This window comes from Marinomonas aquimarina (assembly GCF_900089755.1).
Lineage (GTDB): Bacteria > Pseudomonadota > Gammaproteobacteria > Pseudomonadales > Marinomonadaceae > Marinomonas > Marinomonas aquimarina.
This window is the reverse complement of the sequence record NZ_FLOC01000010.1, coordinates 1-57671: the sequence shown is the minus strand read 5'-3', so window position 1 is coordinate 57671 and position 57671 is coordinate 1. Positions and strand designations below refer to the sequence as shown.

Sequence of the window (57671 nt, the reverse complement as noted above, 5' to 3'; positions counted from 1 at the left end):
GGAAGACTTCGGTGATGATATGCCACGCATTATCCTAGAGCCTGGTCGCTCTTTGATCTCTAATGCCGGCATTTTGGTAAGCGAAGTGGTGTTGATTTCACGTAAGTCACACACGGCTCTAAACCGTTGGGTGTTCACTGACGTAGGTAAGTTCTCTGGTCTTATTGAAACACTGGATGAGTCGATCAAGTACCCTATTCATGTTGAGAAAACCGGTGAACTTGAAGAAGTGATCATCGCGGGTCCTACCTGCGACAGTGCTGACATCATGTACGAACATTACAAGTATGGCTTACCACTAAACCTTGCCATCGGTGATCGCCTGTACTGGCTGTCAACCGGTGCCTACACAACCACATACAGTGCGGTTGAGTTTAACGGCTTCCCTCCACTGAAGTCGTACTACATCTGATAGCATTGCCTTTAGTTAGGTGACAGACCGGCCTCCTGCGATGTTCCAACATTTCAGGGGGCCGCTTTGTTATAGGCCCGATGAAATTCTTTGCAGGGGCGGCAATTTAAGTATTTCTTCCCGGACGGAGCCGGGTCGTACGAGCGGGATGTATCCCGCGATTGAAGCATTGCTTCCCCGGACGGAGCCGGGTCGTACGAGCGGGATGTATCCCGCGATTGAAGCATTGCTTCCCCGGACGGAGCCGGGTCGTACGAGCGGGTTGTATCCCGCGACTGAAGCACTGCCTCCCCGGACGGAGCCAGGTCGTATGAGCGGGTTGTATCCCGCGACTGAAGCACTGCTTCCCCGGACGGAGCCGGGTCGTACGAGCGATTGTATCCCGCGATTGAAGCACTGCTTCCCCGGACGGAGCCGAGTCGTACGAGCGGGTTGTATCCCGCGACTGAAGCACTGCTTCCCCGGACGGAGCCGGGTCGTACGAGCGATTGTATCCCGTGATTGAAGCACTGCTTCCCCGGACGGAGCCGGGTCGTACGAGCGATTGTATCCCGTGATTGAAGCACTGCTTGCCCTATGGAATCTTGTCGTACGAAGTATTGCGCCAACGAGATAAAGCCATCAAACTAGCCATTATAATTTCTAGATAAGGACTTCACGTGCCACTTACCGTCTCTGAACTCGCCATTTACCCACTTAAATCTTGTAAAGCCGTAACTTTGCAAAGTGCTAAAGTAAACCTCAGTGGCTTGGAGTTCGACCGACGCTATATGCTAATTGATGAACAGGGAATGTTTGTCACCGCGAGAAATCATCCAACACTGACGTTGATTGAAGCTAACATCGCTCAAGACAAGCTACTCGTAAGCCACCCTGATCAGGCCAAAGGGATCACGTTACAGCCTGCTAATTTTTCTTGTCGCTATGCAGACACTGAGATTTGGGAGAACAAGGTTCAGGGGCAATTGACCGAAGCAAGTGTCGATACATGGTTTAGTGAATTATTACAGATGTCGGTGCGCTTGGTCTATTTTGGTGAGCAGTCCGAACGCTTTACTAGCCGTCGTCCAGATCGACCAGTAGCCTTTGCTGATGGCTACCCTTTCCTGCTGACAACCCAAGCTTCTTTGCAAGAATTAAATAGTAGCGGTCCCCAGACGAATGAGATGGCCCGTTTTCGTCCCAATATTGTGATTTCTGGAAATCAGCCTTTTGCTGAAGATAGCTGGAAGCGTATTCGTATTGGGGGCGTAATCTTTGAGAATGTTAAGCCATGTGAGCGCTGCATTTTCACCACCCTCGACCCAGTTACTGCTGAGCGAAGCAAGAAAGGCGAACCCCTGAAAACCTTGGCCAAGTTTCGTTTAATCAATGGCGAAGGCGTGACTTTTGGAGTGAATTTGATTGCTGAAAATGAAGGTTGTATTCAAGTTGGCGACACCGTTGAAATAATTGAGTATCAAGAACCGCACTCTTATGCCGATAAACGTTAAAAATAGGCGATTTACTTAGTTTCTACATGACTGTTAAGCATTTGAATAAAATGATTACGGTTTGCTACGAAAAACTAAATAAACCACATGGTTAAAATCCCACTTCAGGCATAAGCTTGAAACATAGGGAGGTGATTGTTATGAATACAGTCAAAACTATAAACTGCCCTTACGATCTTAGTGCGGAGACGTTGAAAACAGGCTCAATCTTTGGCGCACTCAGTCCCTCGGCTATTGAGTATTTGGTCAACCGAGGCAAATTAGTCCACCTAGATTCTGGTGATGTATTATTTGAAGACGGTGATAAAGGCGACAGCTTTTACATCATTATTACTGGCACGTTGTGCTATTACCAAGACAACGCAACGGCCACATCATTAATTCGCAGGGTTACCTTTGGCCAAGCCTTGGGCTATGTCACTATGATTTCCCTGTCACCACGAAACGGTTATGCAAACGCCGACGGTGATACCGTCATTTTAGAAGTTGATTACAATGTTTTTGGTGAGTTTCATGATAAGTTCGCCTTCGACTTTGGTATCTTGATTTTAAACCTATCCCGCGATATGGCGCGTAATATCCAGATATTAAGTCATACTTTGGCTGAAGCTGGAGTTAGCGTGGATTTAAGTAAACCCAGCAATTCAGAATAATGCCCAAATCGTACGGCTCGGCTCCGTCCGGGGAAGCGATAACTCAATCGCGGGGTACAACCCGCTCGTACGGCCCGGCTCCGTCCGGGGAAGCAGTGCTTCAATCGCGGGGTACAACCCGCTCGTACGACCCGAATCCGTTCGGGGAAGCGATAACTCAATCGCGGGGTACAACCCGCTCGTACGACCCGACTCCGCTCGGGGAAGCGATACTTCAATCGCGGGGTACAACCCGCTCGTACGACTCGGCTACTTTTTGCTTCGGGGCGGGACGCCCCTCTTACAATTAATACTCCAAGCCTTTTTGTGCCTTGATACCGCGTTTAAAGGCATGCTTTACTTCTTTGATTTCGCTGACGGTATCGGCCAGCTCGATGAGTTCGTCACTTGCACCACGCCCAGTGACTACCAAGTGCTGCATTTCTGGACGCTCAATCAATCCTTTTAAAACTCGATCGGCATCCAAATATTCATAATGCAATAAGTAAGTTAGTTCATCGAGCACGATTAGATCGTAGCTGTCATCTTGAAGCAGCTGCTCAGCGTGTGCCCAAGCTGCCTCGGAGCAGGCGATGTCTTGTTCGCGATTCTGACTTTCCCAAGTGAAACCTGAACCCATGATGTGCCAAGTAACGTTCGGGTGAGATTTGAAGAAATCAATTTCACCCGTATTCCACTCCCCTTTCAAAAACTGCACCACCCCTACTTTCAGTCCATGACCTAGTGCTCGTGCAACCATACCAAGGGCGGAGCTGGATTTACCTTTGCCATTACCTGTCAGCAAAACAAAGGTACCTTTTTCTTCTTGGGCCTTAGCAATTCGCTTATCTACGTGTTGCTTAATTTTCTTCATGCGCTCGGCATGTTTTATAGGATCGTGGATTGCTTTTGCCATGTTTATAACCTCTCTGACTGAAGCTTCAAACTTTCCAGCCATAAATTTAATATATTATTTACGATTAATTTCTTTTCTTGCCATACGCGCGCAGCGAAAGGTCCACTCAAAACATATTGAAATTCGACCAAGCTATGTTGTGTTTCTTGCTTATGAAAGCGTACAACCCACTGCTCTGTGTGTTGAAATAACAAATGACGAAAATGTGACTGTAATACGAGACTATGGGCCGGACTGGATTCTATGACCTCAAGTTTAGTTTTGAGGGCGCCGCGTAGGGTTTGAAATTGAAGGGTGAGCATTGAGCCGGTATGGAACCCTAAGGTAGCTTCCAGGGATTGGAGCGCATGATTCCATTTGGCTTGGTTAGATTGAATGAAAAGATCCCAAGCCATCTGGCTTGGGATCTTAAGGTGAATACCTACGTGTAGGCTGAAGGGCGAATTAGATTCGATCATCCTCAGGGTCGTATCCTAGGTTCGGTGCCAACCAACGTTCCGCATCGTCTTTCGACATGCCTTTACGCTCTGCATAGCTGTCTACTTGATCTGGGCCAATTTTACCAACACCGAAGTAGTTACTTTCTGTGTTACCAAAATACCAACCACTCACGGCAGCTGTTGGCAACATGGCATAACTTTCTGTCAGTTGCATGCCAGTGTTCGTCGTCACATCCAGAAGCTCCCACAATTTATCTTTCTCTGTGTGATCTGGGCACGCAGGGTAACCTGGAGCAGGACGAATGCCTTTGTAACGCTCTTTGATAAGCTCTTCGTTGCTGAGTGACTCATCCGGCGCATAGCCCCAAAGTTCTTTACGAACTTTTTCGTGCAAGTATTCTGCGGTGGCTTCCGCTAAACGGTCGGCCACGGCTTTGATCATGATTGAGTTGTAGTCATCATGATCCGCTTCGTAACGCTCAACAATAGCATCGATGCCAAAACCTGCAGCACAAGCAAAAGCGCCAATGTAATCATTGCCTTGTTCTTTTGTTGCCACAAAATCAGACAAACACTGGTTGAATTTACCAGGTGCGCTTAGCTCGTTTTGGTTACGCAAGAAGTTCAAGGTCATCACTTCTTCCGTGCGCGACTCATCAGTATAGATAACAACGTCATCATCGTTTAATTGGTTGGCTGGAAATAGACCCACTACTGCTTTGGCATCTAACCAGCTTTCTTCGATAACCGTCGCCAACATCGCTTTGGCATCTTCAAACAAACGAGTTGCTTCTTCACCAACAATTTCATCCGTTAGGATGCGTGGATAAGCTCCTGCCAATTCCCAAGTTTGGAAGAATGGCGTCCAATCGATGTAGTTTTGCACTTCATTGAAGTCAATATCGCTAGTATCAAATACCGTAATACCAAGCTTTTCAGGAGTTTTAATACCTGAGAAATCTACTGGCGTTTTGTTGAGGCGAGCTTTGTCTAGTGACACACGGCGACCCGCTTTAGCGCGGTCTTTAAAGCGTTCACGAGTTTTCTCGTAATCGTCTTTTACTTCCGCAATAAATTTCGCACGGCGCTCAGCATCTTTCGTTAACAAGTTGCTTGCCACGCTAACACTTCGCGAAGCATTGGTGACGTGAACCACTTGGTTGTTCTTGTAGTTCTGCTCGATCTTCACGGCGGTGTGAGCTTTTGATGTGGTTGCACCACCAATCATCACCGGGATATGGAAGTCTTGACGCTGCATTTCTTTAGCAACGTGTACCATTTCATCCAATGATGGGGTAATCAACCCTGATAGACCGATGATGTCAGCGTTTTCTTCTTTAGCGGTACGCAAAATCTTTTCAGAAGACACCATGACACCTAAGTCGATCACTTCAAAGTTATTACATTGCAGTACCACACCCACGATGTTTTTACCGATATCGTGAACGTCACCTTTAACGGTTGCCATGATTACTTTACCGGCACTGGAGGACGCCGTAGACTTATTACGAAGCTTCTCTTCTTCGATAAACGGCATTAGGTAGGCCACGGCTTTTTTCATTACTCGAGCCGATTTTACTACCTGAGGTAAGAACATTTTACCGGAACCGAATAAATCACCAACGACGCTCATGCCGTCCATCAATGGACCTTCAATTACTTCAAGTGGGCGATCATATTGCTGACGCGCCTCTTCCGTATCATCGTCGATGAACTCAGTGATACCTTTTACTAGCGCGTGCGTTAGACGCTCACCTACTGGTAGACTGCGCCATTCTTGCGTTTCTTTCTCTGCCGCCTCACCTGTACCAACAAATTCACCAGCAATCGCCAATAGGTTATCCGTTGCTTCAGGAGTACGGTTCAGCACCGCATCTTCAACTGCATCACGTAGACGTTGTGGGATATCTTCGTAAACAGCCAGCTGACCAGCATTTACGATACCCATTGTCATGCCATTCTTGATTGCGTGGTATAGGAAAACCGCGTGAATGGCTTCACGTACTGGGTTGTTACCACGGAACGAGAAGGATACGTTTGATACACCGCCGGATACTTTTGCATAAGGCAGTTCACGCTTAATGTCTGCTGTCGCTTCGATGAAATCTAATGCGTAGCGGTTGTGCTCTTCAATACCCGTAGCAATGGCAAAGATGTTCGGGTCGAAAATGATATCTTCTGCAGGGAAACCGACTTTGTTTACCAATACATCGTAAGAACGGCGACAGATCTCAATCTTACGCTCGCGAGTATCGGCTTGACCTACTTCATCAAACGCCATGACGATCACAGCCGCGCCGTACTTCATCAGTAGCTTGGCTTGTTCGATGAATTTCTCTTCACCTTCTTTCAAGCTGATCGAGTTAACAACACCCTTACCCTGGATGTTCTTCAGACCCGTTTCCAAGATTTCCCACTTAGAGGAATCCAGCATGATTGGTACACGAGAAATGTCTGGCTCAGAGGCAATCAATTTCAGGAAGCGCTCCATAGCCGCTTCGGAATCCAACATACCCTCATCCATGTTGATATCGATGATTTGCGCACCGTTCTCAACCTGTTGACGGGCAACGTCTAGTGCTGTGTCAAAATCGCCTTCTTTAATAAGACGCTTAAACATCGCCGAGCCTGTCACGTTGGTACGCTCACCCACGTTCACAAATAAGCTTTCATCACTAATGTTGAATGGTTCAAGACCTGATAGACGACATTCCTTTGGAATCTCAGGAATGATTCGTGGCGTTGCGTCTAAGAAGGCATCGGCGAACGCTTTAATGTGCTGTGGCTCGGTACCACAACAGCCACCGATAATATTTAAGAAGCCTGCATCAACCCAAGTTTGGATCTCTTCGAGCATTTCTTCTGGGGTTTCGTCGTATTCACCAAATGCATTCGGCAAGCCTGCGTTGGGGTGTGCAGAAACGTGCGTATCGGCAATATTTGAAAGCTCTTCGATGTACTGACGCAGGTCTTTTGGACCCAAAGCACAGTTCAAACCGACAGAGATCGGACGTGCATGAGAAATTGAGTTCCAAAACGCTTCTGTAGTTTGACCAGAAAGAGTACGGCCAGAGGCATCAGTAATGGTACCCGAGATCATGATTGGGTAACGCACGCCGTGCTCTTCAAAGTATTGAAGTGCTGCAAAGATCGCCGCCTTCGCATTCAGGGTATCGAAAATGGTTTCGATCAATAATAGATCTGCACCACCCTTTACAAGACCATCAATAGAAACTAAGTAGGCTTCAACAAGTTGATCAAAAGAAACGTTACGGAACCCTGGATCGTTTACATCAGGGGAAATCGTACAAGTACGGCTTGTCGGACCCACTGCACCGGCTACAAAGCGTGGTTTGTTTGGGTTTTTAGCGGTAATTTCATCCGCCGCTTCACGGGCCAATCTTGCTGACTCAAAGTTAATTTCGTAGCTCAAAGACTCCATATGGTAGTCGAGCATCGAAATTGAGTTGGCGTTGAAAGTGTTGGTTTCAATGATGTCGGCACCCGCTTCAAGGTAACCGATATGAATTGCTTTGATGATGTTTGGCTGAGTTAGCGACAATAGGTCATTGTTGCCCTTAAGTTCACTATGCCAGTCGCTGAATCGCTCACCACGATAATCCTGCTCTTCCAATTTATAACTTTGGATCATGGTACCCATACCACCATCCAAGATTAGGATATTATCTTTTAAACGACTTTCGATAACGTCATACGAACCAGACTTGACCACTGTCACTACCTCTAAAATTTAATGCGAGCCTACTATAACAAATCAGTTATGTAAGTTGTTGAATTTTAGTAATAGTAACGTGAATAGATGCGTATTGATGACGCTATCGAGCAGATCTAATGCTTATGTGCGCCCGTCAGGTTCTCGACGACCAAGCTTACCGACGGCAAAGCCAAGAATTAAACCACCTAAGATAGCTGCTCCCCAAAATCCATACTTATTGAGCCAATCTTTGGAGATCAACTCAACACTTTCTGTATCTCGGTAAATTTTACGCAGAATAACCTGGCCGTCATAGTTTACTTCTTGTGTCACAGAGACATTCATGGTCGCGTTGGGACGCTCATTTAAACCGCTCAAGCGCCAGCGGAAGTTTAATTGGCCTTGATTCAAAGTGGATTCAGCTTCCGCGGCGCTCATCATACTTAAAGCACTGTCAACAAACAGCTCAGCAAAATAGGTTTGCCCCTGTACAGGATTCGTAACCTCTGCTGACAGCTGAATCTCAAAGGTATCATTTAGATTAGCTGATGTGGGTAAGGTCCAGCGCACATTACTCAATTCACTTTGCAATTGGCGCTGCAGAGACATCACAGCCCCTTCAAAGGGAATCAAATTGTTAACCTGATTCTCCAGTGTCAGCTTCTGTTCAGCTTCAATTAACGCCCGTTGTTGCAGGTTGGCGATTTGCGTTTGTGAATTGGCGTATTGATCGCGCAGTTGCTGCAATTGCTCCAACAGCTCAGCCTTTTCGTTACTGGACACTTCAAACTCATCCTGCAACGTTGCAATGCGTTGGTCACGGGCTTGCAGAGCATTACGCAATTGCGTTAACTCTGAATTAACCTGACGGTGGCGTTGGGTTAATTCTTGGTAACGAGTTTCTAAGGTATTCAGTTGACCGGTAAGATCTTGCTCTTGTCGCGTTAAGGCCGCTTCTAGCTGCGCTACGTCTTTCTGGTAGCCAGACAGTAGTGAATTTTGGGCGGACAGTTCGGCTTGTAATCGAGTTACTTGAGCGGCCAGTGTCGCGGTATCTGGAAGAGCGTTGCCAGCATTATCCGCAACAGACAGTAAGCCGCCACGCTGTTGCAACACAGCATTTTCACTTTGTAAGGTATCAATTACGGTTGTTTGTACGCGAATCTTATCCCATAGCGCCTGATGTTGCGTTCGAACATCCGTTAAGGTGCCATTCAGAATAAGGTTTTCTTCACTTAGCGCTGAGTAGTCTCGGGACAATTTTTGATTTTGATCGCTGAGCGTATCGATACGACTTTTAAGGTGCGCGTGGTCAATCGATAGATCGCGGTAGTTTTTTGAGAGCGCATAATGGGCACTGTTAAGCGTTCGAAAATCTTGATTCAGCTTGACAAAGTCGGCGCTTGGTTCGCCCTCATCTGTGGTTGGCATGACCTTGGCGATAGCGGGCGCGTCAGTTTTCTGTTCGCGAATCTGTGCCGTTAGGCGCTCATTGTCTTGATGTAACTGGTTGTAGATCAGTTCGAGTTCATCGCGCTCATTGCTCAATCGCTGGATACGCATCAAGGTGCTAGCATCGATATTGCCAGTCATCATTTCTGATAGCGTTTTTTCTTTTTCATCAAGTTGTACGGCAAGTTTAGAAATTCGTTCGAAATTCTGCGCTATTTGGAGATGCAGTTGATCCGCCGTGAGTGAATCCGTTGCGGTATCGACTACCGATGCCGCAATAAATTGGCTTTTCGCTGGAGTTTGAGCGGTCAATTGCGAAGAAGCATCATCCCGCATTGATTGGTGGCTACAGGCCGATAAAAGTGTTCCTAGCGCTACAGGTATCACATAGCGATATGGTTTGCTCATTGTTATTACTCCCATTCCAGCTGCTCAACCAGTCAAAACAATTACTTAATTGTAGTTGGTGTTAACCACCTTTACCTCAAAAAAAAGCGCTGATAGATCAGCGCTTTTTCAATTAATTAGGCAAGGCTTTTAGAAACCACCTCGTAAACGTCTTTTGAAAGATCTTCTTGCGCGATACGCTCAAGCTCCCCTTTCATTTTCTCTGCTAACGCAGGCACCATTCGCTGCCAGCGCGTTAGAGGCGTACAAAGACGTGACGCGATTTGCGGGTTGCGTTTGTTCAAAAGAATGATTTGATCAGCCAAGAAAGCATAGCCACTACCATCCAGATTATGGAAGGTGTCGACATTTTGCCCCAAGCCTCCGATCACGGCACGAAGCTTGTTTGGGTTCTTGATATCAAAGTTAGGATGCTGCATCAGGGCTTTGATCTGCTCTAAGCCATTTTCTTGCTCACGTGCCGCAGACAACATTAACCATTTGTTTACGACCAGCGCTTCGTGCTGCCATTGCTCGAAGAAGGCATTCAGCAGCTCATCTGCCTCTGATAATTCAAAGTGTACAATGCATGACAAGGCAGCATACTGATCTGTCATGTTATCCGCATCGCGGTATTGATGAACCACAGCCGCTTTAGCTTCATCCGAGCCGGATGCCACCCAATACATAAGTGCCGCATTTTTCAAAGAGCGTTTTGCGATCTGTTCGGCACTGGCTTGATAAGCCTCGCTCACAGTATTGCTTTCATAAACATGCTTGAATTCAGCTTGCAAGGCTTTACCTGCCACAACACGTAGATGCTCACGAGCTGCTTTAATCGCTTGCGGGTCAATTTTCTCTGCCAGTTCAGACATGTAAGCTTGACTTGGTAAACCAAGGATCAGGGCCACCATGGCTGGATCAAGGGTTTTATCCGCTAACAAGGCTTTAAAGCCTTCTACTAAATGGGTCTGTTCTGTTAGCGTTTGGCCATTTTGATATTGCTTAATCAATGCATTCAGTTCGTTGACCGCTAATTGCTGTGAGGCACTCCAGCGGTTGAAACCATCTGGATCACCGGACATCAACTGCAACAATTGCTCGGTTGAGTAGTCGTAATCCAATTTAACCGGTGCCGAGAAGCCTCGCAGCAAAGATGGCACTGGCTTAGACGCGACATGCTCAAAAACAAAGGTTTGCTCGACATCGTTTACGTGCAGCACCACTTCGTCTTGAGTTTGCCCAGCAAAGGAGAAGCTTAATGCTTCATTGGCGTTACTCACTAGACCCACTTTAACGGGAATGTGGAGCGCCAACTTGGTTGGCTGATTCGGTGTTGGCGGCGTTTCTTGACGGATGGTTAGGCTGTAGGTTTGCGCCTGCTCATCGTAATGATCGCTTACCGTTAGACGGGGCGTACCGGCTTGAGAGTACCAACGCTTGAACTGGCTAAGATCAACGCCGTTAGCGTCTTCCATAGCTTGAACGAAGTCATCACAAGTGACCGCTTGGCCATCGTGTCGTTCAAAGTACAGATCCGAACCTTTGCGGAAGCCCTCTTCCCCCAGCAGCGTATGAATCATGCGCACGACTTCGGCGCCTTTCTCATAAATCGTCAAGGTGTAAAAGTTGGAGATTTCGATGAACGACGCAGGACGGATGGGGTGCGCCATAGGGCCAGCATCTTCGGCAAACTGCGTGGTTTTCAAGAAAGATACATCTTCTACGCGCTTGACCACATCCGAGTGGGTATCTGCCGAGAAACACTGATCACGAAAAACGGTAAACCCTTCTTTCAAACTCAACTGAAACCAATCGCGGCAGGTGACACGGTTACCTGACCAGTTATGGAAGTACTCATGTGCAACAACGGCTTCAACACGCAGATAGGCATCGTCGGTTGTAGTTTCTGGGCTAGCCAATAAGCACGAAGAGTTAAAAATATTTAAGCCCTTGTTCTCCATCGCCCCCATATTGAAGTCATCGACCGCAACAATCATAAAGATATCGAGGTCATACTCACGCCCATAGACTTCTTCGTCCCATTTCATGGAACGTTTCAAAGAGTCCATGGCGAAGTCCACTTTATCGATGTTGTGCTTTTCGGTGAAGATTTGCAGCTTCACATCACGACCACTCATGGTAGTGAAGGTATCGTTCAGCACTTCAAGGTTACCGGCCACTAGAGCAAACAAGTAAGCCGGCTTTTTAAATGGATCATGCCAAGTCACGAAGGTTTTACCCTCGTCTGTTTTGCCACGCTCTATTTCATTACCATTCGATAGCATGACAGGGTAACGGCTTTCATCTGCGATAATAGTGGTGGTAAAAATCGACATTACATCTGGACGATCCAGATAATAAGTAATGTGACGGAAACCTTCCGCTTCACATTGGGTGCAGAACATAGAAGAAGAGCGATATAAGCCTTCTAACTTAGTATTGTTCTGCGGTTCAATCATGGTTTCGCAGGTCAACACAAACTCATTCGGCGTAGCCGTAATGACCAGCTTGTCGTCTTTGATGGCGAATTCTTCTTGAGGCAGCGCGTAATCATCGATCGCGACACCGATTAACTTAACGTCTTCACCGCCATCTAAAACGAGTGGCGAAGTTTGTTCTAAGCTGTCTGGGTTACGGCGTACATGCAAACGGGAGGTAACAATCGTTTGTGTTTCATCTAGATCAAACGTCAATTCCGTTTTATCGATGAGAAAATTAGGAACAGTGTAATCTTTTAAATAAATTGCTGACGGCTTTTGCTCTGCCATGAGTAGCTCCTATCGCGTGAATTCCGCTTCGTATCCGGTGTATTTACGTAGATTGATAACGCCCGTATCTAAGATCCAATATTGTCCTTTGATACCCATTAGAGTGCCCTCTACTAAGGGCGTTTTTTCGGCATTGATGCTAGCAATCTTGCTTGGGTATTCCAGTACTGGATAGACAAATTCGTGGCTAACGTTATCGGCTCCAAGCTCTTGAATGGCTTGCAGACCGTATTCATTTTGCAGCGCGTCTAGGCCTTCCCAAAGACGGTTAATGAGACGCTCTTGTTCTGCTTCAAGGTTAATGTCGACTTCTAAGCCCTTGAGCATATTACGCCAATTGGTTTTGTCGGCCACTTCCGATTTGAATAAGCTTTCTACTAAGCCTGACATGCGTCGATTTTCCACCAAGAACATGGCCCTTGCCTGAGTCGCGCCTTGATCGATCCAGCGCGTCGGCAGTTGATCGCCGCGGGTAATACCCACTTTCAATGCCGTGGTATTGGATAAATACACATAGTGACTTTGCATGCAGTATTTGTCGCCCCACTCAGGTTCGCGACAAGTCCCTTCGAAGTAGTGACACTTTTCTGGGCTCATAATACAGGTATCGCAAGCCGCCAGCTTTTTAAAGCAAGGATAACAATAGCCCTGACTGAACGACTTCTTACTGGCACGGCCACAATGGATACAATGGATTTGACCGGTAAAATTCAGCGCGACCTTTTCTCCGATGAGATCCGCTAGCGGCACTAATTGATCGCCTAATTTCAGCTCGTAGTGCACCTTGCCATCTACCACTTTGGCTGGCATTTTTCTTAGATTGCCTTGGATCATTGCTTACTGTCCGGGTTGTTTACCCATTTTACCGTTTCATGTTCAAGGGTATCTGTTTTGCTGCTGCAGCCTAGATGTGCTTCACGATCGATAAAGCCAACACGTTCGTCTTCAGGCTTATAGTTATAGTCATAAGTGATGACAGCCTGCATACAGAGCTCGAGCTGCTCAGGCGTTAACTTAACGCCGTTAGGCCATTTTCCCAACTCTACGGCTTGTTTTAGACGCCCGTATACTTCAGGCGACATGTTGTCGATCATTTCTTTAAAATTCATAAGTCACTCATACCGAATCATCGGCTAAATTAACGGCGTTTGAATAATTTCCACATGACGCTGTACACACCAGCGCACGCTAAACCTGAAATTAGTCCCAACAAATGCGCTTCATTGGCCATATTTCCTAAGCCAATCACTGAAAATACATCGGTATAGCCGAGTATTAACCAAATAACAAAAAATACCATCAGCGGCTTGGAGATGATGGCTGGCCATCCTCGAACTAGCCATGGCATGGCCCATGCAAAGGCAATAAGGCCGTATACTAATCCTGATAAGCCACCAAATAACGGATAGCCATTAATGACATATTGGCCAACATTACTTGCAATGGCGACACAAAGAGCAAAAACCAACCAAGCCAAGGAGCCCATTAAGCGCTCCAATTTACGCCCTACTTCCCAGACCCACAACGCATTAAAAATTAAATGGGCAGCACCAAAATGGATAAAGGCTGGGGTCAGTAAGCGCCAATACTCACCTTTTTCAAGCACGGTTGAGAGCGCTTCAAACTGAATACGGTTGCCACCAATGATGTCAAACGATGAAATCGTAAACCAAGACAAAGTCTCGAGGTTCTCACCAAACCCCGTGATCAGTGCGATCAGAGCCGCGACCAACAAGGTAGTAATGGTGATGGGAGATTTGTGCCATCCAGCTAAGTTAGGGTTGATGGCACGACGGGGGGCGTCAGAAACCCATTGTTGCGCTTGGCTTGGGTCTTGCTGCCACAGTTCTAATAACGTCTGAGTTTGCTGAGCATCCGCGGGGTTGAGTATCCACAGCTGATCACGATTATTGGCTTGCACGATGCGGTGGCCAATTCGATGTTGCCAAAGCAGTTTACTTAACGCATGGGGCTGCTCATTAATAGCAAATTCATAGATCAAAAGCATAGCAGTGATAAAGTCCTTATTGGCGGTAACCGGACTGCCATCCTAGCTTCGTTCGACAGACGTCGTAGAAATCATGATCTTTTGGATGAATCAGGCGGATCGCACCTTTACGTCGAGTAATGTGAATTTCGTCGCCAGGGGCTGCAGTAATATTTAACTGTCCGTCGCAACTCACGCTTGGATAAGTCAAATTTGACTCACATACAACAATACGAATGTTGGCATCGGCATCGATCACAATAGGTCGATTACTCAATGTGTGTGGGTGCATCGGCACCAATACTAGCGCATCCAATTTGGGCAGCATAATGGGGCCACCCGCGGACAAGGCATAGGCAGTAGAGCCTGTAGGTGTCGCGACAATCAAACCATCGGATTTTTGATTCATCACGAATTGATCATCGATAAACAAATCAAAACGAATCATACGAGCCGATTTACCAGGGTGGAGCACCAAGTCATTTAGGGCAATACCCTCTCCACTTGGTCGATTCTGGCGCTTGATTTTGGCTTCGATCATAAAGCGCTTTTCTTCTAAGTATTCTCCACGAAGAATCGGCTCCAGTTCCTGCTCAAAATCGGTTGGTGAGATGTCTGTTAGGAAGCCCAGTGTGCCACGGTTCATCCCCAGTACAGGAATGTCGTAATCAATGATCGCGCGAGCGGCGCCTAAGAAACTACCGTCGCCTCCCACCACCATGACTAAATCACAGTGATCCCCTAGCTCTTTCAGTGGGGCTGATGAAGTTTTAGAGCATGGCATCATGGTAGCCAAATCGGCTTCTAAAACGGGCTCAACCCCCTGATTGATCAGGAAATTTGTTAGGTTTTCAACCGTTTCTAAGATCTGTGGCTTATCTAAACGCGCGATAATACCGATTCGTCTAAACAGACTCATTAATCAATCTTTCCCATCACTGATTTTGCGTTCGTAAAAAGCAAGTTTATGCCTTTACAATAAGTGCGATTAATTTTGTAATGCATTCAAGTAATTAGCTTACAGTCGCATACGCATTAGAATGTATCAGAAACCGTACGCCTTAGCCATTGCACATGATTACAGAGCACATGAATAAGCATCATAGCCAATCATTTTCATTATAAGGGCAATGCCCTACTGGCATGCCACGCCATCCCTGTAACCCGCCAGTATGAATAAAAACAGTCTTACGATGCGGCCAGCTTCCTTGCGCTAGCAGTTGATTGACTTTATAAACCATCTTAGCAGTATAGACTGGGTCCAATCTGAGTGTGGGGTTGTGAGCTAACATGTCGTGTAGAAAGTGGATTAACGCGTCACTCATTTTGCCAAAGCCACCGTGCAGGGATTCATCAAAACACTCTAACTTTGCCGTCACCTCAATATTCGCCGCCAGACAGTGGGAATACAGATCTTGTTCCAGGTTGTGGGCTCCTTTTAACGCCGAGAACACCGATACACTATTAAAGTCAGACGCGGCAAAGCCTGCTGCGGTCGCTCCTGTACCACTGGCTAAGCAGACATGATAACTGGAGTCGTTTAACTTCTGATAAATATGGTTCGCCCAATCTAGACAGCCCAATACACCTAAAGCCCCCGCTCCTCCCTCAGGTACCCAGTACACCTCGCCAGCATAGTATTGATCAATAGCGTCTTTAATTTTGGACTGCATTCCTAAGCGATAATCCAGCCGTGAACTAGGAAACAGAATAGCGCCTTGTTGTACCGCCCGTCTTAGGGTTGGCGTCAATGAGGCCCACGTTTCACCACGCACCACCACGATTGGGGTGATTTGCAGTTCAACACAACGAGCGACAAAGGCTGCTACATGATTAGAGTGCGGGCCTCCAAATGTCGCGGCAATGGACTTGTGTTCTTGCAACGCTTGCTGCAAGTGATACTTCAGCTTGTGCTGTTTATTGCCCGGTGCAGAAGAGCACTCAAGGTCACCACGATAGATAACAAATTCATACGCGTCAGAGCTGTTATTGGCCGGAAGGTGTATCGGCTCTAGGTACATCTAACTGCCCCTCAAAGCGTCGCAGCCTAACAAAAATAGTGTATTTTTTGTCGCTTTATGAAAATAAAACATGTTTATCTCTCTTAATTTTCATCGATTTAAGAACTTTAACCGTACATTCTTTGTTAGAATGATTTTCGCATAAGGTCGCAAATATCGGAGAATATTACATGATTCCTAAATTGTCTGAAGTCTCGCCAGTTCAAGCGAAATATCTCGCCTTTATCGAGCGCTTGAAGGCTTCAGGGTTTCAGGGGGACACCAATCCAGATTATGCCAATCGCGTCGTGCTTGCGACCGATAACTCAATCTACCAAGTTCTTCCTCAAGGTGTTATTTATCCAAAATCAATTGAAGACATCCAGCTGCTGACTCGCTTATCTAATAACAGCGAATTTCAAGACATTGTCCTCAGTCCACGTGGTGGCGGTACCGGCACCAACGGTCAGTCGCTCACTGATGGTCTCGTGGTTGACCTTTCCAAGCACATGAACAAGATCTTGGAAGTAAACATCGAAGAAGGCTGGGCGCGGGTCCAGACCGGTGTGGTCAAAGACCAACTCAATAAAGCCATTGAGCCAGATGGTCTATTCTTTGCTCCTGAGCTATCCACCAGCAATCGTGCCACCATAGGCGGCATGGTCAATACCGATGCCAGCGGTCAAGGCTCGGTCATGTACGGCAAAACCCGTAATCACGTGCTTGAGCTGAAAACCGTGTTACTAGACGGCGAAATGATCAGCACAGCTCCGATTTCAGAGGACGCTCTAGAACAGATTAAACAAGGCTCTGACTACTCGGCACATGCCCACCGAGTGATTGATAACATCGAAAAAACCAAGCAAAAGGACATTGCAGCGACCTTCCCACAACTGAACCGCTGTATGACGGGCTACGATCTGGCACACATTCGTGACGCAGACGGCCGTTTTAATATGAACAATATTCTGTGCGGATCAGAAGGCACCCTTGGCTTTATCGTCGAAGCTAAGGTGAACCTGCTTAAAATCCCGAAATTTGCGACACTGGTGAACATTCGCTACAACAGCTTTGAGGCCTCTCTACGCCATGCCAAAGAGCTGCTTGAAGCCAAACCAACTTCCATTGAAACGGTTGACTCTAAAGTACTCGGCTTGGCTAAAGGCGATATTATTTGGAACTCGGTGTCTGAATTCTTCCCAGAGCAAGCTGGAGAAGATATTCAAGGCATCAATCTGGTGGAATACACGGGTGACAGCGAAGAAGACATCGCTGCGCGTGTTAAGGTGCTCACCGATGCACTCGATGCCTTAAGCAACGAAGCCAACAGCAGCACCCTTGGTTACACCATCGCTAACGGCCATACCAATGTGAACAAAATCTGGGGCATGCGAAAGAAATCGGTTGGCCTATTAGGCAACGCCAAGGGTGAGAAGCGTCCTGTACCTTTTGTCGAAGACACTGCGGTACCACCAGAGAACTTAGCCGACTACATTATGGAATTCCGCGAAGTACTAGATTCCTATGGTGTTGCCTACGGCATGTTCGGTCACGTTGATGCTGGTGTATTACACGTGCGTCCTGCGCTGGATTTAAAAGACGAATCCCAAGAGCCGATGGTTCGTGAAATCACGGATAAGGTCGTGGCCCTGACACAAAAATACGGTGGCCTTTTGTGGGGTGAGCACGGTAAAGGTGTACGCTCCGAATACGCCCCTTCTTTCTTCGGCGAACTCTATCCTAGCATCCAGCAAGTAAAAGGCGCTTTTGATCCACGCAATCAACTCAACCCAGGTAAAATTGCCACACCGTTTGAACTAGGTGCTGAGCTACTCAAAATAGATGAAGTGCCGCTGCGTGGTCAGTTAGATCGTCAAATCCCGCTCACCAACCGCGACCAATTCAAAGAAGGTATGTACTGTAACGGTAACGGTGCTTGTTTTAACTTTGATCCGCACGATGCCATGTGCCCTTCTTGGAAAGGTACCCGTCAACGTGTTCATTCGCCAAAAGGTCGCGCGTCTTTGATGCGCGAATGGCTGCGTGGCATGAGCGAGCAAGGCGTCGATGTGCGTAAGGCCAGCTATAAAGCCAAGCACAGTACTTTTGTTGGCAGTTTCATCCCACGCTTGCGTAACACCCTAGCGAAACGCAAAGGCGATTACGATTTTTCACATGAAGTGCATGAATCCATGATGGGCTGCTTGGCGTGTAAATCCTGTGTTGGGCAATGTCCGATTAAGGTCGACGTGCCAGAATTTCGCGCGAAGTTCTTGGAGCTTTACTACAGTCGTTATTTACGACCCGTAAAAGATTATGTCGTCGGTGCAACAGAATATATGATGCCGACCATGGCGTCTTTCCCACAGCCCTATAACTGGTTGGTGAGTAACAAGCTCACTAATAAGATTATGAGCAAAGTGGTCGGTATGGAAGACAGCCCTAAATTGTCCAACTACAACCTAAAACGTGAAATGTCTCGTCGTGGTATCCGTTTGGCAACACCATTGGCGATCGAATCCCTCAGCCCAAAAGACCGTCGCCGAGCCGTCATCGTCGTGCAAGACGCCTTTACCAGCTACTTTGAAACAGAATTGGTACTCGACATTATGGAGTTGTTGAGTCGTTTAGGTTTCCAAGCTTATCTAGCACCCTACCTGCCAAACGGCAAGCCATTACACGTACATGGCTTCTTGCGCTCCTTTGAGAAAGCCGCCAAGAAAAACTTGGATATGCTGCAGAACCTTGCGTTTTACGGGCTGCCAATGATTGGTGTGGATCCCTCTATGACGCTTACCTATCGAGCTGAGTACGCTAAGACGTTTGGCAACAGCCGACCGATACCGAAAGTTCAGCTGATGCAAGAATGGCTCGCCAATCAATCAGAGCATTTGCAAAAGCAAGCCATCTCACAAAAAGATGAGACCTTCCATTTAATGGCCCATTGCACCGAGAAGACCAATGCCGCACCGTCGATCAAAGATTGGCAATCTGTGTATGAACTACTTGGCTTGAAATTGACAGTCGAAAACGTCGGTTGTTGCGGCATGGCAGGCACCTATGGTCATGAGTCACGCAACAAGGCCACTTCCGTTGAGATTTATAACCTCTCTTGGAAAGACAAGGTCAACGACCCTGCGTTGCACAATAAACTGGTGGCGACGGGTTATTCTTGCCGCTGCCAGGCCAAACGTTTAGACGATGCGAAGATTAAGCACCCTGCACAAATATTGCTTGAACACATCAAAGCCGATTTAGCCTAAGGGAAAAATTCGGTATCATTGAGACAAAGGCCAGACAAATGTCTGGCCTTTCTTTTATTACGAGAAAATCCCATGTCTTTACTGTATGAAACTCAAGATGAGTTTGGTGTTATCCGTGTGTTTGATGATGGCAAATACCGCGTTCTTTCCTTTGCTGAGGGCGATGAACAAAGCCGTGTACAAATAAAGAATCCGCATGTTTTACAGCATGAATATACCCAAGCCATGTTATTGGCTCTGATGGATCGTACGCCTAAGCGCGCTTGTGTATTAGGTCTCGGTGGTGGTGCGCTGGTACATGCGCTAGCAAAAGTGGTGAGCGGTATTCATGTCACAGCGGTTGAGCTAAGGCCGGAAATTGTTGCCATTGCCGAAGAGTTTTTCAAACTGCCGAAAAGCAAGCGCATCGATGTCGTAACGCAAGATGCGATTGAATTCGCCGCCAATAATAAGTCAAAGAAATTTGATATCTTATTTACCGATCTTTATCAGCATTTTGGTATGGATAATCGCGTGGCAACCCATAGCTTTCTGGAAGATGCCAAAAAACAAATTAAAGAAGGCGGCATGCTGGTGCTAAACTGCTGGGAAGAACATCAATATCAGCATGATTTGAAAGCCTCTCTAAAAGAAATGTTCAATACCGTGACTGGATTGAATACCGGCTGTGGTAACTGGGTGGTGTTTGCGACCAATCAACCACACGACTTGAACTTTAAGCAGCAACGGGATGAATGTGACAGGCTGTCACAGCAGCTGGGGTTCCCGTTAAGCAAATGGCTAAACCGCTTAGAAGAGGTGCACTAACCTCCTCTAAGCGAGGCCAGTCACTTTAGGCTAATACACTGTTGACCAGCGCAACGGCTTCTTGCTCAAGTAAAGAAAGATGCTCCTCTGAGACAAAGCTTTCTAGGTAGATCTTGTAGACGTTCTCAGTACCAGAGGGGCGCGCTGCAAACCAGCCGTTATCGGTTGACACTTTTAAGCCACCGATCGCCGCACCATTACCCGGTGCATGAGTCAACTTACTGACGATCGCATCGCCTGCAAGGGTCTCTGCTGTAACGGAACTGGCTTCCAGCTTGCTGAGAATGGCTTTCTGTTCAGGCGTGGCTGCAACATCGATGCGCTTGTAATAAGGCTGACCGAAACGCTTTGCTTGCTCTGCCGCTAACTGCGCCGGATTTTTACCGGTGACCGCTAAAATTTCCGCAGCCAACAAGGCTAAAATAAAGCCATCTTTATCGGTTGACCAAACGCCACCATCGCGACGTAGGAAAGAAGCTCCCGCACTCTCCTCACCACCAAACGCCATGGTGCCATCGAACAAACCGTCCACGTACCATTTAAACCCAACTGGAACTTCACACAGGGTTTTGCCCAGCGATGCCACCACACGATCAATCATGGCACTAGAGACCAACGTTTTGCCGTATTGAATGTCCGCCGGCCAGTCACGGTGTGATGCAAGGTATTCAATCGCAACCGCTAGGTAGGCATTTGGGTTCATCAACCCAAAACCTGGACAAACGATACCATGACGGTCGTAGTCAGGATCATTGCCGACCGCCACATCAAATTGATCTTGGATTTTAAGTAGATTGTTCATGGCATAAGGGGACGAACAATCCATACGGATACGGCCGTCTTTGTCCAATGGCATAAAGGCAAAGGTCGGATCCACTCGATCGTTAACCACTTCGATGTCTAGACCGTAGCGTTCAGCAATCGGTTGCCAAAAGCCAATGCCTGAACCACCCAACGGGTCCACACCGATACGGATCTTGGCCTCTCGAATAGCCGCCATATTGATAACGTTTTCTAGATCTGCGACGTAATGCTCGATGTAATCAAACTCTTCCACTAACTCGCTGGCTTGGGCGGCCTCTAGGGAAACCGCCTTCACGCCTTGCATACCTTGAGCAAGAAGTTCGTTGGCGCGTTTAGCCACCCAATCGGTAATGTCTTTATCCGCAGGACCACCTTTTGGTGGGTTGTATTTGATGCCACCGTCTTCTGGCGGATTGTGTGAAGGCGTGATAACAATGCCATCGGCTTGGTCTGAAGACGATTGATTGTGGGTCAGAATAGCATGGGAGATCACTGGCGTTGGTGTATAACCATCTCCTTTCTGGATTCGCACGCGAACATCGTTTGCAACCAGCACTTGTAATGCACTAGCAAAAGCCGCCTCTGAAAGCGCATGAGTATCTTTACCAAGATACACTGGCCCATTGATACCTTGCGCTTGTCGGTATTCACAGATCGCCTGACAAATGACAAGAATATGGGCTTCGTTAAAGCTTTTCGCGAATGCATTGCCTCGATGACCTGATGTACCAAAGCTTACTTTTTCTGCTTCGATCTCTACATTAGGCTCCAGCGCGTAATATGCGCTCATCAATTTAGGAACGTTCACTAAAACTTCGGATGGAGCAAGCTGCCCTGCATGAGGATGAATTGCCATATTAAATTTAGCCCCTTATCAAGATATATATTTTATATAGTCACGGATAATCCGTTAACTTTCAACGCATCCCCCAAATAAAACAACTATTTACGAACCTTTGATGACAACTCATGTCTGCTCGACGTAAACATCAAGCAATAAAACTTGTTCCGTCGCTAAACGTACCACCAAGGTTTTACAGTGCTTTCCACTGTGAATATCGAGGTAAGTATCTGAGACGATGGCACTATCGGTACAACAGGCTTCATAAAAGTGGGGACGCCAAGACCAATTCAGCGCTTGCCAGGGCGCGCCCTCCTCAAACTCACCCTGGTCATTTAAAACATAGTTTGGTGATACCTGCTGACCGTAACAATCGGTTGATAGAAAGGCACCAGACCGACCTTCAACTGCCTTAGTTTATATTGATCCATGATCAACTCATCATCACTCCAGCATTCCATTGTCACGGTTGCTGCACCACACTCACTTTAAACAAACCAACCAAACGCGATAATGAACTGACTTTCGCATTGACCTGTTCAGCGTTACTTTTCACCTGCTCAATACTGCTACCCATCTGTAACGAACTGGCGGCCACTTGCATGACATGATCACCGTTTTTTTGACTACTGTTAGAAATTTGCTCAATGATGGTAAACATTTCTTCGGCAATACGAGAAAGCTGCTCACTGTCATTCGAAGCCGCTTCATTGCGGTCCAGACTGTTATTTACATCCTGCACCCCCTGCTCCATATAGCTCACCGCACGATCGGACTGCTTCTTGATTTCATCCACCACTATGCCGATGTCTGCCGCTGTATTCGCAGTACGTGTTGCCAAAGCACGCACTTCATCTGCCACGACCGAGAATCCACGACCATACTCCCCCGCTCTGGCAGCTTCGATGGCAGCATTAAGGGCTAATAGATTGGTTTGACTGGTGATATCGGTAATTTCCTCAATAAACTGGCCCACATTCTCCGCTTGCTTACTTAATGCATGCACTGAGTTCGCTGACGTCTGCACCACATCACGAATGGTTTCCGTACTTTGACGAACTAGCACATATTGCTGCTGTGCACTCTGTACTGCATGCTCCATGGAATCTTTCATGACAGCAATGGTGCCATTCGCTTGGCGCACATACTCAGACTGATTCTGAACCAAGCCAAGAGAGTCATTGGCAACACGCTGTACCTTTTCTGCGGCCTCAGCTGCTTCCTTATTAGAGTGTTCCATTTGTGCTGTATATTTTGATACTTGTTTGGCGGAAACGATTACTTCACCGACAATTTGATCCAAGTTATCGACAAAGCTATTCATCCAACGTCCCAGCCCACCCGCTTCGTTGGGCGGTAGCTTGGAGACATCCATTCTTTGTGTCAGGTTGCCCTCCCCTTCGGCTAACTCACGGATAACCCGTGTCATGCCCCCTAATTGACGTGCAGTTTTAGCCGGCCCTTTAACGGAAAAAAACAACGAGAACACAAAAGCTAAGCTGATTGACAGAGTTAAAGCAGCCCAAGTCGGCAGAACGCCTGTGCTCAACAAGGCATATTGCGCCAAAACGGTACAAAGCATACATAGCCAGTACCATTTCATGGTGGTAAATTTGATTGAGCGTGGACGGTAAACTTCCTCAACATCCGCCTCACACATCATTCCCCAGCGGTCGTCTGAACCTTCTAATTGGAAGGTAACGCCCTTACCAATCACCGGAATATGGCGATAGTCGGAGTAGCCTGGGTATTTCACATACAGGTTTTCACCATTACGTATTGTTTCTCGTACCCCTGGATGCAGCTCACCTGTGGCAGGATCGGTAAACATCACCTCTAGCTCGGTGTGCTGCTTAATTGACACCACCCCAAAAGGAGTGGAAACACCTTGCTTCAGATTCTCACCTAAAAAGAAGGTGTCATCTTCAAAGCGAGAGCGGCTTAAAGCAACACCTGGTTTGATCATAGCATCGAAGTTAGATGTCACCATAAACAGATAATTATCACCGGATTCATGGTAGATATGTCCTGCTTCACGCTGAATGAGATCACTTAAAACATCGTTGGGAATACGCGCACAGAGCCACTGTAATTGCGCCTGACCTGGAATCTGAAGTGGCTGATAAAACATCAAGGTCATTTGATCATGAAATTTAGAGGTAGTGGCACCTAGGTTATCCGTGATGGAGTCAGGATAAGGACCATGCAGAAATCGCCCCTCTCGGGCACGTTCTAGCGCTTTAGGTTGTCCATGGGGCCCGCCTGAACGCGCCGCAACAGTGGAGAGATATACTTGCCCACTAGTTTCCACAATAAAGAGTTCCGATGCTTCGGGAAGTGATTGGGCTAAAAGCGCTAGCGATTGATTAAAGTTGGCTTGTTGGCTGACTTCTATGGAGTGAGCCGTTTGCTCTAATCGCTGCCATACATTACCAACAAATTGCGTTAATAATCGCACTCGGGTATTGGCAATGCCTTCAAATGTGGCTTCAATATCTTGGTAAGCATACCGATTAAGAAAACAACTCCAGCCCAGATTTAACTTCCCATTTCTACCAAACCACTTCAGCCATTGCTTTTCTTTACCACTTAAAGCCATTGCATCGCTTGCTAATTGAGACATGTTTTTACCTTCTATGGATTTTATTGCTTTCCATCTTATTTATTGATGGTTTTTTGAAGAAAAAGTTAGCAATTAACGTACCATTTGCCTTATTACGTCGCATTTTTATCAAATAGCGGCAAAATCAATCAGATAATTAGATGATAATTCTATGAAAGCAACCTTATAAAGCACATCCCTCTACCTTGAACACGAATCAATGAAAAAAATAAGACATAAACTGAATTTATAATAACGCTGCAACATCTACACTGCCCCCCACCACCATGTTCACAAAAATATGCAAAAACAATTACATAAAAGCACCAATAGCACGCATTTATTTACCAAGTGCACCAATACAAACCAGCCTTTCATGAACTAACATTAAACATGCCTTCTGTAATATATTAGTAGGAGCGCATATGAATCGAGTTAAATCAGCATTATTACTCTCTGGCGGTGGCGCTCGTGGCGCGTATCAGATTGGTGTGTTACAAGCACTGGTCAAATTGCTACCGCATCACCATTCATTGCCCTTTCCTATTCTATGCGGTACATCTGCCGGTGCACTCAATGCAGCCCTTTTAGCCACCCGCGCGACCAGTTTTAGTCGCGGTGTTAGACATCTCGCTTTTATCTGGAGCCACTTAACGACTGAACAGGTCTATCAAGTCAGTCGTTGGCCGATTGCGTCATCCATTACTCGAAGTATCGCCAACATTTTTCTTAGTCAAAGCGAAGGTCGTCAAATATCTTTGATGACAAACAGCCCGTTAGAAGACCTTTTGCTGAGCTATTTAAATTTGGATGATGTTGCTGTTGCCCTGAATCAGCGCCTCATTGAAACCCTTGCGGTCACGGCGATTGACTACAGTAACGGTAATTCAACGACCTTCTATCAAACATCCAATCCAGACATCAACAATTGGCAGATGGGACGAAAAGCAGGCATCAAACAAGCGATTAAGATTGAGCACTTACTCGCCTCCAGTGCGATTCCGGGGATTTTTCCAGCTCGTAAAATAGGCCAACACTATTATGGGGATGGCGCGGTACGTTTGGGTTCCATCATACAACCTGCGATTCGCTTGGGCGCTGAAAAGCTATTTATTATTGGTGTCAGTGATAACAGACAAGCCATAGAATGGCACCAAGCCACCAATACTGAAGAAGCTCTGCAGCCTTCGATCGTTCAGGTGCTAGGCCACCTTTTCAATAGCGCCTTTCTGGATACCGTTGATGACGATATTACCCATATCGAAACCCTCAATCGTTTATTAGAAAAAATACCTCAAGATCAGCGTCCACCAGAATTACCGTTACGCAAGACGTTGGTTATTTCTCCATCAAAAGGCCTTAACGTACTGGCCAACGAGCACCTTGAGACATTGCCAAGGCATATTCAAAAGCTTTTACGCACCGCCAGCGGCAATCAAAGCAGTAGTGCCTCTTCAGCGGCGAGTTACTTGCTGTTTACGCCAGAATACTGCAAAGCCTTAATGGAGCTGGGCTATAAAGATGCCATGTGGCAACAAGACAAGATTATGGATTTCTTTGCAGATTAGCATACTGTGCGCAACCGTATTTGTGGGCATTGTAGCTTCGCGCTTCGCGCTTTGCGCGGGATGTCGGGGCGGGACACCCGCCCCATAATTGCAAGATCCAACTCGCTCTTACGACCCAATTCTATCGGCGATGAAGAGCATCAGCCGCTCTCAGGAGACAGCTCGTACGACCCGACTCCGTTCGGGGAAGCGAGGTTTCAAAATATCCTTCGCAAAGCAAAGTCCTACAAAACCATTTCATGGGTATTGTAAGACCGCGCTTCGCGTGGGAATAAGCGATTAAATCAGAGAGGATAAGCAATAAAAAAGGCAGCCATTTGGCTGCCTTTTCGGTTCTTAATCAGAACAACTTGATTACAGAGTTAGACGACGTACGTCGCTTAGCAATGCGTTCAAGTAAGTCATGAAGCGACCTGCATCAGCGCCGTTCACGGCACGGTGATCGTAAGACAAGCACAATGGCAACATTGTACGTGGCTCAAACTCTTTACCGTTCCAACGAGGCTCAACATCTGCTTTAGATACACCAAGGATACCCACTTCAGGAGTGTTAACGATTGGTGTAAAGCCAGTACCACCCATAGCACCAAGGCTAGAAATAGTGAAACAACCACCTTGCATATCAGCAGGCTTAAGTTGTTTAGCCAAGGCTTTCTTGATTAGCTCGCCCGCTTCAGTTGCGATTTGAACAACCGATTTCTGATCCACATCACGTAGTACAGGCACCACTAGACCTACTGGAGAGTCGACCGCGATACCGATGTGAACGTACTTCTTCTGCACAACGCTTTCGCCATCAGCATGTAGAGATACGTTAAACGCTGGGTTCTTAACCAATGCTTGGGCAACGGCTTTGATCATGAATGGAAGCGGCGTTAGTTTCACACCTTGTTTTTCCATTTCTGGCTTCAAGCTCTTACGGAATTCTTCTAGATCCGTAATGTCGGCTTTGTCGAACTGAGTTACGTGAGGAACATTCAACCAAGAACGCGTCATGTTGAACGACGTGATCTTTTGGATCTTGCTCATCTTAACTACTTCAACTTCACCGAACTGGCTGAAATCGATCTCAGGTACACGAGGAATGCCCGCACCTTCTGCTACCGCTGCAGTAGATGCTGCTGGAGCAGATGCCGCTTTCTGTACTGCTGCTTTTACGTAAGCGTGAAGATCTTCTTTCGTGATACGACCACGTGGACCAGTGGCACGAACCAAAGACAAATCAACACCCAATTCACGTGCTAGCAAACGAACCGCTGGGCCGGCGTGAACTTTCTTGTTTGGCGTCGCAAGTACCGCACCTTGATCCGCTGCAGGCGCAGCTGCTTTAGGTGCTTCTTGTTTCGCTGGAGCTGCTGCTTTAGGTGCTTCTTGCTGAGCTGGAGCCGCGGCTGGCGCAGAACCTTCCACTTCAAGCTCAAGAATCAGCGTACCTTCAGATACCTTATCGCCTTCTTTAATAGAAAGAGACTTAACCGTACCTGATTTTGGTGCAGGAATGTCCATAGAGGCTTTATCAGTTTCTAGAACGATGATGGAATCACCTTCAGAAACCTTATCACCTTCTGCAACAGATACTTCGATTACGTCAACATCTGTTGCGCCACCGATATCCGGCACCTTAACGGCTTCTACGCCACCCGCAACTGGTGCAGCAGCAGGTGCTGGCGCTGCTTCAGGAGCTGGGGCTGGTTCAGAAGCAGTTTTCTCAGCAACTGGAGCGGCCGCTTCAGCACCTTCCGCCATGATCACAAGAATGTCGTCACCTTCAGAAACGGTGTCGCCCTCTTTGATCAGTAGCTTAGCAATTTTGCCGCTTACTGGAGACGGAATGTCCATAGACGCTTTGTCTGTTTCAAGAACGATGATGGAATCACCTTCAGACACTTCGTCGCCTTCCGCTACGCAGACTTCAATGACGTCAACGCCTGTTGCGCCGCCGATATCTGGTACAGAAACAGTTTGTTCCGCTGCAGCAGCTGGCGCTGCAGGTTTTTCTGCCGCTGGTGCCGGAGCAGGTGCTGCTTCTGCTTTAACTTCTTCTTGAGCAGGTGCTTCAGCCGATGCTGCGCCTTCTACTTCGATAGTAAGAACTTCACTACCTTCAGAAACCGTATCACCCTCTTTTACAGAGATCGCTGTTACTTTACCTGCTAGTGGAGACGGAACGTCCATAGACGCTTTGTCAGTCTCTAATACGATAATTGATTGGTCAACTTCAATAATGTCGCCAACTTGCACGCTAACTTCGATTACATCGACGTCAGTCGCGCCACCAATATCCGGTACTCGAATGATTTCAGTACTCACGGAAATCTCCTTTGTCGTAAAGACGCATCAAACTTTTTCAAACTGAGTCGACCCATGGTCGACTCAGTCCCGATTAATCCGCTAATTAGCAGGTAACTGGGTTTGGCTTGTTAGGATCAAGACCAAATTTGCTGATTGCTTCAGCAACGACGTCCGCTTTCACTTTGCCGTCTTTTGCTAGAGCGCTCAGCGCAGAAACTACTACCCAGTAACGGTTCACTTCGAAGAAGTGACGCAGTTTGGCACGGGTGTCGCTTCGACCAAAGCCATCAGTACCTAGTACATTGTAAGTGCTGTTGACGAATGGGCGAATCTGATCTGCGTAAAGTTTGATGTGGTCAGTAGAAGCTACCACTGGACCTTTATCACCTAGACACTGCTCTACGTAAGATAGGCGTGGCTCTTCTGTTGGATGAAGCATGTTCCAACGCACTGCATCCAGACCTTCACGGCGCAATTCGTTGAAAGAGGTCACACTCCAAATATCAGCGTTCACACCAAACTCTTCGCTTAGGATTTCAGCCGCGGCTTCTACTTCACGTAGAATCACACCTGCACCTAGAAGCTGAACAGATTGCTTGTTGCCTTTCTTCTCAACAGACTTGAACTTGTACATACCTTTCAGGATGCCTTCTTCAACACCTTCAGGCATATCTGGGTGTTCGTAGTTCTCGTTCATTACTGTCAAGTAGTAGAACACGCTCTCACGTTCTTGGTACATACGACGTAGGCCGTCTTGTACGATAACCGCTACTTCATATGAGTAAGTTGGATCGTAAGAGACACAGTTCGGGATAGTGCCCGCAAGAATGTGCGAGTGACCATCTTCGTGCTGCAGACCTTCACCGTTTAGGGTTGTACGACCAGCGGTTGCACCCAGTAGGAAACCACGTGCTTGTGAGTCACCTGCCGCCCAAGCCAAGTCACCAATACGTTGGAAACCAAACATTGAGTAGTAGATGTAAACAGGAATCATTGGGTAGTTGCTGTTACTGTAAGAAGTCGCCAGCGCCAACCAAGCAGACATCGCACCCGCTTCGTTGATACCTTCCTGTAGAATCTGACCGTTCTGAGATTCTTTGTAGAACATTACTTGCTGGTGGTCATGTGGCGTGTAACGCTGACCTTCAGACGAGTAAATGCCTAGTTGACGGAACATACCTTCCATACCGAAAGTACGTGCTTCGTCGGCAACGATTGGTACCACACGCTGGCCAATGCCTTTGTGCTTAACCATGTTGTTCAAGCAACGAACAAAGGCCATGGTCGAAGAAATTTCACGACCTGCAGTACCTTTAAGCTGAGCTTTAAAGTCTTCAAGTGATGGCACGTCTAGCGCTTCACACTCTTTACGACGCACTGGGAAGTCACCGTGTAGTACTTCACGACGCGAGCGCAAGTACTTCATTTCAGGGCTATCTTCAGCAGGACGGTAGTAAGGAAGATCTTTTAGTTCATCATCGCTGATTGGAATACCGAACTTGTCACGGAATTGAGCCAAAGACTCCTCATCCAGTTTCTTAGTTTGGTGAGCAGTGTTTTGCGCTTCTGCTGCCTTGAACATACCGTAACCTTTAACGGTTTGAGCAAGGATAACAGTCGGCTGACCTTTATGAGAGGTCGCTTCTGCGTACGCTGCGTAAACTTTGTATGGGTCGTGACCACCACGGTTAAGGTTCATGATGTCATCGTCAGACATGTCCTTAACCATTTCTAGCAATTCTGGGTATTTGCCGAAGAAATGCTCACGTGTGTAAGCGCCGCCGTTTGCTTTGTAGTTTTGCAATTCGCCGTCACACACTTCGTCCATACGTTTTTGAAGCAGACCTTTCTCGTCTTTTTCAAAAAGTGGGTCCCAATGACGGCCCCATAGACATTTCACTACGTTCCAGCCTGCGCCGCGGAATACGCCTTCAAGCTCTTGAACGATTTTGCTGTTACCACGCACAGGGCCATCAAGACGCTGCAGGTTACAGTTGATAACGAAGATTAGGTTATCTAGTTTCTCACGGCCCGCAAGCGCGATCGCACCTAGTGATTCTGGCTCGTCACACTCACCATCACCTAGGAATGCCCATACCTTACGGTCACCTTGCGTAACAAGTCCACGGCTATCTTGATACTTCATAACGTGAGCTTGGTAAATTGCTTGCAGCGGACCAAGACCCATAGATACCGTTGGGAACTGCCAGTAATCAGGCATCAACCATGGGTGTGGGTAAGAAGAAAGACCCTTGCCGTCGACTTCGCGACGGAAGTTATCCATTTGCTCTTCAGTCAAACGGCCTTCGATGAATGAACGTGCGTAGATACCTGGTGCAATGTGACCTTGGAAGAACACCATGTCGGCTTCTTGCGTTTCGCTAGCACCACGGAAGAAGTGGTTGAACGCGATGTCATACAAAGTTGCTGCAGATGAGAAACTTGTAATGTGGCCACCCAAAGTAGAGTCTTCGCGGTTTGCCTTCATTACCATCGCCAAGGCGTTCCAACGAATGATAGAACGAATACGGCGCTCCATGAACAAGTCACCTGGAAGCGGCTTCTCGTTTTGTGGTGCGATCGTATTACGGTATGGCGTAGTAATAGACGCAGGCATTGGAGTGCCTGATTTAACTGCCTCTTTACTTAGGCGATCCAGAATATACTGGGCACGTTCAGGACCTTCTTCTCGAAGGACAGACTCGAGCGCATCGACCCACTCTTTGGTTTCAATTGGATCGATATCTTCGAGGATATGCTGCTCCGTCATAGTGTTAATAACCCCCGCTATTAGAACAGTTCTTCAAACCCTTAGGCGCATTTGGTTGTGTCGCAAACCTAAGAGCAGTTTAAACAGACCGCACGAACTCACCTGTGATCTTGAGTTCAGCCGATACTTACATACAGTAAGGCTAACCTATCTATGGTGCCTTATTGTATGTAGGCTTGATTGTAAACATGCTTTTTATTCTAGTTAGATGCCTGTCGCCATCATTACCGACCACCCGTTTATTTGGGTTAGCCTGTTTCCGTTTATAAGTTTGATTAACAAACTTTCGCCGCTCCAACTTTCTGCACACTGTTGTGCAGTGCAGAAAGCTAAAACCGACATTAACTGGTGCCACTTAAACAGCTTTAGAGACGCCTAAACATCACTAAAATTACTGCTTCCTTTACGCTGTTTGCATGCAATTTACTGCATTGCCGCGGCCGTTATTCCCGTGAGTTGGTACAAAAAACGCGGCCTAGATTACCATCTAATGCCTGCAAGGAATAGATACAGAGCTAAATATAGCGCTTTAAAAAAGCGCAAAGCAGGCCAAAAGTGATTGTTTTTTGTGCAAAAAGCAACTTTGCAATGATTTATGTACCGTTTTATGTGCGACATCACGCTAACTATTTCCACACTTAATAGCAACCATAATCATTATTTATTATGATCGGACACACTCCACTTTTAACAAATGTTACAAAACCAATTTCTAAACTGACTAAAGCCTTGATACTCGTTACAATTAACGACATATCAAGGCCTATTTAATTGGACATATTTAATGACAACTCTTTCTGAGCAACTACAAGCACATATTCAGCAACACGTTCAACTTGCCTTAGAAGAAGATATTGGCTCTGGCGACATTACCGCGCAACTGATCCCTGAAGACAATACACTTGAAGCCGTAGTCGTTACCCGTGAAGCCGCAGTGCTGTGTGGCCAAGCTTGGGCTAACGAAGTCTTTCAGCAACTTGACCCAAGTGTAAAGCTCGAGTGGTTGGCTAGCGAAGGCGACGACTTACAGCCTGACACCCCTTTTCTAAAACTGACGGGGAATGCACGTAGCATCCTAACCGGTGAGCGCACTGCGCTAAATTACATTCAGATGTTGTCTTACACGGCCACTGTTTCGCGCCGTTACGCACAACTGGTTGCAGGTCAGACACTAACTGTTCTGGATACTCGCAAAACGATTCCAAGCTTCCGTCTTGCACAAAAATACGCAATTAAAGTTGGCGGAGCCTCCAATCACCGCGTTGGCCTATATGATGCATTCTTGATCAAAGAGAATCATATTATGGCGGCAGGTTCTATTGAGGCAGCGGTAAAACAAGCACAAGTGGTTGCCCCAGGTAAGCCAATTGAAGTGGAAACGGAAAACTTAGACGAAGTCGCTCAAGCGGTTAACGCTGGTGCTGACATCATCATGCTGGACAACTTTACCCTTGAGGAAATGGCGACAGCGGTTACCCAATACAAAGGTCAGGTAAAATTCGAGGCCTCTGGCAATATGACGGATGCTCATATCAAGGATGTCGCCACTACTGGTGTTGACTTTATCTCAGTGGGAGCACTGACCAAGCATGTACAAGCGATTGATTTATCACTGCGTGTATGCAAGGAGTCCTAATCAAGATGGCACACGTCCTCGTCGTTAACTGCGGCAGCTCCTCGCTAAAATTTGCCATCATGGATGGCACCGAAAATCCACCGCTACTGGAAGGGATTGCTGAACGCTTAGGATCTGAACATAGCCTAATTACCTTTAAGCATGCCGGCACAAAAGTGGAACAAGCGCTGCATGAACATGATCATCGTGGGGCAGTAACTGCCATCAAAAATTGGATCGACCAGCACCGCGAACTCAACATAGAAATAGTTGGCATTGGTCATCGTGTGGTACATGGCGGAGAAATGTTCAGTCAATCCGTGCTAATTGACGAGGATGTTTTATCCGGAATAGAAGAGTGCTCTCAGTTTGCACCACTGCATAATCCCGCCCACGTCAAAGGGATCAAAGAAACTCAAGCTCTATTTGGTGAACTGCCCAACGTCGCGGTGTTCGATACCGCTTTCCACCAAACGTTGGCTGCGGATCAGTACCTTTACCCTATTCCGATGCGCTTATATCGAGAGCACCATTTTCGTAAATACGGCTTCCACGGCACTAGCTACCGCTTTATTGCGCAAAAGCTTGCTTCTCTAGCGCCGGATTTTGGCCAGCAAAATACCTTGGTGGCGCACTTAGGCAATGGCGCCAGTGTTTGTGCCATCCAATCCGGCAAGTCGGTTGATACCAGTATGGGCATCACCCCTTTAGAAGGCTTGATGATGGGCACGCGCAGTGGCAGCCTAGATCCAAGCTTGTTGGCCTTTATCAGTGATGCGGAAAATATCACTATGAAAGAGGCCCTTGATATCCTGAACAAAGAAAGCGGCTTAAAAGGCATTTCAGAAATATCCAATGACTGTCGCTCCATCGAAGAGGCTCAGGCGGCAGGGGATGATCGTGCCGAATTAGCCCTTAATATGTTTGCATCAAAAGCCGCGAAACACCTCGCTTCGGTTGCGACCAATCTTAGTCGTGTGGACCATCTTGTTTTTACGGGTGGAATTGGCGAGAACTCCCCTATCATTCGCGGCAAAATATGTGACCGTCTTCGAATGATGGGCATTCAATTGGACCAGCACGCCAACCAAATGTGCCCTCGTGGAGAAATCTCTAAGATTTCAAAGCAGGCGTCTTTGTCGAATGTATGGGTAATTCCTACCAACGAAGAGCTATTGATCGCACAAGATACCTTGGCTTTGATTGACATTCACCGAAACTGAGCAGCGTCACAGAAGGATACTTTTCATATGTCGACAAATGTCTTAATGACCGTTCCTACAGGCCCTGGTGTTGGATTGACATCGGTGTCTGTGGGCTTGGTTCGAGCACTGGAACAACAAGGACTAAAAGCCAGTTTCTTTAAACCTATTGCTCAACCTCATCCAGATGATACCGGCCCTGACCGCTCGACGGCCATGGTCGCTCAAGGCTCTACTTTGCGCCCTGCGGACCCTATTCCGTTGCATGAAGCGGAGCGTTACTTATACAACGACGCCATTGATGAATTAATGGAGGAAGTGGTAGGCCGCTTTCAAGCCAGTATTGAGCCGGACTCTACTGTCATCGTTGAAGGCCTCGCACAAATTCCTGGTCACCCCTATGCAACCCGTTTAAATAAAGCCATCGCACGTACGCTTGATGCTGGTATTGTGTTGGTTACCGCTCCCAACAAGATGCGCGTCACTGAGCTGGAACACCACGTTGAAATTGCCGCTGGCTCTTATGGCGGCATTAAGGCTGACGATGTCATCGGTTGTATTCTCAATAAAACACAACCAGGCTCCCTGGGCATGAAGTCATACGGTGATACCTTCGCCCAACGCCCTATTTTTAAACGTAACTTTAGCTTATTGGGACAAATACCGGTTTCCGAAGAGCTCACCTACCCGCGCGTAAAAGATGTGGCCGACTTTATGAACGCCACCATTATCAATGCAGGGGAAATGGAACAGCGCCGTATCCAGTCCTATACGCTTTGTGCTCGGGGCGTTGAAAATATGCTGGAAGCGTTACGCCCCGGCGTGCTGGTATTCACCCCTGGGGATCGTACCGATGTCATCATGGCCACTGCGATTGCGGCGTTGAACGACACTAAAATCGCAGCCCTAGTGTTAACAGGTGGCTACCAACCGAGTGAAGCCCTAATGACCCTGTGTGGTAAGGCCATGGCTAAGGGTTTACCGATTCTGTCGGTTGAGTCCAACAGCTGGGATACGGCAATTAAGATGCAAGCGTTTAACCAAGAAATTCCGCTGGATGACAAAGAGCGAATTTTGACGGTTAAGGAACACATTGCCCGCTGTATTGATCACGACTGGATCAACACATTTGCTCTCAATGATGAAGAACGCAAGTTATCGCCACCAGCGTTCCGTTACCGTTTGATCGAGCAAGCGCGTGCCCTCAATAAGCGAATTGTTCTGCCTGAAGGTGAGGAAATTCGCACCATTCAAGCGGCCTCAATTTGTGCCGAACGAGGCATTGCCCGCCCAACATTGCTGGGTAACCCTGAAGAAATTCAGCGCATTGCCCAGAACAATGGCATCGATCTTAATTATGGCGTTGAAATCATCGATCCAGATAGTATACGCGATAAATACGTTGCCCCGATGGTGGAAATCCGCAAGCATCGTGGTTTGACGGATATCGTCGCACGTGAACAACTAGAAGATAATGTGGTGCTCGGCACCATGATGCTTGAACAACATGATGTCGATGGCTTGGTGTCAGGCGCCATGCACACCACTGCCAACACCATACGACCGGCGTTGCAATTAATCAAAACCTCACCTGACTCAAGTTTGGTGTCTTCGGTTTTCTTTATGTGCCTACCGGATCAAGTCCTTGTGTACGGCGACTGCGCCATCAACCCAGACCCTAGCGCAGAACAGTTAGCGGAAATTGCCATCGAAAGTGCCATGTCGGCCAAAGCCTTTGGCGTCACTCCTCGTGTTGCTATGATCAGCTACAGTACTGGTGGGTCAGGTTCAGGCAATGATGTGGACAAAGTTCGTGAAGCAACGCGTATTGCACAAGAACGCCGACCAGACCTGTTGATTGACGGCCCACTACAATACGATGCAGCCATCATGGAGAAAGTCGCGAGTCAAAAAGCGCCTGATAGCAAAGTTGCAGGTAAGGCAACGGTGTTTATCTTCCCCGACCTCAATACTGGCAATACCACTTACAAAGCAGTACAACGTAGCGCTGAAGTCGTTAGCATTGGCCCGATGCTGCAAGGTATCCGCAAGCCTGTGAACGACCTATCCCGCGGTGCTTTAGTAGATGACATCGTCTACACAATCGCTATTACAGCGATACAAGCAGGTCAACTTGATAACTAACGTTTTGTTGATCACAAACTAGACAAAAAGCGACTGTTTGTTTACATTTATCGAATTACAACAAACGGTCGTTTTTATGTCTGGCAGTATTCCTCATGCTATTGAAGCTCACCGCTTTACGAATGAGCGCTCTATTCAGAGTGGGAATACCTACATTCAAAGCCCAAGCAATGACCCTGAAACCGAAGCCAGTGCCAGCGACAGAAGAGCTGCGTCTGACTACACTGTCAGCTTATCCGAAGACGCTCAAGGCTTACTAGCCCAAGAACAGCCCTCTCCCTCCACTGAGCAAACAGATAATGATTCTGCTGAGCAAGACAGTACAGAGAATGAGGATGCCTCCGAAAATGCGGATGACTCTGAAGCTACCGATGAACAAGGCCTGACCGAAGAAGAACAAGCCGAAGTTGACGACCTAAAAGCTCGTGATGAAGAAGTCCGTGTCCATGAGCAAGCTCACGCATCGGTCGGTGGACAGTATGCCGGCTCCCCCTCTTACAGTTATGAGCAAGGCCCTGACGGTAAACGCTACATTACCGATGGTGAAGTGCAAATTGACGTGAGTCCTGTATCCGGCGACCCACAAGCCACCATCGATAAAATGAAGCAGGTGTATCGAGCAGCCCTCGCGCCAGCGGAACCCTCATCTGCAGATCGGTCAGTGGCCAATGAAGCACAGCAGAAAATAGCTGACGCCATGTCTGAGTTGGCACAGCAAAGCGCCAACAATGGTGGACAGCAGACAGCCACATCTCAGGCTACCAAGACAAATCGCTCGACCCTTGAATCCGCTTACATGAGCAATGATTCAAACAGGACATCCGGCACACAAGTGGATCTTGTGGCCTAAAACCTTCTGGTATACAGGACGTAAGCCAGATTGAATACCATCATCATTCATGGAGGAATATATGATGCTATTTCGTTGCACCCGCCGTTCGGGTTTTACCCTTATTGAGTTGATGGTTGTGATTGCCATCATATCCATTCTCGCGTCATTCAGTGTGCCCTCATTCGAAAGGCACATTGCCAAGGCCAATTTGGTCGACATTCAGCTTTATAGTAATACCCTCACGAATGCTATTGATGAGTACATTCTTACTCATTCTGAGTTTCCAGACAGCACCACTTTTGCCTCGTTCAAACCGGACCATTCTGAGATCGATATGATCAAGCTGGTAAGCTTGACCAAGGTCGACGAACTACAAGGCACCATTTCTATTAGCTTTAACAGTGACATTGGTGTCAGCGAAGACCAATACATTCGTTTCGCGCGCGCCAATACCGGTCAGTGGTCCTGTTACTCCAGCTTGGATAGCCATTTATTACCTGAGCATTGTTCAGCAGCTTCGCAACAGCCATAGGAGCCCATCATGAATCTTGATCAGCTTTTAATACGGACTATTGAAGAACAAGCCAGCGACCTACACTTACATATTGAACAAGACACAGTCAGTGCCCGTTGGCGTGTTGCAGGCGCCTTATCAGCCAGCGCGATCTTTCAGCAAGGTAGCACCTTGGCCAATCGCATTAAGATAATGGCGAAACTTAATGTAGCGGAAGCGCGAAGAGTTCAAGAAGGACAGTTCGACTATGTGCACAATGGGCAATCTTATTGTATTCGAGTCAGTATCATGCGCTCTGACATCGGTGAAAAATTTGCCTTACGTGTGCTCACTTCCTCTATTAAACGGACGCTGCAGGAATTAGGCATTACCTCTGCAGCCCTAGATGACTTAAAGAGCACCATCCGACAGCCACACGGACTGGTGTTGGTATGCGGTGCCACGGGTTCTGGCAAAACGACCACCTTGTATGCCTGTCTAAATGAGATTAACGATGGCTCAAGAGCGATCTTTACCATTGAAGATCCTGTTGAAATACCCACGCCTGCGTTGTATCAATTTGAGCCTAATCCAAACTTAGAAATCAGCACCCATGACCTGCTGAAAGCGTTTATGCGACAAGACCCTGATGTCATTATGGTGGGGGAAATACGTGACGCAAAAACTGCGGACTTGGCTATCGCGGCAGCGTTAACCGGGCATTTAGTGTTAGCCACTTTACATACTAATAGCGCCTTAAATGTAGTACACCGATGTAAAAACTGGAATGTGGACTACTTTGCCTTTGCTAGCACCATCAAACTGATTATTCATCAGCGTATGAGCTATTGCGGCACCCAGCAGCTACCGGTATTTAGCGTATTAAAGCCCGCTTGGCAGGATAAACTGCCCAGTAGTTATGATGTTTTAATACAGCAAGCGGATATGTGGCAAATGTTAACTGGGGCCGACTTATGAAGTGGTTTCAGATTCAGGAGCAGCGCATTTTACCGTTTGCAAATAAACTAGATGCTTACCGCTATGCCATTGAGCGGAATTTGAGCGTCAAACTGATAAAGCCAATATCCCTACGCCCTATGACGACGCGTGCATGCCTAACGTTATTTACTCACATTCTGCACCACGTCAATACAGGGCACTCCCTACAAAGTGCTTTAATGCAGCAAAACCACCTACAATATGGGGCCGAGCTTAGGCGTCATGTATTGGCAATTCAGTCTTTGCTGAGCGAAGGACATCATGTCGCTAAGGCATTGACGGTTTTTCTACCTCAAAATATTAAACATTTGGCCGGCAGTATCCCGGTTGAAGGCACAGAGGAAGCTAAAATAGCCGCACTGCGTGTCGCGCACAGCATTCTGCAATCACAGCAAGCTTTGACCAACAAGCTGCTTAAAAGCCTCACCTACCCCCATTTGGTGATACAGTCTTCACTGTTGCTGGCGATGGTCAATGCTGTATTGAGCAAACAATCGATCATAATGCTAGGCATCACTTGGGGCCTTATCAGTCTGCTTCAGCTCGCCATCAGTGTCTGGGTTTATCGTGGACATGCCTACCCTGCATTGAGCCGCCTCCTAGTAAGCTTTCGAAGCAACAATAGCCTGCTGATTTTAGTGGCTTTATTGCAAAGTGGAGACCCTCTTCAAGGAGCGATTGAAAAGCTGCTAGAAAACAGCAGCAAGCAAGATAAGCTAGCATTGCATAGGTGCTTGTTATTGCTACAAGCGGGCACGCCCGTACCACAAGCTTTACCAAAGCATTGGTTTAACCAGCAGATTCAGACGCAACTTGAACAAGTTTATGCCACCGGTGATTTGGTGACACCGTTAACGATGGCGGCGCAGTCATGGGACGAAATCAATCAACGAATTTTAAACCTTGTCTCCAAAGCCTTCCCAATCTTAGGTATAGTGATAGCGGCACTGTTTGTCACACAAACATTAATGGCACTTTACGCCCCACTTATGGAAGTCAATACTCTTGGATTTTGACCTGAATCTTATACTGTACGTACTGTTTTTGCTCTGCATGGGCAGTACTTTAACGGCGATTTCCTATCGTTGGCAGCATCGTGCCGAATTCGAATGGCGCAAAGAGGCACATGAATTTCTTGAATTACCCTATTATGAACCCGAGCCTTTAAAGTTCAGCAAAGGTCGTTCTGTCTGCCCTCACTGTCATCATAGACTAAGTGTCATTGAGCTAATCCCATTACTCAGTTTTATCCTGCAAAAAGGCCGCTGCCGTCAGTGTCACAAGCCTATTTCCCTACGCTACCCCATCATTGAAGCGACCGCCGTGATGGCGTTACTGCCTTTATATTGGCTGCCCCTTAGCGCGCCCGAATGGGGGCTTTTGATCGTGCTGATATCGTCTTTGGTGTGCGCTATGATTATTGACGCTGAGCGCTATTGGCTGCCCGATGAATGCAGCTTTGTCGTGCTATGTTGTGCCACACTACTGTTTTATGCTGCAGATCAACATCAAATCTTAGTTAATGTCGGCGCAGGCTTATTTGCATACCTGTTTATTTACTTTATGCGTTATCTTTTTTTCAAGATACGTAAAATTGAAGCCATTGGTTTAGGGGATGCCAAATTACTAGCGGTGTTGGTTTTTTGGTTAGGGCCACATTCATTTAGCATGATTATGTTGCTGGCCTCATTATTAGGCATCACCGGAGCCCTAGTAAGCGGTAAAATTCGACACCATAAAATTCCGTTTGGTCCCTATTTAATTACTGCAGCACTTGGCTATTTTTATTCAGGATATTTTCTTTGATTGACACGAATGCAAATAACACAAAATTAATTGGTTTAACGGGCGGAATTGGCTCCGGTAAAAGCACCGCGGCCAAATTGTTTCAAGAACATCATGTTCAATATATCGATGTTGATGATTTGGCGCGAGAAGTCGTTCAACCAGGGGAAGCATGCCTACAGCAAATCGTTGACCATTTTGGTCCTCATGTCCTTCTGGATAACGGTGAATTAAACCGTGCTGCATTGCGTGAAATGGTTTTCTCCAAACCTGAACAACGCAAGACGTTAGAAGCGATTACCCACCCAGCGATTCGTCAGCGCCTGGCCGAGCGCCTTAGTGAAATGACTGGCCTCTATGCACTTTTGGTGCATCCGCTTTTATTTGAAACAGGCCAAAACAGCTTGTGTGACTATACCATCGCCATCAAGGTTCCACGAGAATTGCAAATTGAGCGCGTGATGCAGCGTGACAGAAACAGCCGCTCTCAAGTGGAACATATTTTAGATGCGCAATTAAGTAACGCTGAGCGCTGTAGCAAAGCGGATTTTATCTTGGAAAATACTGGTAACAGCGCGGATTTGAGTGTTAAAGTCTTACACATTCACAATAAATTACAAACGCTACTATCCTAGAATTAATGGAAACAAAAACACTGATTGCATGCCCCACTTGTGGCACTAAAACGCCGTGGTCTACCGAGAATAAAGATCGCCCATTTTGCAGCGCTCGCTGCAAGCTAATCGACTTAGGGGAATGGGCGAATGAAAGTTACAGCATTCCACAACAGACCTCAGACGAGGATGAAATCTTCTCAGAAGACCTTGTAGCGAACCCTAATAAGTCGTTCCTTTAGTATAAGAGAGATGGAACCTGGATGAATAAGCCAAACTTTTCAGATAAAAAGGCATTACTGATAGAAGACATGGCTGAAGCTCGAATCATGCAAAAAAAGATGCTGAATGATTTTGGCTTTAAATCCATTGAAATTGCCATGAAAGCTGAGAGCGCTATTGAACTCTTGCGCACCCATACCTACGACGTCATCTTATCAGACTACAACTTAGGCAATGGCAAAGATGGGCAACAACTGTTGGAAGAAGTTCGTCATTCCCACCTGATTCCGAACACGTCTACCTACTTGATGGTGACCGCCGAAACATCCACTGAAATGGTGATGGGGGCCATTGAGTACGCACCTGATGGCTACATTACTAAACCTTTCTCGCAAGCTATGCTGGAACGGCGTTTATTGAAGCTAATGGAAAACAAAGAGCTGCTCCTTAAAGTGAACAAAGCCCTTGATTCCGGTGACTACACGACAGCCATTACGGAAGCCAAAGCCGTTTCCAACAAACACCCGGCTTTGCAAAGTCGTTGCCAGCGTATTATTGGTGATGCACTGATCAGTCTAGAGCGCTATGACGATGCTTTAAGTATCTTCAGTGACAGCCGTAAGGACTCTAAAATGCCTTGGGCTGTTTTTGGTGAGGCTAAATGCCATTACTACTTAAACAAGATTGATAAGGCTGAAGCCAAGTTTCGTCAATTAACGCTCGACAATAAGTTTTTTGTCAGTGCTTATGATTGGCTAGCAAAAACACTGGTCAAAAAAGGTGAACTTGATACAGCACAAGCGGTTTTGGTGGACGCTGTTGGTCGTTCGCCTAAAAACCTATTGCGACAAATTGAGCTTGGCAAACTAAGCATGGAAGTACACGACAACCTAATGGCGGAAATGTCATTTCGACGCGCGGTTTTTCTGGCTAAGCACTCATGCTTTAACGAAGCCGAGGTCTATCTACAGCACATGGCTTCTATTGTTGCCTTGGCTCGTGAAGGCGACATCCCTTCTCGTCAAGTGGATAACTTTCAAACTACCCTTAGCAAAGTGCACCAAAACTTTTTCAATTCTCCCGAAGTTCGCAGTGAAGCCTATTTATTAGAAATGGAGCTATACTCAGCCCTAGGTGATAAAAAAACCATGAACCAAATTGAAGAAGTTATGAATCACGATATCGAGTCAGGCCAAGCGGCTGCGTTATCCGCCACATCACAAAGGCGCATTGACTCAATTAAAAGTCTGAAGTAACCCTATGCAGAAAATTGAGATCACGACCATCTTAGCCAGTGCCATACACGAAAGTAAAAATCAGCTCGGCACTCTTTTATATCAATTGGAAGCACTCAAGCGTCTGGACTTAGGTCATGAAGGCAAAAAGACTCTGACCAAGGTCGAAGAAGGCATGAAGCAACTAAACGATGAATGGGTAGAATACCTTTACCTGTATCGCTTAGCTTCTGATGGTTATGATGTGAATTACGACAGCCATGCATTAGATGAGTTTCTTGATGACCAAGTATTTGCCCTAAAACCCTCGGCTGTCGCTCGAGACCTATCGTTGACTTATCAGACAGATGCCGACCTTACTGGGGTGTTTGATGATCGCTTGATGACGGCGGTGGTCAGTACAGCGGTTTACAATGCATTGCGTTTTGCAAAATCAAAAATCGAAATCAATGCTGCCATGGAAGATGATTACCTGGTCATTTCCATTGAAGATGATGGCAAAGGCTTCAATGCCAGCCATGAAAAAGAAGATGAATTGCTGTTTAACAACAATACTGGATTAGGTCTGTATTTCGCGGAATTATCGGCCGATGCTCACTCTGTAGAAGAGCGAAATGGCACCATCAAAAAATTGTATTCAGAACACTTAGGCGGCGCTAAGCTGGCTATTTACCTGCCTCAATAGTAGAAATCAGCCCCAACGAAACCTGAATTGGGGCTGCTTTTGTAGTTTATGGAATAAATAAATCAATACGGCCACCACCCGTGGCAGCATCATTACGCAACTTAGTAAAGCCGACATGCCCTTGGTTTTTATGCTGATTTGCCACTTTTTCACAGTAAAGCCAGCCACTGTTTTGGCTAGAGACATTGGCAAGCGTTTGTCCCGATACAAGGTTCGCAAAACTGTCCAACACAGCATCAGGGTAACCTTGGCCATTATCCACCACGGAAATCATTAAACCTTGCTCAACAGACGCCAGCTCTATATTGATTTCATCGTTAGTGTAACGAATGGCATTGAGCAAGATAATTTGTAATACCGAACTGATCAGTTGAGGATCCAAATACCAGCTCAGGTCGTCGCCTCGAACTGTTACATCAATTTGCTTATTTTCCAACAATGCTTCAAAGCTTGCCAGAATATCTTCAATCAGCTCCATGACGTAAGAATCTTGTGGCTGTACTGTCAGCGAGTCCGTTTCAATCAAGTACAATCCATGCAGCTGGTTAATGACATTTTGCATGCGCACCATTTCGTACTGCGCATCGACCAAGTCGTACTTATCCTCATCTTTTAAGTGATGTGCCATTAGCGTGTCCAACTTATAAAGAACCTGCCCTAGTGAGTTACGCATATCCTTTACCGATGCACTGATAATGTTTCTAAACGGCAGTTGATTATCTTTAGGCATACTACAGAGCTCCTAGAATGTAACTTTATAATGCTTCATAAGGTATTCTTTTAACGCAACCAAACGCTTATGTTGCTTATGAGCTGGTGATACGTGTCGTAATCGTTTTAATGCTTCGACACACTCCGTCACCAAATGCGCTTGCTCCCCATTAGCCTCCATCAACTTAAGACTGGTTTGCACTAGGTTAAGATTTAACCCCGGATGTCTTGGAGAGTATTGAAGGGCGGTTTTAAACTGCTCAATGGCCGCCGAATAATCTTTTTGCGAGTAACTGGCCAGTCCGTCTTTATTCAGCCCTTTTGCTTGTGCTTTGGCACTTGAACTAACTGGCTCATCTAGAAAATCAGCCGCCTGCTGCTTAAGGTGCGAACTGCTGCTTTGATCATTGACCAATGAAGCCAGTATGGTCTCAGCTTGCTCATGTTCACCAGCGTTATATAAGGTCTTACCGTACTCCACCACCAAATCTGATGGCATCCCTCCTTCTAACTCAGAAGCGATTTGCTGTGCGTTCTTCAAGGCTTGTTGAGCTTCTTTGGCTTGCCCTTGGGCAGCATGAAAACGGCTCTCGGCCAATGTTTTACGCAGCTTCACTGAATCATCATCCGCAAAGCGCTTACCGACCACGGTGAGCGCTTGACTGGCTTCGTTTAAAAGGCGTTTGCGATCAGCACTGCTTTCGACGGAATCAGCTGACTCAGCCACGATGTCAACCAACTGGATATAGTCATCAGGGTTTTCATGGATAGAGTTTATGCCCAAGCGAACCGTCTGTTGACTGGCTTTCAAAGCGCTCTGAGTGTCACCATTTGCCATACTCACAGTGGCCATATGCTTCTGACGCTTATGAATGCGAGGGGAAATTTTAATCGCATCATCCAACACAGATTGTGCTTCATCGCTCCGCCCCATTTCTTCAAGGCACTGGGCCAATAAATCGTAGGCGCTAATGGTTTGAGGAAATAGACGCAACAGTTTTTCTAGGATAGTAATTGCGTTATCGGTCTGACCTTGGTGATGTTCTTTTTTGGCAAGCCCCAATAATGCCCAGTCCAAATCACGTACACTTAGCTCAGCTTGACATAGCTGCTCAAGTTTATCGAATTGTTGAGTCGCCAGAAACGCATCCACTAATGTGCGTTTGCACCAAGGCGTATAACGCCCCTCTTCCTGAATATGCTGTAGGCAAGAGGCAATCAGTTCAGTGTATTTGCCTTTGGCCAAACACTCTTTCATTTTTGCTAAGGCTTGAGACTGTTGAAACTGGCGTTCTAGGCGACGAGCAAGCACCGCTTGAGTAAAGGGCTTTGAAAGATATTCGTCTGGCTGGGACTCCATGATCCCCATGACCACATCACGACTGGTTTCAGCGGATACGATGATAAAAATATTGGTTGGCTTAAGCAGTTTTAGTTCACGTAACTCTTCAAGTACTTGCTGTCCATTCTTACCGCCCGTTAAGCGAAAGTCACACAAAATAATGTCATACCGACGTGCTCGGCAAGACTCTAAAACGCCTTTACCGCTAGATGTCTGATCTACCTGTTGTATGCCCAATCCTTGCAGCATTTGTCGAATCGACACCCTAGAGTTCTCAAACTCATCGGCGACCAACGCCTGCAGCCCTGCATACACGGATGAGTTCTGTGCGGCTTTATTTTGAAAGAGTGCTTTATCCACTAAGCTTGACCTACTTTGATCGAGTTAACTTGTTGCTTTTAAATAGGCGACTAACTTTTTCCCTGCTTCATCAATATGACGTTTCAACAGGGCGAGCGCTTCATTTGCATTCCCATCAGTTAGGAAATTCAGCAACTGTTCGTGTTCATTTTGACTTATATCCCGATAGTTAAGCGGGCCATACTGAAATCCCATATAGCGTCGGACTTGTTCATTTAATATAGCTACCACATTAAATAGTGTGGGTCTATTTGCCACTTGGTATAGGGTGGCATGCAAGTCCCAGTTTAATTGACCACGCTCAACCAAACTCAACGTCGGGCTATTTAACTGTTTATTAATATCTCGAGCCTTACCTAATACTTCATAAGTAATATTAGGTATAGCATAATCTAATAACTGACACTCTAAAAGCGTACGCATTTGATATAAGTCTTCGGCTTCACACCAGTTTAATTCAGGCACCATCACACCTGCTTTACCATGTGCGACCAACCAACCTTGATTCTTCAGTACTGCAATGGCATCCCTCACTGGAATGCGACTGACACCATAGCGCTCAGAGAGCTCTTGCTGCCTTAACGGGCAACCGCGCGCTAATTGTCCGTTTAATATGTCGGCTTTTAATTGATCGAGTAACTCAGTCATTCTTTATACGTTGTATCATCAATACCAATAAACCAAAGCAGATTCCCCAAAATGCAGAAGCCACCCCCAAAAATGACACCCCTGATACGGTCGTTAGGAACGTAATTAACGCAGGCTCACGGTATGCATCAGAATCAAACGCTGCTTTCAGGTTTGCACCTATGGTCCCCAGCAAGGCGATACCAGCCAACGCTGCAATCATAGCCGCTGGAAAGACCGCAAATAGCCCCACCACAGATGCCCCTGCCAGCCCTGCAATGGCATAAAAGACCCCTGCTGACAGGCCCGCAATGTACCGCTTAGAGGCCTCTTTATGGCATTCATCACCACTACAAATCGCGGCCGTAATAGCTGCAAGATTAAAAGCAAAACCGCCAAATGGTGCCAATAAAACGGTGCTGAAACCGGTCCAAGAGATGATATTTGAGACAGGTGTTTGGTAGTGGCTGGCACGCATCACGGCCACCCCTGGGATATTTTGCGACGTCAAAGTGACGATAAACAAAGGTACGCCAACCCCTAATATCAAAGATGTGTTCCATTCAGGGGTCACCCACTGCAAGGTGCCGACCGATAGCGGAATCGATGAAAAGTCGGTATTGGGCTCAATCAGTACCATTAGTAACCCCGCTAATAGCACGATAATCACAGCATACCGTGGGATAATGAGTTTACTCACCAAATAAGCCAGCAACATGATCATGACTAACCAAGGACTGCTTTCAAGGGAAGTAAAGATTGCCACACCAAAATTAAATAAAACCCCGACCAACATTGCACAGGCGATTGGCAGTGGAATCCAACGCATCATGCGGTCAAACAGCCCTGTGATCCCAAGCAGCAAAGCCAATGCCCCAGCAAACATAAACACGGCGAGGGATTCAGCATAGCTGGCCCCGTTTAAACTGGTTGCTAATAACGCGGCCCCAGGGGTTGACCAAGCCGTAATAACAGGCGCTTTGTAATACCAAGACAAGGCAAAGCAGGTTGCCCCCATGCCGATGCCTAATGCCATAATCCATGAGATTTTCATGGCTTCATCTGCGCCTGCCGCTTCTGCCGCTTGAAATACGATTGCGACAGAACTGGCAAAGCCAATCAATACTGCAACAAACCCTGCGACCACAGCACTCAAGCTGATATCCGATAAGATCTTACTCATGTGCATCTCCTTTGATGAGTCAATCCTAGCAGATTATAAAAATGTATACATTTTTATTTTTGTATCGATTTAGTGCATCAGCATAAAACCTATTAACCCTAGTACAAACCCCATAACAGCTCCAAGCGGTGGCGCCCAATGTCGATCCAACTTGACCTGCGGCGCGATATCTTGAAACACCGCGTAGAGAATGCCACCAGCAGCGACCAACATGGTGGCGGAAATAAAGGCGGCAAAGTGTGCTAGCCAAAAGTAGGCCACTAACCCTGCAAGTGGTCCCGATAAGGCTAATAGCAAGAACAGCAATAATATTTTTCGGTCACTTAATCGCCCCGATTCTTTTAACTCGCGAAAGGCATTAAAACCTTCTGGTAAGTTTTGCATAGCGATCAAGCAAGCCAGTAATAATGAGGAGCCTTTACCGAGCGCCAATGACGCACCCAGCGCAATAGATTCAGGTATAAAGTCAGAGAGCATGGCTACTAACTGCCCAGCAGCACTCTTATGTTTATACAAATAAATGTCGATCAACATAAACAGCACGCCCCCTGAAAGGAATAGCACGGCGCTGATTAGCACAGAGAATGGCTCAATACCTTCGGGGACTAATACCAGTGCAATGGCAGATAATAAAGCGCCACCACCGAATGCGGTAATACTATGGCGCAACTCTTCATCGAGCCAATTTGGTCGTATGCGATCAATGGTAGCCAACCAGCCACCAACGGGCATAGCCAAGCCAGCCATCAAGGTTAGAAGCAAAATATAAATCCATTCGGGCATGACTTTCTCCTTCCACGAGACACCTCAATCACAAGGATACTGGTATTAGAGGTGTGCTTAGCACACTAAATTACAACGGAAAGAATATGCGTACAATCAAGCCAGATGGTTCATTATTAGCAAAAGTAAGTCGCGCACCATAATATTTAGTCAATGTGGCCACGATGGATAGTCCAAGTCCTGCACCAGATTGGTCACTACCACGGTAAAAGCGCTCAGTTAATCGTTCTATTTCAGCTTCTTCAAGCCCTGCGCCAGTGTCTTTAAATTCAAATACTAAGCCGCCTTCCTGAGTATGCCAATCGATGTAGATGGCGCCACCCTCAGGCGTAAATTTAAGCGCATTAGAAATCAGGTTTTGCAAGATCACTTCGAAATGACTTGCTTCGATGGGCAACATTAATCCGTCTTGATCCTCGTTGATCTCGATGGTGATTTGGCGCTGCCAAACCACTGGATAGAGATCGGCGACGATCTGTCGTGTCGCTTTTAAAACGTCAATTGGCGCATGCTCAGACGCTTGCAGCTGACTTTCAATACGTGCGTAGGAAAGTAATTGAGCAACAATCCGTGTGCTGCGATCGACACCACTCTGTAATTGCTTAAGGGCGTGTTGACGCTCGGCATCCGTTTCGGCTGATTCAGCGTTTTGTGCATGCAAACGTAACACCGCCAACGGTGTGCGCAGCTCATGGGCCGCATCGGCGATCCAGCGCTTTTCTCGAGCCATCAATTCATCGATCGACAGCAGCAGAGTGTTAATCGCTTGCTGAACTGGCGCTAATTCCTGAGGCATATTTTCAATACTGACAGGCTTTAATTGGGATGGCTCAATCAGTTTTATGCGGCTTGTCAGTTGCTTCAAAGGCTCTAAACCGAGACTTACCGCCATCCAAACTAAAATGGCAATTAGCGGCCAGCCAATCACTTCTGGTAACACAGAGTTAAGCACGATTTCTGTTACCATTTCACCACGGACATCTGACCGTTCAGCCACTATAATTGTCGAAATGTTGCCTTCCTCGGAAGTCGCTTTTAACTCAAATGTACGCCACTCATACGCCCCACTGTCTGCGTAACCAAAACCATTGCCTTCGTTAATTTGAGGTTCGATATTCAAATCTTCGGAAGCAACGACAACGTCGCCATTACGCCATATTCTAAAATAAATTTTGCTCTCGTAATGATGGCCTACATCCGACAAATGATACTCCTCCAGCTCTGCCACTGCTTTCGGATATACAAACGTGGGGGAATTTTTTCCGATCTCCATGTCATCATTGGAAAGATGCAGCAATAGACGAGCCTGTTGCGCAAGACGTGCATCAAACAGCTCTTCCACCTCATGGTTCGCTGCGATCACACCAACGACCCCCAGCAAAATACTGGTAAAGGCAAACACTGACATCACCATAATCAGCGTTCTTTGGCGAATCGAATTCGGCAGTTTCTTTTGTAATATTGACAGCAAGTACTACTCTCCCACAGGCTTTTCGGTGACGTATCCGACACCGCGAATGGTTCGTATCAATTCAGGAAAGAACTTCTTGCGCAAGTGATGAACATGCACTTCTAAAGCATTGCTCTCCACTTCTTCTCCCCAGCCATACAGTGATTGCACCAAAGCATCCCGGGTACAGACATGGCCAGGGCGAGAAATCAATTCTGACAGTAAGGCAAATTCACGACGGGTCAACGCAATGTCTTGTTGCTTGTATTGTACTTGCATCTCATCGGGATATAAGGCGATATCGCCATGTTGTATAACACTGACCGCACGCCCTTTTGAGCGCCTAACAATGGCTCGAATCCGTGCAATCACCTCGACCAAATCAAACGGCTTGACCACATAATCGTCCGCGCCAGCGTTCAACCCACCTACTCGATCCTCAACACCATCGCGAGCCGTTAACACCAACACAGGAATATCGATGTTTTTTTCTCGGATTTTTGTGAGTACGCTAATACCGTCCATTCTAGGCAGGCCTAAATCGAGTATGACTAGGTCGAAGGCTTCTTGCGTTACTGCCTGCAGCGCTTGTACACCATCTGTTAGCCAGTCCGTGGTAAAGCCCTCCCTGCGCAAAGCAATACAAAGACCATCCCCCAAAGACAAGTCATCTTCTACTAACAAAATTCTCATATGCAACTACCTAAACGCGTGAATAAACAAGAGCAACTAAAAATACAGCCATATAGATAACACCATCTTAAGTCTGTTTTAGCTCCATCTACTTCAATCTAACGACACAAAATTAAGCTTTCCTTAAGCTGGCTTCATTATCACGCTCGTGACATATTTCTGCAAAACGATACGCTTTTAACGACAGCCTAATTTTGCTCTTAATCACGCTGTGTAGCGCAAATAATGCTTTGTGAATTGTACAACTAGTCTTATTATCTCGCGGTGTTTAATACAGAGGCTAACGGCCGTGAAAATTGTTTCTTTTGATGCTTTAAGAACGCTTCATCTACCAAATGTGCACTACATCAAACCAGAGAACATGTATGCGCATTTAGACATCATTCGTGAAGCAGATTGGGTACTTTTCCCCGAGTATTGGCAGCTTAATGCATTGGTTCATGGACTAAAGAAACGAATTTTCCCAAGCCTGGCGTCCTATATGATTGGTCATGATAAAGTTGAAATGACTCGGACTTTTATGACCATCATCCCGACCAATCACCCTTATACCGAGATTTGCGGCAACACGCCTTATGAAGCTGATCGAATTTGGGATGTCATGCCAACACCATTCGTGGCCAAAATCCCACGCAGCAGCATGGGCAATGGGGTGTTTTTGATCGACAACCCAGTTCAATGGCGCGACTATCTAGAAAAATCACCGGTCATCTACGCGCAAGAGTTCTTACCCATTGATCGTGATCTTCGAATTGTCTGGGTCGGTAACGAAGTAGTCAGTGGCTATTGGCGTTTGCAAGCGGAACAAGGGTTCTACAATAACATCAGCCAAGGTGGGCAGGTGGAAGTAGCCTTGATACCAAAAGAGGCATTAGACTTAGTGGAGTTTGTTGCGACCACCTTAGGTATCGATCATGGCGGCTTTGATGTGGCTATGGTCGGATCCATTCCTTACCTGATCGAATTTAATCGTATTTTTGGTAACCAAGGTGTGCGCGATCTTCAGCAAAGCGCAGATATCGGCATAATGAATTATCTGACTAAGCATCAACCACAAGACTTATCGAACGTCCAGGCCATCTAGCCTAGCACTAGGCAATTAGCAAAAAAAAGGAGAGCTGGGCTCTCCTTTTTCGTTGCGATAATGACTAGTAACGAGGCAAAACGATGCCTTCAAACAAGGCTTCGACATCTTGACGTGTCGGAGCTTCCATGGCCTGAATCACCAAATCCTGGGTTAAATGTGGAGCAAAGGATTGAATAAACTTGTACATATAGCCGCGAATAAAAGTGTTCGAACGTATACCAATCTTAGTGGTGCTGTCGGCAAACAAATGTGAGGCATCCAAAGCCACCAAATCACTGTCCGCCTCTTGGTCATAGGCCATGGTCGCGACGATGCCCACCCCTAAACCTAGACGCACATACGTTTTGATCACGTCTGAATCGGCTGCAGTAAAGACCACATTGGGCTCAAGCTCTGCAGCCTGAAAAGCATCGTCTAACTGTGAACGCCCCGTAAAACCAAACACATAAGTGACAATTGGGTACTTCGCTAACGCCTCTAAACTTAGTTTATCGACTTTGGCTAATGGGTGCTCCTTAGGTACCACAACGGAGCGGTTCCATGTGTAGCACGGCAGCATAACAAGGTTACCGAACATCTCTAGTGCTTCTGTGGCGATGGCAAAATCCACCACACCATCGTTGGCCATCTCTGCAATCTGCATGGGTGTGCCTTGATGCATATGCAAGGTGACGTCTGGGTAGCCGTCAATAAAGTCATGAATGATTTTTGGCAGCGCGTAGCGCGCTTGAGTATGGGTTGTGGCGATATCGAGTGAACCTTTACGCTCATCACTGAATTCTTTGGCCACTTTTTTAATGTTTTGTGTCTGATTTAGAATCTCACCAGCTAAAGCAATGATGCGCTCACCGGCAGGAGTAATATGTGTTAAATGCTTGCCACTTCTAGCAAACACTTCAATACCTAACTCATCCTCTAACAGACGAATTTGCTTGCTAACACCCGGCTGGGAAGTGTAAAGACTTTGGGCCGTTGCAGAGACATTTAAGTCGTGTCGGGCAACCTCCCAGATGTACCTTAGCTGCTGTAACTTCATCGGCCGATTATCCTTATTCTAAAAAGAGTTAAAAACATAAAAAAATATTACTTTATAGAATAGTAAAAAAGCTCTATGGTTGCCAACATTAATCTCACTTAGATGAAAAACAATGGATTTTATTTGGTACATTATGGCCGGCATTGGTGTTGGCTTAGCAGTAGGAATTACGGGTGTTGGTGGCGGCTCGTTAATGACCCCTCTTCTTCTTATGTTTGGCTTTCCGCCCCACATTGCGATCGGTACAGACTTATTATACGCAGGCATTGCCAAAAGTACTGGCGTGGTAATGCATGCTAAACGAGGCAATGTTAATTGGCGCATTATGGGTGCCATGGCAGCAGGCAGCTTACCCGCTTCCTTTGTTACTGTCTGGGCGCTGTCGAATTTCGAGCACCCAGAGCACTATCAGCATTTGCTCACAGGTACGCTTGGCTTAATGCTAATCGTGACAGCGGTGGTCATTATTTTCCGTAAACGCCTACACGGTCTATTAAAGCCTAATTTATCAGCCAAGCAAGGCTCTACAGCCATTTTCATCTGTGGCTTGGTGTTGGGTGTATTTGTTACCCTAACCTCTGTGGGTGCCGGTGCATTGGGCACAGCAATGATGATGCTGCTCTTCCCAGCTATGCAAGCGCGCAACGTCGTTGGTACTGACTTAGCGCACGCTGTTCCATTAACGCTGGTAGCGGGTATTGGTCACGTGTTCCTTGGCAACATCGATTACAACCTACTCGCTGGTCTATTGCTTGGCTCGATTCCAGCGATTTATGTCGGTACTAAAGTTGCTTCCTTTGTACCCAACAAGGTACTTCAACCGGTATTAGCAACCGCTCTTGCCAGCTTTGGCGTGAAATATTTGTTCTTCTAATACCCTTAGAGTGTAGCGATATACTAAAGGCATCCAAGCATGGGTGCCTTTTTCATTTCTATCCTGTCTTTCAAACTAAATTTTTATCACTTTTCTTTCTAAAGACCCTTCATTCTTACCAGAAAACCATGTACTGTTGCTGTCACATAAAAAAACAAGCAACTACATTGCACAAAAAGTTATATTAGGAAATTAGAGAGATGAGTGATTCGCGTTTAGAGGACTTAAACATTGCCTCCTTCAGTTCTTTGGTAACGCCACAAGAGCTAAAACAAGAACTGCCTTTGAACAATGACATCCGTGAGCAGATTGCACGTTCACGTGATGTAATCAAAAACATCATGGACGGTAAAGACCACCGCTTAGCCATCGTGATTGGTCCTTGTTCAATTCATGATCCAGAAGCCGCACTAGACTACGCACGTCGTCTAAAAGTACTGTCTGAAAAAGTGAGCGATTCTCTCTACATCGTTATGCGTGCCTACTTTGAAAAACCACGCACGACGGTTGGTTGGAAAGGCCTAATCAATGACCCAAACCTAGACGGTACCTTTGATATCAATAAGGGCATGCGTATTGCGCGTAAGCTACTTGTAGACCTTTCTGAACTAGGCCTACCGCTAGCAACCGAAGCATTAGATCCTATTTCACCACAGTACTACCAAGACCTTATTAGCTGGTCCGCTATCGGTGCCCGTACCACAGAGTCGCAAACTCACCGTGAAATGGCCTCTGGCCTATCAGGTCCAGTGGGCTTCAAAAACGGTACTGATGGTTCGATGACGGTTGCAGTCAACGCGATGCAGTCTGTGTCTCACCCACACTCCTTCCTAGGTATTAATGAAGGCGGTCAAGTGACCATCGTTAACACCAAGGGTAACGAGTACGGCCACCTGGTATTACGCGGCGGCAATGGACTACCGAACTACAGTGCTGAGCACGTTGCAGCCAGCGAAGCTGAATTAACCAAAGCCGGTCTTAAACACAACATCATGGTAGATTGCTCTCACGAGAACTCTGCTAAAAAGCCTGAGCGTCAGCCAGAAGTTGCCTTGGACGCTACGCGTCAAATCGTGGAAGGCAATAACTCTATCATGGGTCTAATGATCGAAAGTAACATTGGTTGGGGCAATCAAAAAGTGCCAGCGAACATTAGCGATCTTGAGTACGGTGTATCCATTACTGATGCTTGCATCGATTGGGAAGCGACAGAGAAAACGCTTCTTGAAATGGCAGAAACACTAAAAAATGTTCTACCAAAACGCCCGCGTGCTTAACGGGGCGCATTGAGTAAAAAAATGGAGCCATTTGGCTCCATTTTTTTATGTCTTTTTTGCGAAGCTGCAAATTACATAAAGGCGTTATCCGTCACCGTGTGATCGGTAGCATCTTTTACTGCAGTTAGGCCAGGCACTTTATCGACTAAGGTTTTCTCAACGCCTTCTTTCAGCGTTAGATCCACTGCACTACAGCCTTGGCAGCCACCGCCAAACTGAAGTACTGCAACACCACCTTCAAGCACTTCAACCAACTTCACTTCGCCACCGTGGGCCGCTAGGCTTGGGTTGATATCTGAATAAAGTACGTAATTGATTTGATCTTCAATTGGGCTGTCTGCGTTTACCTTTGGCATCTTAGCGTTTGGCGCTTTGATGGTCAGTTGTCCGCCCATTTTTTCTGTCGCGTAGTCAACAAACGCTTCGTCTAGGAACGGCACGGATTGCGCTTCCATGTAAACACGCAGTTTTGGTAGATCTAAGATTTCATCCGTAAAGATCACTTCCTCTGGACGGCAGTATGCAAGACATGTTTCCGCATACGGTGTACCAGGTTGTTGAATAAAGATACGCACGGCCATGCCTTCAACGCCTTGCTTATCCAGCAAACCAGACAAATATTCCTGCGCACTATCTGTAATCGTAATGTTCATACTCACCCTTAATGGAACGTGTGATGTGTCTATCTCGTTATGTTACCGCACTCTCACCGTAAAACAGAAGACCTAGTAAAAAACTAAGGTATTTTTTCGTAATTGAGATTTAAGGACACAGTGGTTAGTCGATTTATTTTTAAAGATATAGATAAATATTCATTTTAGGAATAAAGGAATTTTGGTAAATTTAGACTACCTAAGAATTTATACAACAACGGTTCAGTCTTTTATGTATCAATACGACGCAATTGACCAGCAGCTAGTGGAAGAGCGTGTTGCGCAATTTCGCGACCAAACTCGCCGCTACCTGAATAATGAGCTTAAAGAAGAAGAATTTCTTCCATTACGCTTACAAAATGGCCTTTACATCCAGCGCTATGCTCCAATGCTACGCGTTGCGATCCCTTACGGCATGGTTTCAAGCAAGCAACTACGTACGCTTGCTGACATCAGCCGTCGTTATGACAAGGGCTACGGCCACTTTAGTACTCGTCAAAACCTTCAGTTAAACTGGCCGAAGCTTGAAGATGTGCCAGACATCCTAGCAGAGCTTGCTGAAGTGGAAATGCACGCGGTACAAACCAGTGGTAACTGTATCCGTAACACCACGACTGACCAGTACTCTGGTGTGATTTCAGACGAAATTGCTGACCCACGCCCTTACTGTGAATTGATCCGTCAATGGTCTACATTCCACCCAGAATTTGCGTTCCTACCACGTAAATTCAAAATCGCTGTATGTGCGACAGATTCTGCCGACCGTGCCGCGACACAAGTACACGACATCGGTCTTCACCTGAAGAAAAATGATGCTGGCGAAATCGGTTTTAAAGTCATCGTTGGTGGTGGTCTAGGCCGTACTCCAATGGTCGGCGAAACCATTTGCGACTTTATCCCACGCACTGACCTACTGACTTACCTAGACGCGATCATTCGTGTTTACAACCAACAAGGTCGTCGTGACAACAAGTACAAAGCACGTATCAAGATTCTAGTGAAAGCATTAGGTATCGAAGAATTCCGTAAGCGCGTTGACGCTGAATGGGAACACCTACGTGGTACTGAAAGCACGGTTCCAATGAGTGAATTCGATCGTCTAGCAAGCTTCTTTACCGAGCCTGCATACGAAGCACTTGAAGATCAGCCTGCTGAGCTTGTCGCCAAACTTGCTGAAAGCAATGGCTTTGCACGTTGGTACGAGCGCAACACGTTCGAACACAAGAAACCAGGCTACCGTATTGTAACGCTATCGCTTAAGAAGCCAGGTCAAGCACCAGGTGATGCGACTGCAGATCAAATGGAAAAAGCGGCTAACCTAGCGGACCAATACAGCTTCAGTGAGCTGCGTGTGAGCCACGAGCAAAACCTTGTGCTTGCCGATGTTCGCCAAGATCAATTGATCGAGCTTTGGGAAGCAGCCAAAGAAAACGGCTTTGCAACACCAACACTAGGTCTTCTAACAGACATGATCTGTTGCCCAGGCGGTGACTACTGTGGTCTAGCGAACGCAAAATCTATCCCGATCGCTGAGCAGATCCAAGAGTCATTCGATAACCTAGATTACCTATACGACATCGGCGAAGTAGATCTAAACATCTCTGGCTGTATGAACGCATGTGGTCACCACCACGTGGGTAACATCGGTGTTCTAGGTGTTGATAAGAAAGGTGAAGAGTTCTACCAAATCTCTCTAGGTGGCGCTTCTGGTCATGACGCATCGATCGGTAAGATCCTTGGCCCTTCTTTCGCACAAGAGCAAATTGCTGATGTCGTTCAAAAGATCATCGGTGTGTACATTTCTGCTCGTACTGAAGAAGAACGCTTTATTGATACTTTCCGCCGTATTGGAATGGCACCGTTTAAAGAGGCCGCATATGCCAAAGCTAATTAAGAACGGCGAGATCGTCGAAAACACTTACGTATGGCAACAAGACGCTGAAGCAACAGCGACTGAAAATGCTATCGTGCCAATGCAAAAATGGCTAGATAACCAAGACAGCATCGGAAAAGTTGCAGGTATCTGGATCGATGCTGGCGAAGGCGTTGAGCCACTAGCTGGCGTTGATCTAAGCCAATTTGACGTGATCGGCGTTAACTTCCCAAGCTTTATGGATGGCCGTGGCTTTAGCTACGCTCGCCTTCTACGCGAACGCTTGAACTACGACGGCGAAATCCGTGCCCTAGGCGGCTTTATGGCTGACCAGCAAGGCTACTTGATCCGTTGTGGTTTCAACAGCTTTGAGTTTGCCGAAGACGTTAACCTTGATATCGCGCTTACACTGAATAAACCATTCAGCGTTGCCTACCAAGGTGATGTGGCAGACCCACGCCCAATCTTCCTACGTCGCGGTTAATCCGTACGTTTGTAAGAGTCAAAAAAGCCGAGCTTATAGCTCGGCTTTTTTATGCCCGTACACCCCGACTCTGTTCGGGGAAGAAATCCTTCAATCGCGGGATACAACCCGCTCGTACGACCCGGCTGTGTCCCAGGGCTCGAGCATACTTTGTTCTCTTTTTAACCAAACAATAATTGAGCACGATAATCATCGCTCCAAGTAGCTCTTTTTAGCTTCTGCCGTTGGCTCGGGGAGTCATCATTACATTGCCTAAGTA

General features: G+C 46.7%; 46 protein-coding genes and 1 pseudogene (1 of these 47 running past the window's edge). 23 read left to right on the top strand and 24 right to left on the bottom strand.

The features are described 5' to 3' along the window. From MAQ5080_RS09520 to MAQ5080_RS09510, 3 genes are all read left to right on the top strand, one after another. Positions 1–412, top strand: partial view of a type III PLP-dependent enzyme gene (locus MAQ5080_RS09520; RefSeq protein WP_067209136.1) — the 3' portion only. It extends 755 nt beyond the left edge of the window; only the last 412 of its 1167 coding nucleotides appear in the window; its start codon lies beyond the left edge, outside the window; the stop codon is at positions 410–412. Positions 413–1071: 659 nt separating this feature from the next. Then, positions 1072–1905, top strand: coding sequence for an MOSC domain-containing protein (locus MAQ5080_RS09515; protein WP_067209134.1), 834 nt, complete (start codon positions 1072–1074; stop codon positions 1903–1905). A gap of 140 nt (positions 1906–2045) precedes the next feature. Beyond that, entirely contained in the window at positions 2046–2558 is a 513-nt protein-coding gene (locus tag MAQ5080_RS09510) for a Crp/Fnr family transcriptional regulator (protein WP_067209131.1), read from the top strand. Between the two features lie 286 nt (positions 2559–2844). Here MAQ5080_RS09510 and cobO read toward each other — a convergent pair whose 3' ends face one another. From cobO to MAQ5080_RS09460, 10 genes are all read right to left on the bottom strand, one after another. Beyond that, positions 2845–3453 carry a cob(I)yrinic acid a,c-diamide adenosyltransferase gene (gene cobO / locus MAQ5080_RS09505; protein WP_067209127.1) on the bottom strand — a complete coding sequence of 203 codons (609 nt, stop codon included), beginning with the start codon at positions 3451–3453 and terminating at the stop codon, positions 2845–2847. A gap of 2 nt (positions 3454–3455) precedes the next feature. Further along, positions 3456–3911, bottom strand: a complete 456-nt coding sequence (locus MAQ5080_RS09500; RefSeq protein WP_067209124.1) for an SRPBCC family protein — start codon at positions 3909–3911, stop codon at positions 3456–3458. Next, positions 3898–7626: a methionine synthase gene (gene metH / locus MAQ5080_RS09495; RefSeq protein WP_067209121.1), complete on the bottom strand. Its 3729-nt coding sequence runs from the start codon at positions 7624–7626 to the stop codon at positions 3898–3900. The genes MAQ5080_RS09500 and metH overlap by 14 nt, the downstream gene beginning before the upstream one ends. A gap of 123 nt (positions 7627–7749) precedes the next feature. Beyond that, on the bottom strand, positions 7750–9468 hold the full coding sequence (locus MAQ5080_RS09490) for a coiled-coil domain-containing protein (RefSeq protein WP_156496554.1): 1719 nt from the start codon (positions 9466–9468) through the stop codon (positions 7750–7752). Between the two features lie 116 nt (positions 9469–9584). Further along, a complete protein-coding gene (pepN, locus tag MAQ5080_RS09485; protein ID WP_067209115.1) occupies positions 9585–12218 on the bottom strand; it encodes an aminopeptidase N in 2634 nt (877 codons plus the stop codon). A gap of 9 nt (positions 12219–12227) precedes the next feature. Then, the gene (locus tag MAQ5080_RS09480; protein ID WP_067209111.1) at positions 12228–13052 is read right to left on the bottom strand and encodes a DUF2797 domain-containing protein; all 825 of its coding nucleotides are present in this window, start codon (positions 13050–13052) and stop codon (positions 12228–12230) included. Next, complete coding sequence (locus MAQ5080_RS09475) at positions 13049–13327, bottom strand: YeaC family protein (protein ID WP_067209108.1); 279 nt, start codon at positions 13325–13327, stop codon at positions 13049–13051. The genes MAQ5080_RS09480 and MAQ5080_RS09475 overlap by 4 nt, the downstream gene beginning before the upstream one ends. Positions 13328–13356: 29 nt before the next feature. Further along, positions 13357–14226: a rhomboid family intramembrane serine protease gene (locus MAQ5080_RS09470; RefSeq protein ID WP_067209105.1), complete on the bottom strand. Its 870-nt coding sequence runs from the start codon at positions 14224–14226 to the stop codon at positions 13357–13359. A 16-nt stretch (positions 14227–14242) separates the two neighbouring features. Continuing rightward, a complete protein-coding gene (locus MAQ5080_RS09465) occupies positions 14243–15124 on the bottom strand; it encodes an NAD(+) kinase (RefSeq protein WP_067209101.1) in 882 nt (293 codons plus the stop codon). A 181-nt stretch (positions 15125–15305) separates the two neighbouring features. Next, positions 15306–16226 (bottom strand): hypothetical protein, encoded by a 921-nt coding sequence (locus MAQ5080_RS09460; RefSeq protein WP_067209098.1) that lies wholly within the window; start codon positions 16224–16226, stop codon positions 15306–15308. Positions 16227–16396: 170 nt separating this feature from the next. On the opposite strand from MAQ5080_RS09460, the gene ydiJ reads away from it, so the two are divergent. After that, positions 16397–19468 (top strand): D-2-hydroxyglutarate dehydrogenase YdiJ, encoded by a 3072-nt coding sequence (gene ydiJ / locus MAQ5080_RS09455; RefSeq protein ID WP_067209097.1) that lies wholly within the window; start codon positions 16397–16399, stop codon positions 19466–19468. Between the two features lie 72 nt (positions 19469–19540). Next, positions 19541–20275, top strand: coding sequence for a spermidine synthase (locus MAQ5080_RS09450; protein ID WP_067209095.1), 735 nt, complete (start codon positions 19541–19543; stop codon positions 20273–20275). A 25-nt stretch (positions 20276–20300) separates the two neighbouring features. Here the strand turns inward: MAQ5080_RS09450 and pgm are convergent, their stop codons facing one another. The 3 genes and pseudogenes from pgm to MAQ5080_RS09440 form a co-directional block, all read right to left on the bottom strand. Further along, on the bottom strand, positions 20301–21935 hold the full coding sequence (gene pgm / locus MAQ5080_RS09445) for a phosphoglucomutase (alpha-D-glucose-1,6-bisphosphate-dependent) (protein ID WP_067209093.1): 1635 nt from the start codon (positions 21933–21935) through the stop codon (positions 20301–20303). 111 nt (positions 21936–22046) lie between these two features. Beyond that, positions 22047–22286 (bottom strand): annotated as a pseudogene (locus tag MAQ5080_RS17725) (EAL-associated domain-containing protein); the annotation flags it as partial. A 97-nt stretch (positions 22287–22383) separates the two neighbouring features. Next, a complete protein-coding gene (locus tag MAQ5080_RS09440; protein ID WP_067209092.1) occupies positions 22384–24543 on the bottom strand; it encodes a methyl-accepting chemotaxis protein in 2160 nt (719 codons plus the stop codon). A gap of 404 nt (positions 24544–24947) precedes the next feature. Here MAQ5080_RS09440 and MAQ5080_RS09435 point away from each other — a divergent pair, with 404 nt between their 5' ends. Further along, on the top strand, positions 24948–26090 hold the full coding sequence (locus MAQ5080_RS09435; RefSeq protein WP_067209089.1) for a patatin-like phospholipase family protein: 1143 nt from the start codon (positions 24948–24950) through the stop codon (positions 26088–26090). 354 nt (positions 26091–26444) lie between these two features. Here MAQ5080_RS09435 and aceF read toward each other — a convergent pair whose 3' ends face one another. Both aceF and aceE read right to left on the bottom strand, forming a co-directional pair. Next, on the bottom strand, positions 26445–28400 hold the full coding sequence (gene aceF, locus MAQ5080_RS09430) for a dihydrolipoyllysine-residue acetyltransferase (protein ID WP_067209087.1): 1956 nt from the start codon (positions 28398–28400) through the stop codon (positions 26445–26447). A gap of 85 nt (positions 28401–28485) precedes the next feature. Continuing rightward, on the bottom strand, positions 28486–31152 hold the full coding sequence (aceE, locus tag MAQ5080_RS09425; RefSeq protein ID WP_067209084.1) for a pyruvate dehydrogenase (acetyl-transferring), homodimeric type: 2667 nt from the start codon (positions 31150–31152) through the stop codon (positions 28486–28488). 784 nt (positions 31153–31936) lie between these two features. Here aceE and nadC point away from each other — a divergent pair. The 12 genes from nadC to MAQ5080_RS09370 all read left to right on the top strand — a co-directional run bounded on the left by nadC (position 31937) and on the right by MAQ5080_RS09370 (position 42979). Continuing rightward, on the top strand, positions 31937–32788 hold the full coding sequence (nadC, locus tag MAQ5080_RS09420; protein WP_067209081.1) for a carboxylating nicotinate-nucleotide diphosphorylase: 852 nt from the start codon (positions 31937–31939) through the stop codon (positions 32786–32788). Positions 32789–32793: 5 nt separating this feature from the next. Next, entirely contained in the window at positions 32794–33990 is a 1197-nt protein-coding gene (locus tag MAQ5080_RS09415) for an acetate/propionate family kinase (protein WP_067209077.1), read from the top strand. A 27-nt stretch (positions 33991–34017) separates the two neighbouring features. Beyond that, positions 34018–36114, top strand: coding sequence for a phosphate acetyltransferase (gene pta, locus MAQ5080_RS09410; RefSeq protein WP_067209072.1), 2097 nt, complete (start codon positions 34018–34020; stop codon positions 36112–36114). Positions 36115–36190: 76 nt separating this feature from the next. Then, the gene (locus tag MAQ5080_RS17250; protein WP_082861074.1) at positions 36191–36964 is read left to right on the top strand and encodes a putative metalloprotease CJM1_0395 family protein; all 774 of its coding nucleotides are present in this window, start codon (positions 36191–36193) and stop codon (positions 36962–36964) included. A gap of 61 nt (positions 36965–37025) precedes the next feature. Further along, on the top strand, positions 37026–37478 hold the full coding sequence (locus MAQ5080_RS09400; RefSeq protein ID WP_197464598.1) for a pilin: 453 nt from the start codon (positions 37026–37028) through the stop codon (positions 37476–37478). A 9-nt stretch (positions 37479–37487) separates the two neighbouring features. Next, positions 37488–38417 carry a GspE/PulE family protein gene (locus tag MAQ5080_RS09395; RefSeq protein WP_067209069.1) on the top strand — a complete coding sequence of 310 codons (930 nt, stop codon included), beginning with the start codon at positions 37488–37490 and terminating at the stop codon, positions 38415–38417. Beyond that, on the top strand, positions 38414–39454 hold the full coding sequence (locus tag MAQ5080_RS09390) for a type II secretion system F family protein (protein ID WP_067209066.1): 1041 nt from the start codon (positions 38414–38416) through the stop codon (positions 39452–39454). Before MAQ5080_RS09395 ends, MAQ5080_RS09390 begins: the two co-directional genes overlap by 4 nt. Beyond that, positions 39444–40244 carry a prepilin peptidase gene (locus tag MAQ5080_RS09385; RefSeq protein WP_067209063.1) on the top strand — a complete coding sequence of 267 codons (801 nt, stop codon included), beginning with the start codon at positions 39444–39446 and terminating at the stop codon, positions 40242–40244. The genes MAQ5080_RS09390 and MAQ5080_RS09385 overlap by 11 nt, the downstream gene beginning before the upstream one ends. After that, a complete protein-coding gene (coaE, locus tag MAQ5080_RS09380) occupies positions 40241–40858 on the top strand; it encodes a dephospho-CoA kinase (protein ID WP_231870813.1) in 618 nt (205 codons plus the stop codon). Before MAQ5080_RS09385 ends, coaE begins: the two co-directional genes overlap by 4 nt. 5 nt (positions 40859–40863) lie before the next feature. Further along, positions 40864–41079, top strand: a complete 216-nt coding sequence (yacG, locus tag MAQ5080_RS17245; RefSeq protein ID WP_082861067.1) for a DNA gyrase inhibitor YacG — start codon at positions 40864–40866, stop codon at positions 41077–41079. Positions 41080–41100: 21 nt separating this feature from the next. After that, positions 41101–42315 carry a response regulator gene (locus MAQ5080_RS09375; protein WP_067209060.1) on the top strand — a complete coding sequence of 405 codons (1215 nt, stop codon included), beginning with the start codon at positions 41101–41103 and terminating at the stop codon, positions 42313–42315. Positions 42316–42319: 4 nt separating this feature from the next. Further along, on the top strand, positions 42320–42979 hold the full coding sequence (locus tag MAQ5080_RS09370; protein WP_067209057.1) for a sensor histidine kinase: 660 nt from the start codon (positions 42320–42322) through the stop codon (positions 42977–42979). Between the two features lie 46 nt (positions 42980–43025). On the opposite strand, the gene MAQ5080_RS09365 is transcribed toward MAQ5080_RS09370, so the two are convergent. From MAQ5080_RS09365 to MAQ5080_RS09335, 7 genes are all read right to left on the bottom strand, one after another. Next, positions 43026–43709 (bottom strand): ATP-binding protein, encoded by a 684-nt coding sequence (locus MAQ5080_RS09365; protein ID WP_067209055.1) that lies wholly within the window; start codon positions 43707–43709, stop codon positions 43026–43028. Between the two features lie 12 nt (positions 43710–43721). Then, entirely contained in the window at positions 43722–45392 is a 1671-nt protein-coding gene (locus MAQ5080_RS09360) for a tetratricopeptide repeat protein (protein WP_067209053.1), read from the bottom strand. Between the two features lie 24 nt (positions 45393–45416). Then, positions 45417–46040, bottom strand: a complete 624-nt coding sequence (locus tag MAQ5080_RS09355) for a GntR family transcriptional regulator (protein WP_067209051.1) — start codon at positions 46038–46040, stop codon at positions 45417–45419. After that, positions 46033–47202 (bottom strand): benzoate/H(+) symporter BenE family transporter, encoded by a 1170-nt coding sequence (locus MAQ5080_RS09350; RefSeq protein ID WP_082861066.1) that lies wholly within the window; start codon positions 47200–47202, stop codon positions 46033–46035. The genes MAQ5080_RS09355 and MAQ5080_RS09350 overlap by 8 nt, the downstream gene beginning before the upstream one ends. Positions 47203–47271: 69 nt before the next feature. Continuing rightward, complete coding sequence (locus tag MAQ5080_RS09345) at positions 47272–47985, bottom strand: ZIP family metal transporter (RefSeq protein WP_067209046.1); 714 nt, start codon at positions 47983–47985, stop codon at positions 47272–47274. A 70-nt stretch (positions 47986–48055) separates the two neighbouring features. After that, complete coding sequence (locus MAQ5080_RS09340; protein ID WP_156496553.1) at positions 48056–49456, bottom strand: ATP-binding protein; 1401 nt, start codon at positions 49454–49456, stop codon at positions 48056–48058. Between the two features lie 3 nt (positions 49457–49459). Next, on the bottom strand, positions 49460–50128 hold the full coding sequence (locus MAQ5080_RS09335; protein WP_067209041.1) for a response regulator: 669 nt from the start codon (positions 50126–50128) through the stop codon (positions 49460–49462). A gap of 289 nt (positions 50129–50417) precedes the next feature. On the opposite strand from MAQ5080_RS09335, the gene MAQ5080_RS09330 reads away from it, so the two are divergent. Beyond that, positions 50418–51212 (top strand): ATP-grasp domain-containing protein, encoded by a 795-nt coding sequence (locus tag MAQ5080_RS09330; protein WP_067209038.1) that lies wholly within the window; start codon positions 50418–50420, stop codon positions 51210–51212. Positions 51213–51276: 64 nt separating this feature from the next. On the opposite strand, the gene cysB is transcribed toward MAQ5080_RS09330, so the two are convergent. Beyond that, positions 51277–52251 (bottom strand): HTH-type transcriptional regulator CysB, encoded by a 975-nt coding sequence (gene cysB, locus MAQ5080_RS09325; protein ID WP_067209036.1) that lies wholly within the window; start codon positions 52249–52251, stop codon positions 51277–51279. Between the two features lie 112 nt (positions 52252–52363). Between cysB and MAQ5080_RS09320 the strand changes: the two genes are divergently transcribed. Together MAQ5080_RS09320 and MAQ5080_RS09315 are read left to right on the top strand one after the other, a co-directional pair. Next, positions 52364–53125: a sulfite exporter TauE/SafE family protein gene (locus tag MAQ5080_RS09320; RefSeq protein WP_067209033.1), complete on the top strand. Its 762-nt coding sequence runs from the start codon at positions 52364–52366 to the stop codon at positions 53123–53125. A 200-nt stretch (positions 53126–53325) separates the two neighbouring features. Then, positions 53326–54402 (top strand): 3-deoxy-7-phosphoheptulonate synthase, encoded by a 1077-nt coding sequence (locus MAQ5080_RS09315; protein ID WP_067209031.1) that lies wholly within the window; start codon positions 53326–53328, stop codon positions 54400–54402. Between the two features lie 71 nt (positions 54403–54473). Here MAQ5080_RS09315 and nfuA read toward each other — a convergent pair whose 3' ends face one another. Then, positions 54474–55055, bottom strand: a complete 582-nt coding sequence (gene nfuA, locus MAQ5080_RS09310; RefSeq protein WP_067209028.1) for a Fe-S biogenesis protein NfuA — start codon at positions 55053–55055, stop codon at positions 54474–54476. A gap of 232 nt (positions 55056–55287) precedes the next feature. Between nfuA and MAQ5080_RS09305 the strand changes: the two genes are divergently transcribed. Beyond that, the gene (locus tag MAQ5080_RS09305) at positions 55288–56949 is read left to right on the top strand and encodes a nitrite/sulfite reductase (RefSeq protein ID WP_067209025.1); all 1662 of its coding nucleotides are present in this window, start codon (positions 55288–55290) and stop codon (positions 56947–56949) included. Then, entirely contained in the window at positions 56933–57412 is a 480-nt protein-coding gene (locus MAQ5080_RS09300; protein WP_067209023.1) for a DUF934 domain-containing protein, read from the top strand. Before MAQ5080_RS09305 ends, MAQ5080_RS09300 begins: the two co-directional genes overlap by 17 nt. Positions 57413–57671 lie beyond the last annotated feature (259 nt).

Bases quoted from the DNA above. Each gene is read 5' to 3' on its own strand.
- MAQ5080_RS09510 (WP_067209131.1), top strand. From the start codon at position 2,046: ATGAATACAGTCAAAACTATAAACTGCCCTTACGATCTTAGTGCGGAG.
- cobO (WP_067209127.1), bottom strand. From the start codon at position 3,453: ATGGCAAAAGCAATCCACGATCCTATAAAACATGCCGAGCGCATGAAG.
- MAQ5080_RS09500 (WP_067209124.1), bottom strand. From the start codon at position 3,911: ATGATCGAATCTAATTCGCCCTTCAGCCTACACGTAGGTATTCACCTT.
- MAQ5080_RS09490 (WP_156496554.1), bottom strand. From the start codon at position 9,468: ATGAGCAAACCATATCGCTATGTGATACCTGTAGCGCTAGGAACACTT.
- pepN (WP_067209115.1), bottom strand. From the start codon at position 12,218: ATGGCAGAGCAAAAGCCGTCAGCAATTTATTTAAAAGATTACACTGTT.
- MAQ5080_RS09480 (WP_067209111.1), bottom strand. From the start codon at position 13,052: ATGATCCAAGGCAATCTAAGAAAAATGCCAGCCAAAGTGGTAGATGGC.
- MAQ5080_RS09475 (WP_067209108.1), bottom strand. From the start codon at position 13,327: ATGAATTTTAAAGAAATGATCGACAACATGTCGCCTGAAGTATACGGG.
- MAQ5080_RS09470 (WP_067209105.1), bottom strand. From the start codon at position 14,226: ATGCTTTTGATCTATGAATTTGCTATTAATGAGCAGCCCCATGCGTTA.
- MAQ5080_RS09465 (WP_067209101.1), bottom strand. From the start codon at position 15,124: ATGAGTCTGTTTAGACGAATCGGTATTATCGCGCGTTTAGATAAGCCA.
- MAQ5080_RS09460 (WP_067209098.1), bottom strand. From the start codon at position 16,226: ATGTACCTAGAGCCGATACACCTTCCGGCCAATAACAGCTCTGACGCG.
- ydiJ (WP_067209097.1), top strand. From the start codon at position 16,397: ATGATTCCTAAATTGTCTGAAGTCTCGCCAGTTCAAGCGAAATATCTC.
- MAQ5080_RS09450 (WP_067209095.1), top strand. From the start codon at position 19,541: ATGTCTTTACTGTATGAAACTCAAGATGAGTTTGGTGTTATCCGTGTG.
- pgm (WP_067209093.1), bottom strand. From the start codon at position 21,935: ATGGCAATTCATCCTCATGCAGGGCAGCTTGCTCCATCCGAAGTTTTA.
- MAQ5080_RS09440 (WP_067209092.1), bottom strand. From the start codon at position 24,543: ATGTCTCAATTAGCAAGCGATGCAATGGCTTTAAGTGGTAAAGAAAAG.
- MAQ5080_RS09435 (WP_067209089.1), top strand. From the start codon at position 24,948: ATGAATCGAGTTAAATCAGCATTATTACTCTCTGGCGGTGGCGCTCGT.
- aceE (WP_067209084.1), bottom strand. From the start codon at position 31,152: ATGACGGAGCAGCATATCCTCGAAGATATCGATCCAATTGAAACCAAA.
- nadC (WP_067209081.1), top strand. From the start codon at position 31,937: ATGACAACTCTTTCTGAGCAACTACAAGCACATATTCAGCAACACGTT.
- MAQ5080_RS09415 (WP_067209077.1), top strand. From the start codon at position 32,794: ATGGCACACGTCCTCGTCGTTAACTGCGGCAGCTCCTCGCTAAAATTT.
- pta (WP_067209072.1), top strand. From the start codon at position 34,018: ATGTCGACAAATGTCTTAATGACCGTTCCTACAGGCCCTGGTGTTGGA.
- MAQ5080_RS17250 (WP_082861074.1), top strand. From the start codon at position 36,191: ATGTCTGGCAGTATTCCTCATGCTATTGAAGCTCACCGCTTTACGAAT.
- MAQ5080_RS09400 (WP_197464598.1), top strand. From the start codon at position 37,026: ATGATGCTATTTCGTTGCACCCGCCGTTCGGGTTTTACCCTTATTGAG.
- MAQ5080_RS09395 (WP_067209069.1), top strand. From the start codon at position 37,488: ATGAATCTTGATCAGCTTTTAATACGGACTATTGAAGAACAAGCCAGC.
- MAQ5080_RS09390 (WP_067209066.1), top strand. From the start codon at position 38,414: ATGAAGTGGTTTCAGATTCAGGAGCAGCGCATTTTACCGTTTGCAAAT.
- yacG (WP_082861067.1), top strand. From the start codon at position 40,864: ATGGAAACAAAAACACTGATTGCATGCCCCACTTGTGGCACTAAAACG.
- MAQ5080_RS09375 (WP_067209060.1), top strand. From the start codon at position 41,101: ATGAATAAGCCAAACTTTTCAGATAAAAAGGCATTACTGATAGAAGAC.
- MAQ5080_RS09370 (WP_067209057.1), top strand. From the start codon at position 42,320: ATGCAGAAAATTGAGATCACGACCATCTTAGCCAGTGCCATACACGAA.
- MAQ5080_RS09365 (WP_067209055.1), bottom strand. From the start codon at position 43,709: ATGCCTAAAGATAATCAACTGCCGTTTAGAAACATTATCAGTGCATCG.
- MAQ5080_RS09355 (WP_067209051.1), bottom strand. From the start codon at position 46,040: ATGACTGAGTTACTCGATCAATTAAAAGCCGACATATTAAACGGACAA.
- MAQ5080_RS09350 (WP_082861066.1), bottom strand. From the start codon at position 47,202: ATGAGTAAGATCTTATCGGATATCAGCTTGAGTGCTGTGGTCGCAGGG.
- MAQ5080_RS09345 (WP_067209046.1), bottom strand. From the start codon at position 47,985: ATGCCCGAATGGATTTATATTTTGCTTCTAACCTTGATGGCTGGCTTG.
- MAQ5080_RS09335 (WP_067209041.1), bottom strand. From the start codon at position 50,128: ATGAGAATTTTGTTAGTAGAAGATGACTTGTCTTTGGGGGATGGTCTT.
- cysB (WP_067209036.1), bottom strand. From the start codon at position 52,251: ATGAAGTTACAGCAGCTAAGGTACATCTGGGAGGTTGCCCGACACGAC.
- MAQ5080_RS09320 (WP_067209033.1), top strand. From the start codon at position 52,364: ATGGATTTTATTTGGTACATTATGGCCGGCATTGGTGTTGGCTTAGCA.
- MAQ5080_RS09315 (WP_067209031.1), top strand. From the start codon at position 53,326: ATGAGTGATTCGCGTTTAGAGGACTTAAACATTGCCTCCTTCAGTTCT.
- nfuA (WP_067209028.1), bottom strand. From the start codon at position 55,055: ATGAACATTACGATTACAGATAGTGCGCAGGAATATTTGTCTGGTTTG.
- MAQ5080_RS09305 (WP_067209025.1), top strand. From the start codon at position 55,288: ATGTATCAATACGACGCAATTGACCAGCAGCTAGTGGAAGAGCGTGTT.
- MAQ5080_RS09300 (WP_067209023.1), top strand. From the start codon at position 56,933: ATGCCAAAGCTAATTAAGAACGGCGAGATCGTCGAAAACACTTACGTA.